Genomic DNA, 57,671 nt, shown 5'->3' on the forward strand with positions numbered 1-57,671 from the left:
CTCATTTTGTTCTTATTCCTTGGCTGTATTCTGAATTATTGTCTTAACTTTATACGGAAATTGCGCACGGCGTACCACTCAACGTGAAATAAAAAATAGGTATTAAATAAGGGAGGTTTTAGGTACGAAGGGGTGATGATTTCAACACATTGTTTGTATTACTTTAAAAAACCTATGCACCACAAGGAGAAACTCTTTGCCCTTATGTTCAAACGTCATTACGACGCAATGTACCGCTTTGCATTCTCTTTCCTACGAGACTATGAGGAGAGCAGAGACGTTGTAAGCGAGGTTTTTGCAAGGCTGTGGGACGAGGGAACGGCGCTAAAGAAGGAAACGCAGCACGCATTTCTGCTCTCATGTGTACGAAACAGGTGTCTCAACCTGATCGCACGGAAGGGAAGGGACGAGAAACTAAGGAAGCTGTATCCAATGCAGCTGTCGAACGTCGTCGGGCCGGATGACGAGGAAGACAGGCGCATCGAAGAGCTTCTAAATGCCATAGACCATGACCTAACACCGCAGGCAGGGAGAATACTGAGAATGCGTTACGGAGAAGGACAAAGCTACCGTGAGATCGCAGAGGCGCTAGGAATAAGCGTTTCGACTGTAAACAAGCACGTCGTTCAGGCACTAAAGGAGCTGAGGGCAAAATTCTCAGGCCACCGAAGAGGCCACCGCGACAACAACAAGACCATACAATGAATAAGAAACCAATCCACCATATTATGGAAGATAACACAAGACTCGAACGGCTACTGCAGCTTATCGAACGGCCGGAAGACTTCCCTGAAAGCATCAAGGACGAGCTTCTCGAAGACGATGAGTGCAGGGAACTTTACGAAAAGCTCTGCGAGGTACGACGTGCCATGGCAGCAGAGCAAGTGAATAAGGAAGACCACACGCCCGATGCCATGAGGGAATGGCGACGTTTCAGACGAGCGCATGTGACGCACCGGCGCAGTGCATGGAGAGTGGCGGTGGTGTCCGTCGCCTCTCTGGCCGTGGTATCGGTGCTGGCTTTCGCCATGCTTCATCCCAAAGGGAAGGACAATGACGCACATGACGGCGGGGGAAGGCCGGAACAGGATGTACGTACAGCCTGCAACGCCACACCCGACGACACGGCGGGAACGGCACTGCGCACGGCCATGACTCGCCCAAGACCGTACATATACGACGACGAAACGCTCGAGAACATACTCGGAGACGTGGCTTCGGTATATCATGTCGGAGTGAGATACGCACGGCCGGAGCTAAGGGCAATAAGGCTTTATCTCAGATGGAACAGCGGACAGACGATCGAAGAGGTGGTGGCTCTGTTCAATCATTTCGAGAACATACGCCTTTCTCTCACCGGGGATACAATCGTAGTGGAGTGACACAACGGGGGTAGCACTTGAAAAACAAAGGCAGACAATGAAAAAGTTAGCACTCATCCTGTACATCATTCTGAGTTCAATAACGGCACATCCGCAGCGAGTAAGCCACGTCTTCAGGGGAGAATCGCTCGCAGAAGTGCTCAAAACATTAGACCGAGAGTCAGACGAATACCGCATCAGCTTCATATTCGACGAACTGGAAGACTTCGTGGTAACAACCTCTTTCAAGAACAAGACCATTCCCGCAGCCATTCGAGACGCGGTGGGATTTTATCCCATACGGATCATTACCGACGACAGCGGGAGCAACATTTTCGTGGAATGCACACAGAAAGGAGGGAAGAGGCTCATCGGAAGGATCGTAGACCAGTACGCACAGCCCGTAATATACGCAAACATTGCGCTGCTCAATCCCGAGGATTCAACCCTCGTAACCGGAGGGGTGAGCAACGAGAGCGGAGACTTCGTAATACCGACAAGCAGATCGCAAGTACTCATGAGGGTGAGCTGCGTGGGATACAGGACGCTGTACCATCCCGCAGAAGTGGGAGCCGTAGGGACCATAAGGATGCGCACAAGCACGGTACCCGTGAGAAACGTGACCGTAAAGGCCCACAGGCCCGCATACAGAATAGGAAAGGAAGGACTCGTGGCAGGGGTGCAGGGAACGAATCTGAGTCATGCAGGGACGGCCGAGGATGTGCTGGGAATGCTGCCGGACATCACCGCTGAGGACGGACACATCGCTGTGTTCGGAAGGGCGGGAAGACCGGTGATATACATCAACAACAAGAAGGTGCTCAACAGGGACGAGCTCACGCTGCTCAAGTCGGAAGAGATTGCCAACGTGGAGGTGATTGCCAGCCCCGAAACACACTACGGAGCGGCGGTGACGGCGGTCATCAGAATCAGGACGGTAAGGAAGAAGGGAGAGGGATGGAGCGGTGCTTTCGAGACCGAAGCACGCATGGGAAGATTCGGAAGCGGGAACGCGAATGCAAGCATGAACTACAGAACGGGAGGACTGGACGTGTCGGGAAGCATGACATGCTCGATGCTGCACCGCAGGCAGGAGCAGGACACGTACTGGGACATAAGGGGGATCGTTGAGAAAAACTCGATGCTCTGCTACGACGACAGAACATCGAAATTAGGCGGGAGGTTCCGTGTAAACTATGAATTTTGCAGCGCACACTCTGCCGGAATTACCTGCCACGTACGACGCATGCACTCCATAGGACAGGGAAACAGCAGAATAAAGGGAAGGCAGGAGGGAGGTACAGCCGAAAAATACATCAACAGAATGTCGATAGACCGAAAGGGAAAGACCATGCCCACGATATGCATGTACTACAACGGGACTGTGGGAAGGATAAACATAGACCTCGACGCAGACTTCGTGTATGCGCGCAACAGGATCGGAAACGGGGCACACGTGGAGAAAAAACAAGGAGTGTATGAGGTAAACTCGCTGAACAACAACTGCACAAGGATGTTCGCTATCAAAAGCGTGATGGCATATTCATGTTATAAGGGAAAGGCAAGCGTGGGATTAGAGCATGTAAGAACGATAAGAAGAAGCATTTTCACCGGTAGCGGGGGAATTGAGGCCATTTCAGACGACGAGATAAGAGAGAACACATCGGCCATGTTTGCTGAATACGACCTCACTGCGGGAGATTTCCCGGCAGAGGCGGGCATACGATATGAGCATACGGGGACGCAGTACTACCGCTTCGGGGTGTTCAGCCACGAGCAGAGCACCAGATACACAGGATGGTTTCCGGCGCTGTCGGCGAGATATTCCAAAGGAAAAACTTCGTGCCGCATGGGATACACTACGGGAACGCAGAGACCGGCATACGAAAACCTCACGGGAAACAGGCTGTACGAAGACGAGCATATCTACGAGGGAGGAAACCCGCTGCTGCGATTCTCGAAGATACACACGCTCTCGCTGGAGGCACAGCACGGGGGTATCACAATGCTGTGCACATATGCCGACGTGCACAACGACGTGGCATGGGTTGACCAGATATACGGAGGAAAGGCAATACTGTACACACCTGTGAACATTCAAAGAAGAAGGAACCTGCACATCATGTTGACATATTCGGAGAGAATAGGAAGATGGCATCCAAGATACAGCGCAGGAATGAGCAGGCAGATATTCGACCTTTCACAAGAAGGTATTACAGCACGGCTCAACAAGCCATACTGGACGTTCAAGTTCTCAAACACGTTCTACCTCCCCGGAGGAATACATGCGGCACTCAGATACGACTGCACAACGGCCGGAAACGAAATCACCACATACAACAGGGCAAGGCACGAACTCTCCTTGACAATGCACAAAACATTCCTCGCAGACAGACTCAGCGTGCGGCTCAAGGCTGCAGACATGTTCAAGACGTACAGAAACAGCGCAATATACAAAGGGGCTTACATGACCGTAGACCGCAAGGCGTACATGGACACGAGATGCATAAGCCTTACGCTATCATACCGTTTCAATACCACTGACAGTAAGTACAAAGGAACTGGAGCAGGAGCAAGCGAAAAAGGAAGAATGTAGAAAAAGGGTAATTTACCTGTATATTTGCTATAATAGACAAGCGTTTTCTTCGTCTAATTCAAAAGTTCCTCAATTCAAAGTACATCGAAAACTGGGTATTCACAGTTGGTTATGAGAGCAGAAGGTGACTATTCCCTATTCATCATAGTGCTGTTCAATCCGTATTTCTGCATAAGTATACGACAGAAAGTAAGTAAATCGGTTCTCTTCGGAACCGTTATCGGTTCTGTCGAAATAATCCATGTCTGCTCGAATTTCGAGACCTTTTCATTGAACGCATTTTGATCAAATTCCTTATTAGCTTCAGCAGCTGCGAGAATATCGTCAATATAAAGACGCCACCGATGGGCATAATAACTACCAATCAGTCCACCCCATGTACGACTTGCATAATCGTTGATATTCCCACCCCACGTGGTAATGAGGTTTCGTGCATTCTTTTCGTAATAATCTTTCAGTTCTTTAGTTGAGCCTAATTTACGTGCATCGTCTATCCACCGATTGATGGAACAGCGGCTGTTGAATGATGTAAGGCAATCCAAATCGCCAAGCAGCTCTTCCATTTCACAGGCTTTTGCCTTCAACCTTGGAATATCCTTATTGACATAGGCCGAATCGAACTGCGTTTTAACGGCAGCAAATCTGTTACCTAAAACCTGTCTGCCCACAGCGATAATATCTAATTGCAATTCATTCCTATCGCAACGGGGAACGTCGAGCAATAACCTCCACACCTCTTCGAGCCTTTCTGCAGGATACTCAATAGCAGTGCGTTGCGGATAATTATGATTTAAAGCTGGGCGGAAATTGGTCAAAACTCCCTGCATCGAGGCCGATACTTGCACATATATATCATTGAATAAAATATGCCAAGCTTTACGTACCGAGGGAGAGACACCTCCGTAGTGGCGGTCTGCCAGATCATCAATCCACCGACTATCTGCAACAGCATGGCTCCATAGCTTATTGTATAGATACTCGTAGGGAAATTGAATCACGTCTAAACCTTCCAATGTCGAACCTGCTCCTAACATATTACGCTGCCCGTTGGTCAATGCATTATCAAGACGCCTGCCACTTTCTTTTACATTTCCCATCAATGTAGTGTTCCCACCGAAGTTACCTAAGTAACACCAAATATAAGGTTGCCCATAAAATCCATCCGTGGTTTTCCATAATTCCACATTCTCACAATAATAATCAAGTAGTGACATCTTGCCTTTAGGGACTCCCGTCAAGAAAGCTTGTACGCGATCAGGCGTCCAATGTTTATTGTCGTAAGAGAACATCCACCCCATTTGCATCCACTCTGCTTTCGGATCGACGGCGGTAAGCGTACCGTACATGTTTTTAGAGACCTTTTTCAAATACGCAGGCTCCCAACTGGGTGGCTCCACTTCATTAAACGGATCTACCCCATAAATATGATCGGTACCGAACAGAGCAGTCTGTTCTTCCAAATACAGCTTCTGTATCTTGCTGAACAAAGGTTCCTCGGGACTGAGGAAATGGCAGAGATATTTCTCTTCAAACCCTCCCCATTTGCCTAAAGATTTAATATTTGCATCGGGGAATATCCTCTTGAGTTCAACAGGCACGTGTCCCGCAAAGGCAGGCAACACCGGCTTCATATTGAAAGCCCGTTCATGCGCGAGTATTTTCTTTTGCAATTCCTTTTGCCCGTCCAACCACTCTTTAGGCAGCGGACCGTTCCAGCGATCTATGTTTGCCATTCTATGCCATGGCAGATAGGTAGGCCCCGTAAAATAGCTTCGTATCTCGTTGTCGGTCATACCGAGTTTCTTCCATACATTGTACCACACGGTTTCTTGTCCCGTAATTGCCAATGGCATGTTGATTCCATTGAGGGCCATCCAGTCGATGAGTCGTTCCCATTCTTTCCAACTGAAGAAGGGTACCGTATATCCGTAAGTGCAATAATTGAAGAAAAAGCGTCTTGCCACTTTGGCAGATGACGAAACCGGCGATTTTATATCCGGTAATTTAGCGGGAAGAACGACCGGAACTTCTGCATACCACGATACGGTTGTACGGCAATAATTATTCAGATAATAATTTAACCCAACAGCCATAGAGTTGGCATTATTACCAGAAATCACTATTTTACCGCCTTTACTCGCAAGAGTAAAACAGTCTTTTCCTTTGTGTGCAGGTAGTTTTATAAACTGAAATTGTGCGTATTGTTGTGGCATAAGCCGTTCCGCCAATCCCTGAATAGTGATCAGATCACGATCTTGTGCCCCTGCCATGAGAGGGAACAACATCATCAAAAGAACCCATGTAATAAATTTGTAGCGTTTCATTGTTATATTAAATATTAGATATTTTTTATTAAACAGACAAAAAGAATATACTCATATTATGTTTACTTCACATTTCATAATCCAAAGATGTTATTTCTCATTAGCTACCGATTATGACTTTACGAACCAATACCAAAGTAGCGTAATGCGATTATACCCCAGACTCTATGAATTTACATCATTCGCAAAAGATTCAAACACGTTTTGGCATTGTTACAAAGATATATAAAAGCTATGAAATATCCAAAGATTTCCGTGATTTTACAAGCCGTATAATAAGCCGAAAGAGAACCCATCTGTTCTACTTTCAGATTTATCGAAGCATTTCCATTGCACATGTTCATATATTTTTTTAAATACGTATATTCACCGGACTGCAGATATTGAAGCAACCGTAGCAACAGATAGTTAATGTATACACCGGTGCTGTAACATCGATACAAAACAGGTGTATATCTGTTATACGATAGACATAAGATAAAGAGAAATGATTTCCACGCGATATTAGTATTTAGTTTTACGCGCCAACCTCTCAGATATACTCTTCGCCACACGGCAAGCATCAACCTCATTGGGATACATATCATCTTTATGCATATTATCGACTTCTGCGACATAACGGGCAGAGATATCTATCAAACGGCACTTGTTTTTCTTGATTAACTTGCGGATAAGAGAAATTGTACCTTTTGACATTGCATCGTTGTTTACATTACGGCCAGACTTCAAAGAAGGAACCGACGTTACAAAATATATTCGGGGCTTCGAGGATAATGCCTTGAAAGAATCGATAAGTACCTGCATATCTGCAGCAAACTCACGGCTATGCTGCCGATCTTCAGACTTAGAACTATTGAAATCCGCCTCTACGATAACTATATCTGGCTTAAAATCGAGAGCATCCCTAAAAGCCTGCTCATCCATATAGGAACTACTGCTCTTACGAAGTATCGTACTACCATCCACACCGAAATTCTTTACGTAATATCCGTTACCCAACAAAGATTGCAACCGAGCCGGATACGCATTTTGCGAAGCCATTCTGATGCTGCTACCCTCGGTGAACGAACTGCCGATACACGCCACTCTGAGCGCATCACGGCGAGGTGAAGGCAATCTGTGGAGCCATTCTTTGAGTTCGCTGAGCATCAAATTATGATATGGCCATGATGTACTGAAACCGAAACCGTGACCGCCTGAAGGGTAGATAAACATCGAGCAAGAATTACCCGCACGACGCATAGCACAGTAGTAAGCCACTCCGTTTTCCACGGGTGGTACAACGTAGTCGTCATTACTCAAAAAAATAATGGCGGGCGGAGTCTGGTGTACACGCACACAAGTCTCGTTGGAATAAAATTCTATCAACTGCTCATCGGGGTGTTCTCCTAAAAAATTGTGGCATGAACCTTTGTGAGTACCGTCACGTTTCATTGTAATAACGGGGTAGAAAAGGATAGAAAAGTCCGGCCGAGCCGACAAGAGTGCGTGGGAAGACAGCGTACTGGCTAAATGACCACCTGCAGAGAAGCCCATAATACCTACATCATACGGGTTGACACCCCACACGGCAGCACTATCGCGTACCAACCGTATGGCTGTTTCAGCATCGCCAATAGGGATAGAACAATCGCCATGAGGCATACGATACTTCAGCACGAAATAGGCTATGCCCTGCTTGTTGAAATATTCTGCCCACTGGTGGCCCTCACTCTCCATACTCAAAACAGCATATCCGCCCCCCGGGCAGTCGACAACAGCCCGACCGGTAGGCGAAGAAGGCAGATAGACGAAAAGCGATGCTTCTCCATCTGCCGACAACGGCAGCTGAAACTTTCGAGCCGCACTCTGCGCAAAAACTGCAGAGGCTGCCAACACATACAAGAGCAGCAATAGCTCTCTAACCATGTTGATAAAAGGCTTTATATTCATGAACGCACAACTAAATTACAATATAAGGGTGATAATAAAATTTATAAATTATTCTACTGGCATCCTACTAAATATGCCGAAACCAATGAAATCGATGCGCCCGCCGGAAGTCGGACGCATCGATATGACTCATTTTTTATATTATTCCCACCCCGGGTTTTGTTTAACTAACGGCATACGTATTATTTCTTTTAAATCTATCGGCAACAAGTAATACTTTTCATTTGCCGTTGCATGACAGTCGACCGAAAGAATACGTTCATTCGACAGAGTTCCATCTGCTGCTTTCGTCCAACGCATACCGGTCTTCAAGCGCGAATTTTCAACAAGAATATTCCAGCGACGAAGATCATAAAAACGATTTTCTTCGAAAGCCATTTCTACACGTCGCTCCCTTCTCACACGCTCTCTGAATTCGTCTTTGGTCAATCCTGTCGGCATATCCGGCATTCCCGCCCTACGGCGCGTTGCATTCACAGCGTCATAAGCTATCTGTGTAGGACCGTTCGCCTCATTTTCTGCCTCAGCTAAATCCAAATACAATTCAGCCAATCTATAAATACGCCACAATGTTTTACTTGATCCTGCCGAACGCATCGATGGATCGACATACTTGCGGGTATAATATCCTGTCGGAGTACGCTGCTTGATACCAGAGATTCCATGCCTTCCACCAACAAACGATTCTATATAAATATCTCTTCCGTCTTTCTTTCCGAAATAGGCTCCGTTATACCAAACGGAAGCATAGAAACGCGGATCTCTGTCTACATACGGTTTTTGGTCATCATAACCTGATGCTGGGTTGATGATCGGTTTAGTATGAGCATCATCATCGTATCCCAGAATAGGAACCGTTCCATCTTTCATCTCGTAGCTATCTACTAATTCTTGTGAAGGGCATAGTCCGCACTTTTCTGACGCAAAATCCACAGGGATCATATTCATCAAATAGCATATTACACCGAAACGTCTGTAGGTCTGACTGCCATATCCCCAAGTATCGATAGCTTCGAGGATCGTTTCCTTATCAAGCGGATCCTGATTTTTATCAGGACGGGTGATAAAAAATCTTTCATAATTGGGGAACAACTGATAGCCATGAGAGACAAGCTGGTCTAAAGCTTCTTTTGCTGCAGTTGCCGCAGCCTGCCATTTTGCGACATCGTTATTTGGATTCCAATGTGGACTGGCCGCAAACAACAAGGCCGAAGCCTTAATAAAATAGGCAACTGCTTTAGTCATTCTGCCCCGTTGACCATCTTCCATAGTACGGAAAGGCAGCTCCTTACTTGCAATTGCTTCATCGCAATCTTTCACTATAAACTGCACGCAATCATCGAAGGAGGCACGCTCGATATCCGCGAAATTATCTCTCCGCGTAATATCTTCCGCAAATAAAGGAACTCCACCGAAATTCTTTATCAACTCAAAATAATAATGGGCTCTCAATACATGTGCCTCTGCCATATAGCGATCACGCTTAACTTCATTGGGCATATTCATATTATTGACACGCGTGAGGAAGACATTCGTCTTTCTTACTCCGCCAAAGGCCGTACCCCAAAAGTCTCTTTCCGAATAGCGCAAGGTAGTACTTCCTGCCATAAACGGAGGATTTGCTGCACTGAAATTGCCTTGGTTCCATTGGTGGAGCATCAACCATGTATCTGCAGGAGCCTGACTGTCAGTGGCATCGTCTGTGAATGCCGACAGCCATGTGTAATAATGATATCCATTGCCATACTTCCTAATATACTCGTACATCGAATTCGCATACTGTTCGGTATAGTCAGAATCACTAAAAATTATATCCAACGTCAATCGACCGTCGGGGGTAATATCCAATTCATCAGAACATCCGTATATCATTGCCACAGCCATGACGGCCAGCAACATTCTCGTTATTTTGCTTTTCATATTCTTACAATTTAAAATGTAATATTAGCACCCACGTTTAATACTTTCAAAATAGGATAGTCATTATTTCTAATAACTTCTGGATCCCAATCGTCGTACTTCATTTTATCCCAAGTAATCAGGTTATATCCGTTTGCATAAATGCGAATTTTCTTGGCATTCAATACCTTCGACCAAGATTGTGGTAATGTGAAACCAATCTCAAGATTCTTCAAACGAACGTAAGAACGATTCATATTAAAGAAGTCGCTGCTTCTCAATTCACTGGCAGATTGTGCCGTAGACAATGCAGGAAACAATATCTCTTCACCGGCAGCGGCTCTCTCTGCTGTCCAAGCTTTCTGATGGAACTTACGGAAGTCGTACCACTCCCAAGGACCTGTTCCCGAGATTATACCGGTAACTTTAAACGCACCTTGGAACAAAACAGAGATATCGAAATACTTATAAGTGACACTTAAAGCTGTTCCCCATGTGTATTTTGGTACATCAGAATAGCCAATGGGAACCATATCCTTATCGTTGATAACATTGTCGTGATTGACATCGACAAACTTCAAGTCACCCGGACGGGGCTGGATACCATCGTATTTTGCATAAGCATCTATTTCCGCTTGGTCTTTGAAGAAACCATCCGACTTCAATCCCCACTGTTGTCCGATCATATACCCCGTACGTCTATAGCGATACGCATAGGTATCATCATACCTCAACTCGTCTACATCAACGATTTCGTTATCGTTATAATTGAAGTTTGCTTTCAACATAACAAGCAGGTCACGATTGATGGGCTTCGTATAATTCAACTCTATTTCGTATCCTCTATTCTTTGTCTTTCCCAAATTGTAAGGAGGTATTACGGATTGTGTTGCGACACCGACAAGATCAGGGATTGTCTGTTTTCTGATCAGGATGTTATCACGTCGCTCAGAAAAGATATCTACAGACAGGTTCAATGATTGCAATAAACCTATCTCAAAACCGAAGTTAAACTTCTTTGCTGTTTCCCATTTCAAATTTGGGTTACCAAAAAAACTTTCTGCTATACTATGATTGTTTTGGATAGATTCGGAATAACCGCTGCCGGTTCTCACTATATTATCTAAATATAAAAAGCGGTCTCCACCCAACTTATCATTTCCAACGACACCATAAGATAATCTCAATTTCAGCTTATCGATGGTCTTTGCCAATGAAGACTTTTTAAAGAATTGCTCATTATAAATATTCCAAGCACCAGAAATAGAGGGAAAGAAACCGTATCTATGCCCGGGAGCGAACTGTTCCGAACCATTATACCCTGCATCAAACTCTGCAATATAACGGTCATCATAAGCGTAAACCAGACGAGCAGCTAAACCATTCACATTGTAGGGAAGCACCTGATCTGTCTTTATTTGTGACTGCTGCTGTGCCATGAGCAAACCATTTACAGAATGTTTTTTATTGAATATATGGTTATAAATAATCTGGAACTGAACATCATAGAATGATGCAAATGTAGCAGACTTAGATGTAGAAAGAGGAGTATTGTCAAAATCAGAACGTATTCGATTATAGGTAATCTTATCGCTGCCATCAGGATTTTTTGTATTGGGATCAACGACTTGCTCCCAATATTGATAAGAACGCGAACCTACCAAATAGTTGTAAGTTTTACTGTCATAGGAAGCGACTGCTTTCAGTGATAAACCTTTAACAATAGAATTCAAATCATACTGCATACCGAACGTCGCCGTGATAGAACTGCGCGTTTCTTTCTTATAACCTGTCCTGTTGATTTGTGCCCAAGGAGACTCTTGATATGCTCCCCCACCAACTAAAACTTGTCCGTCTGGTGTCAACGGACCGGGCAAAATAACAGGCCATTTGGTCAGAAGCTGTTCTATAACTGCCGTAGAAGTCATATTGGGACCATTAACCTTTTCATAAACACCAGCAGCATTCAGAAACGCTTTCAATGTCTTACGCGCATTCAAAGCCACATCGATATTTGCACGGAAATTGAAACGATCCATGTAATTCTTGGCATCATAGTTCCGACTTTCGGATTTATCCAGTTTGAATTGTCCACCTTGATTTAGATAACCAACGTTTACAAAGTAAGCCACATTTGCACCTTTACCGTTCAATGTTAGGTTATAACGTGTCTGTGGAACCCACTTATGCATCAGCATTTTTACCCAATCGTGGTCACCATAAGCTGCAGGCTGATCCTGCAAACGATATCTATCCAATGCGTAATCCGAGTAAGGCGGACGTTGCAACGGCGTAGGATTAGGAGTATCATTATGCCAAGCCTGATTTTTCAGTAGCGCCCATTCATATGCACTTAACTCTGAAGGCCAACGCGTAAAGGTTTGCCAACCGGCTTCGGCACTCAAACTAATATCTGGAATTTCGCTTGTACCACGTTTCGTCGTCACCAATATAACACCGTTTGCACCACGAACGCCAAACAAGGCCGTGGAGGAGGCATCCTTCAATATGGATATATTCTCAACCTCATTTGGATCGATGGAGGTTAAATCGCGTTCGACACCATCTACCATAATCAAGGGGTTTTGGCCGTTAATCGTACCACGCCCACGCAAATACAGCAATGTATTGTCACGTCCGGGTTCACCGCTACGCTGGATGACGCTAAGCCCCGGCAGACGTCCCGTAAGCGTTATTGCCAAATTAGACGTCGGGCTCTGCTTGATTTCCTTTGTATTAATCGATGCAACGGATCCTGTCAGCGTTGCTTTTTTCTGACTACCATAAGCAACCACCACCACTTCGTCCAAAGACTTTGTATCAGGAGTCAAGATTATATTTACATTCGACTGTCTTCCTACGGAGATTTCCTGAGCGTTGTATCCTAAATAGGAAATAACAAGAACGGCCCCTGTAGGAACATTGTCTAACGTGAAATTTCCATTTGCATCGGTTATAGCTCCCATTCCGGTCGATTTACCTTTAATAACAACACTTGCACCAACAATGGGTTCTCCATTATTATCGGAAACTTGTCCTGTTACTTTCTTGCCGGTTTGTTGAGCAGTTTGTGCCTCAATATGATAAACGGCATTCTCGCGCAAATCTGCCTTTACCATAACTCCGCCAAAGATAAATAACAAGAACGACATAAGTATGATTTTCTTGTACATCATATTGGATGTTAGTATCATACAGTCTTTATCCAATTTATTTTTCATACATTAAATGATTACAAGTTAATAATTTGATTTAAGTTCTGATAGTAATAATACTCTCGCCAATTACACGAGGATAATCAAGTTTTTAATTAAATTCATAGTTTTGATTCATAGGCTTTCATGTTTAAATGGTTAATATCATATGTTAATTATACAAAATCATCTATGCATTGTATGTAAATAGCAGGTTCTCAACTGTAACAAAATTTCCATTACATGCATTCTTTTTCTCATCATCAGCATCATACATTTAATTTCAAATTAATCCGTATGAGGTCTCAATTCCCGACCGTTACCTTGAAGACGGCAGCACTGATACCCCCCATGGTAATACATTGCTTGCCTTTTCGCATTATCCAGTCTGTCTTTCCCACTTGGATTACGGGTGTATATTTATTAGAGAGGGAACCTATCGTTGCTTCTACCTTTTTCTTTCCCGGATTTAACGCAACGAAATAGACTTCACTGCCTTTTACACGCTTATAGATCATGGGATATGGCTTATTTACATCGCTCACGAGTTCCCATCCACCAGTATTGCCTAAAGCTTCAGATGACTGTCGCAATGCGATAAGTTGCCGAACAAAGTTTAATAGAGAGAGGCTGTCTTTCTCCTGTGCCTCAACAGTTAATGTGCCATTCTCTGTATCTACCGGCAGATAAAGACACTCGGGTAGGCAAGTGGAGAACCCTGCTGTGCTACCCGCCGTCCATTGCATCGGCGTACGCGTGCCTGCCCGTTCATTACTTCCTTCCTTGCTCGGCAAATTCATCTGGTATTTCATTCCGATTTCATCGCCATAATAAATGAACGGCACACCCGGCATAGTGAGAAAAAATGTCATGACCACTTTTAACTGATCCGAAGTGTTACGCGTACCTATATTCGGTCGTTGAAAATCATGATTAGCAGAAGGTAAAGCTATGTAGCCTTCAGACTTCGTCCCGTTGTAAGCTTTCGAAAAATTATCTATAAACACTTTAATACTTCCTTTACCGGACCGATCGAAATAACAGCACCTATGGTCATCCCAACTGCCCCAAGGTGTTCCTTTTGCAAAAAACATCGGGATGTAAGCTTTGATACCGAAATGTATCATAAAGTCGATATTGAATCCTGCAGGAATAGCTTTTAGCGGATCTGACCATTCTGAAATAAACACTGCTTCGGGATAATACTTATCTTTCCACTCGCCCATTTCTTTCCACAGTTTCTTGGTTTCCGTTCCATCGGAATCATTCTTTATGAGCGATGACGCCATGTCAACGCGGAAACCATCGATACCTTTATCCAACCAAAATGCCATAATATTGCGTAGTTCACGCCGTACTGCTTGCGGTCCCGGCGCATCCGTACGTTGTTCCCACGGGCGGTTAGGATCGGGATGTGCAAATCCATAATTGAGTGCAGGCTGGCATTCAAAGAAATTTTTCTCATAATACTTAGCCCGTGGAGCATTTGCTTCCACGTAACGTCCACGCGCCCCATAAAGCGTATTCGCCTCTTTCTTACGCAGTTCAATGTCTTCCTTATCCTTCTCTGTAATTTTGTTCGTCCAAATGTAGTAATCACTATAGCGCAAATTGGCATCAGCCTGCGACGATTCTTTAAACCAACGGCATTTGTCACTGGTATGTCCCGCCACAAGATCAAGACAAATGCGAATACCACGCTTGTGTGCTTCGTTGACTAAAGTAACCAAATCGGTATTCGTTCCAAAACGAAGATCGACTTTGTAGAAGTCTATCACGTCGTATCCACCATCATACCAACCTGACACAAACACAGGATTAAGCCAAATTGCATTAAATCCCATGGACTTAATGTAATCGAGTTTAGAGGTAATACCCGGTAAATCGCCAATACCATTCCCATCGCTATCCATATAAGATGAAGGATATATCTGATAGAAAACAGCCTTCTTTAACCACGCAGGACCTTTTTGCGCCATGGCTGAAACCTGAAGTGATAAAGCAATGAATATTATGGCTGTTATCTTATCTATAGAGCGTTGACCTTTCATGTTATTTGTTCTTTTCCGCCGTATCTCTCAATGATTGGCTGGCTGCCATCAAAGCTTAAATGTTGCAGTGCTGCAACTTACTCCCAATTCTTCGGAACGATTGCAGGGAGCAGCACCCGAGATCATAACTCGATACTCACCTTTCAACAATTTCGAAGTGCCGTCTTCCTGAACAGTTTCCAATCGTTCAATAGGGATTTCAAAATCTGTTGCTACAGTAGCATGAGGAGCAATCTTCACACGTTTAAATGCAACAAGAGATTCTATTGGAGATGTCACGCCGGCACTCGGAGTAGAAAGATATACCTGTACCACTTCATCAATGGGCATGTTTCCATCGTTACTTAAATCTACACTTACCGTCATGGGAGAATGTTTTGTCGGCAATTTAGTTACAGTAGCATTGCCATAAGCCACTTTACCATAGGAAAGGCCGTAACCGAAAGGATACAGAATGTTGTCGGTCATATATTTATAAGTACGTCCTTTCATAGAATAATCATCAAAAGACGGTAGCTTGTCTGTTGTTTCTGGGAAAGTAACCGGCAGACGACCACTGAAATTCACATCACCAAAAAGAAGATTGGCCAATGCTACACCACCCTCTTGCCCCGGGTACCATGCCATCACCACAGCATCGGCCAGTTCGGCTATCTCTTTCACATCAATAGGACTTCCTCCGGTTAAGACAACCACTAACTTATTTGTTCTATTTTTACTAACCTCCCGCAAATACTGCATCTGCGGTTCCGGCAAACGAAGGTCTACACGATCACCACGCTCTGAAGATGCAATAGCATCCCCTTCTTCTCCTTCTGTATTACCGCTGTTTCCCATAATAATAATGCTTACTTCTGCACCACGAGATTCCGATACGCTCCAGTTCACATCATTCAAATTCTTGAATACTTGCATAAATCCTTGTTTGTAATTAACACTCGTACCGTTACTTACTTTCCCAACGATACCTTCCAGATACGTACTGTAGCGATCGGAAAGGCCAAAGTAGTTACCCATCAAATAATAAGCATCGGTGGCACCCGGGCCGGTCACGAACAACGTGCGAATATCTTTTGCAATAGGTAAGACACCATCATTCTTCAGCAACACCATACTTTCCTCTGCCGCTCGTTGCGCAATATTACGGTTATCTACACTGCCGATCACACTTTCGGGAAACTCATTATAAGGACACGCAGCATCCGGGTGCAGAATACCCAGCTTCAATCGTGTCATCATCAACGGCAGCAAAGCCTTATCCAAATCTTTCTCGGTAATGAGCTTTTGTTTAAGCGCATCTTTCATCGTCCGCATTGAATTGCCACACTCTAAGTTCAATCCCGCCTTAATAGCAAAAGCCACAGCCTCTGCTTCACTCTTTACCAGTTTATGCCCTTCGTACATATCGGTAACGGCTCCACAATCGGATACCACATGACCTTTAAAGCCCCAATCCTTGCGAAGTATGTCGGTAAGCAAATATTTACTGCCTGAACAGCTCTCCCCATATAAACGTTGGTATGCGCCCATGATACTTTCTACCTTTCCTTGTTGTACTAACATTTTGAATGCAGGCAAGTACGTTTCGTATAAATCATGTCTCGTGGGTTCTACATTAGCTGTATGACGCGTACGCTCCGGCCCTGAATGCACTGCAAAATGCTTTCCACAGGCAGCTGCTTTAAGATAAAAAGGATCGTTCCCCTGCATCCCTTTTACAAAAGCTGTACCTAAAACGCCTGTTAAGAAAGGATCTTCACCGTAGGTCTCCATACCTCTTCCCCAACGTGGATCACGAAATATGTTAACATTGGGCGCCCAAAATGTCAGACCTGCATACATCGAATAGTTCTTCTGTCGTTGGGCCACAATAAACTTGGCACGCCCCTCTGTGGCAATTGCATCACCTATTTGCCGTACCACTTCGGGATCAAATGTAGCACCAAGGCTGATGGGTTGTGGGAAAACAGTTGCTCTTCCGTCACGTCCAACACCATGCAATGCTTCATTAAGCCAGTAATAAGGCTTTATTCCCAAACGGTCTATACCTTTAGCATCTTGTGTCAATTGACCTATTTTCTCATCTAATGTCAATTGCGAAATAATGCTTTTGGCTTTCTGTATCATCTCTTTTTCCTTTTTACTTTGAGCAAAAGTAAAGGTTACGGATACTAAGGCAAACGAAATAAAGAATATTATTTTAATTGTTGTTTTCATTTTATTGTTGTATTATATTTGATGTAACTCGCATTATATATAGAGTTTTACTTTCCTCTCGGATTATAGAGTTGTGGCATCCATACTTTAAAGAATGGGAAAGATGATGTTGCATTGCCAGCTGAGGCATAGTCGCAAAGCTCCACTTCAATAGGTTCCGGTTCCTCTTCCTTATAAGATTCTGGATAGAAACAAGCCTTGAATGTCATCCAAATATTAGGATTTCTGTTCGCAACAGGCGTTAAATCGAGATTACCATTCTTATCTACATCAGGTGTGATAATAGCTTGCACATCTGCACCAGACAGTCGAGCATCGCGTGTAAGCACTACCGGACCGCGAGTAATAGCAAGATATTGTGGGGTTTCTCCCATAAAATGTAATTGCGCACGCATATCCAAAACAAGTTCCACATGGTCTCCATCGCTCCATTTACGATTAATCTGTAAATAACTTCCATTATGAGCAGGTACAACTTCCTTGTCGTTTATGGTTACTTTAGTATCCTTACTCCACGCAGGAATACGTAATGAGAGCGTAAATTCCTCGGTTTGTTTTACCTTGAAAGCGATACGTACCGTTCCCGTTTGGGGATAGTCGCCTTGCTGGGTAAGAGTGATTTCTTGCCGTTTCGGACTCTGGAGCGTATATGTCCCGGGAATATATAGATTGACAACAGCACCTTTAATACTTTGCATCACTGCTGTTTGAGGAATAATGAACAGTCCGCGAGGACCACTTGCCGTACAACAATTAAGCCCCATACCGCACTGCTCCGATCCTGATAAGCGCTGACCGGACAACGGAGTGTATTTTGCCCAATCGCTACCATCAGGTTTCATAGCTCCCAATAGTGCGTTATAGAGCGACTGCTCAATGGCATCGGCATACTTAGAATTCCCCGTAAGCATGAGCAGTTGTCTGCTCAACTTGATCCATGTAGCTGTAACACAGGTCTCCTGATAATGCTTAATAGGCATATACTGCACCTGTTTGCCGCCAAACCACGACTCCATTGCTGAACCAGAACCTGTTATATTAATTTCCGTATCCATGATACTTTGCCATGTTTTCTCAACGGCAGATAGGTAAGTAACGTTTCCTGTGAGGCGATAAAGTTCAAGAAGACCTTCGTAACAGGACATCATTTCATAAGCCTTTTGGCCTTGTTGCCACTTATACCAATTATCATAATCAGGTCGGGGAAACCGTTTTCCTACAGGAATATCTGCTTTTGAAATAAGTTGGGGACCGTTGGAGGATTCCCATTCACGGACAATTTGTAATGCAAAATCTAAATACTTTTTATTTCCTGTGTAGCGATACAAATAGCAAATGGGCTTCAATACCGATGACGCAGCCATCCCCCGATGATTACCCATACTCACAATACTTGTATTCTTGGCCTTAAGTTCCGCCATTAAGAAATCGGCTTCTCTACACGCAGCCATAAGTGCTTTCTTTTCTTTGGTTATGCCGTAATAATCAAGTAAGCCCAAGATACAATATTTACGCCCCCAAATATCCCATTCATGAAGATGATATTCGGGAGCATAATTACCGATATAACCATTCTTATCTTGTGTTGCTATAAGTTTATCTACTGCCGTTCTCATATTGTTCAACAGTTGGCTACTCGGTTTATAACGATAAGCAAGGACAGCAGAATTCATCCACTTACCCCAAAACTCGCTCTGCCATAAATGGTCCTCTACCTTGTTTGCAAAAGGTTCTACCAACTTATCGATATCCTGCGCAAGAATTCGATGGTTGTAAGAAGCGGTAATTTTCTCACCTACATAACCTGTAAGAGTTTCTACTTTATCTGGCACGAAGGCATCTTTCACTACTATTTTCACTCGTTGTTGAGCTGATAACAGTAAACAAAACAAACACACAAATGTGCCTATTAAAAGTCTTTTACTTATCATGATAATACATGTTTTCTATAAAATAAGACGGAGAATAAAAGAAAGACAGAGGGGTGTTTTCAGAATTTCAAGATTGTCGATATAGACTTATCATTCATCTTGACCTCATATTGGTATTCTCTTTATTCATCAGTTATTTAATATATTTGGTTCTTCTTTAATGCTTCCTTAATGATTTTAGCCCGTTGCGTTTCATATTTTACAGGAGTCGGTGTCGGATCATGCTTGAACCAAAAAGCATTTGTACCCTCGGCATGCTCTAAACTCCATCCTGCCCACTCTCTGAAAGCATGGTAACACCATGAAAAATTATACTTCTCAAAAGTGTGAATTGCATCTTTCAACCAAACTGTTGAACATTCAATAGGTGCCCATGCTATGGCACTGAACTCACCGACAAGTATCGGTACGTGGTATCTCTCAGCAAAATTGGCAACGGGGCGCAGATCTGCTTCCATGGTAGAGCGATCCCAATGCTGCCCGTAATAGTCACCAGGATACTTGTTCTGAATAATGGCAAGTGCCTGCTTACGAGACAATGAATCTGCTCCGTATATTCTCTCGACACCCTGATGGGTAAATCCGAATGGCTTATAAAAGTGAACACTGTAGATAATACGCTTGTCTTTCAGCGGGGCATAAGTTTTATATTCGTTATTATTGATACCGGGTTGATAAATTATCCATACATCCTTGTCGATGTATCTGATAGCTGTAACGATGTCAGGCGACATATCTAACCATTGCTGCGGCGTATGCTTCCAATCAATTTGCGGCTCATTGAATAGATCATAGCCCCATATTACATCGTTATATTTTTTGCTTTTAAACTTAGTAGCAATCTCTTTCCACATTCGAATGAAATTGCCTTTCAGCTCTGGAATATCCCAAAACTGTTCCGTTCCTTGCGTTGTAGACGAAGGAACTTTGCCATCGACCATCATCGGAGGTTCGTGTAAGTCCACAACAACCTTTACCCCAACACGTCGGGCATCATCTATCTTTGTTTGAACTAAATCAAGATAGTCTGGAAAAACTTCCCAAAAGTCACGATTTCTCTTTTGTGCATAACTTAAAGGATTAAGCTGAAGCCGCACGACATTGGCTCCCCAGCTCTTAACATCGGCCAGTATTTTCTTGTCAAGCTGTTCTGCGGTTTCCACCATAAAGCCACGAACTGTTTGTGGATAATCTGCCTTTGTCTTTTTCACCGTAGACTTTGCAACTGCTGTCTCTCCACAAATCACACAAAGAAATAGATATAAACAACAAGTATAACTTTTCATTACCATACTAAAAATAATATCAAAAATTACCTATCTTTCAATGTAGGCGGATTAAAGACTCGGAATATAAAAAACTAAATCATTTAATCCACCAACAAGAATATTTAAAGAAATAGGTTCATCTCTACAAATAAATATCATAATTTGGGTTTCACCAACTCAAGGCCTTCTATCGTATATCTCGTTTCCGGCTCCTTGTACTTGTTATAAAAAGGCGAATAGAGTTCCGCAATAACAGTTCCTTTATCCAAATCGAAGTGCATTAAACGAAGATAACCGCCTCCGTTATCTTCGTTCTGGTAGTTCTGCAATATCTGATAGATTTTATTGTGGTGGACACCTTCGTCCACTCTGAATGCCGATTTCATCACGTGACCGCTGACAACAAAACGAATATTCGGATGCAATTTCAAAAAATGATCGAAAACAAACTGCGGGCTAAAATCTCCATAGCCGGCATTATTTTGAACAATTTCGCCCTTACCATTCAGATGATAGTGTGTCAACACAATAACGTTATATTCATGATAAGCCTTTACAACATCATTAGCCCAGTTGATAGCTCCCTGACGAGGGCAGAATTCCAACGTCAAAACAAGCCAATAAGTATTTCCCGTTCTAAAAGTATAATAGGCATTATCACTTTTTCCTGCTTCATATCTTCCTCTTTGGGCAATAAAGCGAGAGGTCGGAAAAAAGGAATTAAACTTAAATGTTTTTCTCAAGTTTTGGTTCGTATTGCCGGGGGCAGCACTTCCATTGTACTCTCCTACAGCCTCAGTATCATGATTTCCCAAAGTCAAGGCATAAGGCAATCTGATTTTATCAAACTTCTCGAATTGCTGGCTTGCCTTATCCCAATGTGTAAAGTTGTCGAAATTTGCCAAATCACCTACACAAAGAACAATAGGCATATTCAATTTTTCTTTGTTTTTTACTATCCAATCAACCTGACTTTCGAACATGTCCATTCTTTCATCCACCTCACTCTGTGGATCTGGAAACACAGGAATTGTGAACTTTTGAGCATTCAGGCCCAACGAAAATAATACGAATAATAATAATACATTTAAAGTTTTCATTTCTTCTTATTTGTTTATAAGTTGTTGTTTCCTAATATTAAGGCATATTATAGCAAAAGAAAGTATAATCTTCCACATAAGTTCCATTATGCCCTCTCCTTATCCCTTCAAAAGGAGAATTGATTGATCGAGATTTATTATTTATATCCCGGGTTCTCAACTAAATTAGGATTCTGATTTGTACGCACATGCGTTAAGGGGAAATAATAGTTTTCATGTCTGAATAATGGAGTATTTGTAGCTCCATCTATCTTTTCTACTTTCTGGATACGGAACTTCCTTGTTGTATAATCCAAAATAAATTTCAGACCGCACATATTGCGAGATAACACATCCTCCGCAATACGCCAACGGCGTAAATCCCAATACCGATGTCCCTCGAATGCCAGCTCTACACGCCTTTCCTGACGTATCTTATCAACATCGATAGAGGTAAGTTTTGCAATACCGGCACGGGTACGTATCTGATTTACGGCATCAAGCGCCTCGCTTGTCTTGCCTAATGCCAACGCCGCTTCTGCATAATTCAGTAAGATTTCTCCGTAACGAAAAACGATAAAATCTTGCTTAGAACCAAAGATGCCTGCCGTAGAACCGTCTCCGTTATTCTTGCTTTCATCCAAATATTTCATCACACCAAATCCACATGCTACCCAATATTTCTGTTCACCATTGGCCAAAACACCTTCATAAGAGCCTTGCTGCTGAACTGATCCATCTGGTAAAATAAGGCCATTATAGTAATTGAGCGTTCTTCCTTGCCATTGCGTACCTTGAGTATAGATCGTTGCAAAGAAACGCGGATCTTTATCTTGCCATAACTCGTCCATAGTAACCAGTCTATCTTTTTCATAAAATTCTTCCTTTATCTTACCTGGACTTCCATCCTTATATTCAAATGCTTCTGCCATTTCAAGGTAGGGCGCATCATGATTTCCGTTTGACCATCCGTTGGGATAAGGACATTGGAAATAATCATAGCACCAACCAGCGCCTCCGACTTCTTTATCACTACCGTCGTGCTGACGAGCAAAGATTACCTCAGAATTCCTCTTCTTAAGGAAAATATCCTTAAAGTTCTTAACCTTGTCGGCATCATCATTATACAATGCGTATCGTGCAGAACTAATGATTTCCTTGGAAGCATCGTATGATTCCTGATAATATCGGCTGGCCAAGTTATGATCAATACCGATAACACCGTCCAACTCTACAGTTCCATATTGAGCAATACTCCCAGCATAAAGAGCTGCACGGGAAGCCAATGTCAATGCTGCATACTTACTGGGACGTCCCCAGTCGTCAGCACCTATAACTTCAGGAAGTTCTTTACTGGCTGCTATAGCTTCAGAAATAATGAAATCATATACTTCCTGCTCTTTATTTCTCGCGGGCCTAAGCTCTGATTCAGGATCACTCTTATGTTGTACTTTCGTGATAAGAGGTACACCGCCATATCTTTTTACCATTGCAAAATAGTTAAAAGCACGTAGGAAACGAACTTCTGCAATTCTTTTCCGTTTGAAGTCCTGAGACACATTTGTGTTAGGAAGTCGTTCCAAAAGTTCATTTAACACACGAATGATGTTATAAGGGCGTTCCCAATATTCCAACAATCCTCCTTGTATTTTCAAATTACCAAATTTAAACCTGTAAGCATTACCTGCAAAATTTGAAGCAGATTTAGATTCGTCACTAACATTATTTATAAAATAAATTGCAAAAAAGTTACTTTTATTTGCCAAAACAATATTATCAGCCTCGTTCACAAGAACTGTAGTTTTGGCATAAGCGCCGGTAATATCTGCATCGATCAATGTCTCGTCATTCCAAACCGTAGCATCACTGATATTGTCCAGCGGCTTTTTATCCAAAACATCACAAGCTTCAAAAAATGTTACCGATAAGACAACACAAGCAAACACAATGTATTGTCCCAGTTTTTTAGTTTTATATATCTGTGTTTTCATAATTTTCCGTTTAAAAAATTACAGTTGCTCCAATAGATAAATCACGTTGTTGAGGATAATATAGACCACCTCTCCCCGAAGGACCTTCGGGATCCAAACCATATTTCTTTAATTTACTCCAAGTGTAAATATTACTGCCCGAGAAGAAAAAATGAATACTTTGAATATTTGCTTTTTTCAATATCTCATGCTTAAGTGTATAGCCTAGTGTAAAAGATTTCCATCGCACATAATCACCAGAAACCAACCAGTAAGTTGAAATATGACTATTATCACTAGTTCCACCTACTCTGGGTATCAAAGCATTCCGGTCATTGTTTTCCGGTGTCCATCGAGATTCGAAATATTCACGTGTATTACCTCCCAAAGACGCAACCACATCAAACCCGAATGCTCCTTGGAAAGACAAACTCAAATCAAAGTCCTTATAGTGAAGCGTAGGATTAAAACCGGCAAACCATGTTGGTATTGTGCCCTTGCCTATTTCAACTTCGTCTTTCCAATCTATTACTTTATCACCATTAATATCTCTAAATCTTACATCACCAGGACGTAATGTTGTATTATTACGCTGATCTTGATTATACGGAAGATTATCTATCTCATCCTGACTAGTAAACAAACCTTCCGCAACATAACCAAACCGTCTATCTGTCCATTGCCCAGTTCTTCTATTTATTCTACGTTGATCAGGATCAGTATAATCGGGTTCTTCATAGTAAATCCATTTAGAACGTGCCCATGATATATTGGCATTCACATCCCAACGGAGATCGGCCCACTGACCAGAAGATGCCACAATCAACTCAAATCCTCTCGTACTTGTACTATTCAGATTCTCTTCAGGGAGGGTAGCGCCGAAAGTTGAGGGCAATGTTACCAATCGTGTTCCCGGTATACCTGTTCTTTTACGATAAAATACGTCAAGAGAACCATATAACAAACCTTTCCAGAAAGATGCATCAACACCTACATTATAGATCTTAAGTTTCTCCCATGTCAGGTCGGGATTAGCCAAACCTTTCGGCCATATTCCCATTTGGCGTTGCGAACCAAAAATATATGAACCACCATCCTTAGCACCCATAATATCGTAACCAGCCAAATAAGCAAAATTACCTACATTGTCATTTCCAGATGCACCATAGCTCAAACGTAATTTAAGAGCATCGAGATTCTCAAATGTTTTCATAAAAGTTTCTTCATTGATACGCCATGCAAGAGATACACTCGGAAAATATCCCCAGCGCGACTCTTTCGGAAATTTTGCAGAAGCATCTGCGCGGAACGTTGCATCTAATATGTATCGATTCATAAGTGTATAGTTAAAACGACCAACCCAACTCATACGTCCCATCTCTGTTGTAGAAGTGCCATTGGTCATCCCCTCTGTACTTCCTGCAAGCATTTCATCTATAGCAGGTGTTAGAAAGTTAGACCTATTGGCCAAAATACGGGTATTGAAATAGTCGGTAGCCTCAAAAAGAATCAATGCATTTATATCATGTATCTTCTTGAATACATTTTTATATTCAAGAGACGTTTGGTAAATCATACGCCGATTATTGGGAAGAACGTAACCCAAATTCGCAGAAGAACCGAAACTACCAGAATTCGTATATTTATTTGCACCATAATCATACTTCCAAAACGGAACAGGCTTTTGAAAGATTTTCTGTGTAGCATACGTCTGCAGATAATCAAGTCTGGTTTTAGCCTGCAGACCTTTCAAGAATGGGAAATTATACTTCAATTCACCAATAAACCTTGTTTCTTGGCTTCTTGTATCGTTATAGCCAGAAAGACTTCTATCCGTTGTAATATGGGCACCACCCGTACCTCCACCTTCTGCATAAGGAATCTTTGTAGGATCGGGAAATCTGTCAGGATACATAGGAGATGTATTCCAAAAATCACCCCACAAGTTCTCGTTCATATTTCGAGTAGTATAATTACGTTCTCCCACCACTAAAGAGAAATCCATACTGGCTGACAAATCTTCGGTAATCTTTGCATCGATACTTCCTCTGATATTATATCGTCTGTAAAAAGCGTCACTTCTTTTAAATAAGGTTTCTTGTTTCAAATACCCTAAGAAACCATAGAACTTGATATTATCGGAGCCACCTCGTATCGAAAGGTTGTGTTGCTGTTGAGGAGCCCAGTCTCTAATCAACAAACCATACCAGTCAGTATTGGGATATTGAGGATCTGTACCTTCATAATATTTCTTAATTTCTTCTTCTGTATACGGAGCAGTACTTTCTGGCTGTCCACTTTGCAAATGCCCTTCCCGTCGCACTTGAGCCATCTGTCCAGACGATGCCATCTTAGGCATGTCCGTAATGCCTTGCCAAGTAAAGGATGTATTCAAAGTCAAAGTAGGCTTACCCTTGACACCTCGTTTGGTAGTTATCAAAATAACACCATTTCCCGCCCGTGCACCATAAATTGAAGCGGAAGCATCTTTCAAAATGGAAATCGATTCTATCTCATTGGCATCTACGGTCGAAATATCACCTTCAGAGCCATCAATAAGAACCAGTGGAGCATCAAATCCACGTATCTTTAACGTGGCATTATCCGAACCGGGAAGACCAGAAGATTGCAAAGTTACCAATCCTGGCATTTTACCTGAGAGAGCATTTGATACTGTTGAGACGGGTGACTTTATTAAATCGTCTCCCTTAACAGAAGCAACAGAACCTGCAATATTCACTCTTCTCTGATTACCATATCCTACGACAACCACTTCATCAAGTATCTTTTTATCTTCCTGTAATACGATATTAAAGCTCTTACGATTACCGACTTTTGTTTCTTGTGTTATAAAGCCAATATACGAGACCTCTATTGTTGAATTATCCGGAACATTCAATTTAAAAATGCCGGCAGCATCGGTCATTGTACCTTGTCCTCTACTACCTTTTATCATAATACTGGCACCAATAATCGGTTCACCATTTTTATCTTTAACTGTTCCCACAATCTGTCGATGCGCATCTTGTCCTTTCTTCGCAGCGTCTTGTAGCTGTTCTTTCTGACCAGATGTCATCAACAGAATATTATTTCCATTCATTTGGTAAGTGATATCCGTAGATTTAAATATCGTTTCTAAAACAGAGGCAACCGAAATATTGGCAACGTCAATTTTAACCACCGTATTCAGGTTTATGTCTTTATTATTGTAGACAAACATATAGCCGGTTTGCCTTTCAATTTCATGCATGACATCAATTATTGTCATGCCCGAAGTTACAATAGTTACTTTCTTGGATTGAGCATCTGCCCGTCCGGCATAGACGATTGTAGACAACAACATAAGAACAAGTACAACTCGCCGTTTTGTGCTCTCCAAAGTCTGATTAAAAAATTTACTGGTATCTAACATATTTTTCATACCCTTGGCATTGAATTATGGTTATTAATATTTAGGTTATTCCAAATTTGATTTACGAGATAATAATACTACTCATTATCTCGCTTTGTTATTATTAATCATCTTTCATTTTTATAATATTATAAGGTTTACTTTTAGGTTAATAAATGATAATTTTATTGTCTTTTTCTAAAACATATGTAAATTTATCGTATGTACTCAGTACATTAAGGATGTGGCTAATTCCATCGTGAACAGCAAATGTTCCCGTATATCGACTTTGAAGAATACTTTTATTGTGAACAATAATCTTTATATCATAACAGGTTTCCAATTTTCGAATGATTTCTGCCATTGATTGATTTTCAAAACTTATTTGCCCTTTACGCCATTTGAACGCGCTTTCAATTGCGTTCATACTGCGTTTCATTAGATTCCCATTTTCCACGTATGCTTCCGTATTTGGTTCAAGTACCATCAAATTGCTACCATCTTTTGCATTGATATCTATCTTACCGTTAATCAGCGAAGCGTGCCAGTCACGTTCCGAAGAATAGGCTGTTACATTGAATTCCGTACCCAACACCTTGATATCATATCGGGTAGTTTTCACGATAAAAGGTTTAGTAGGATTCTTTGTTACAATAAAATAGCCTTCACCATCCAATTCGACCACCCGACGATCTTGAGATGTAAAGTCGCAATACTTTAAGGTACTATTAGAATTGATCCACACTTTAGTCCCATCCGACAGCACCATTTCCGTACGTTGTCCTTTGGGTGTATGAACCATCTGTATGACCGGCGCTATATTTATCTTTCTTTGAGTCCACCAATATGTGAGGGAAAAGACTACAAGAATGATTGCAGCAATACGACACACCCTGATTATTAAAGGCTTGGAAAGAATTCCATATTTTTCTTTCTGTAAAAACCTTCCATCCTCTTCCGTTCTCCATAATGTAATATCGTACAAACTGCGCTGAACCTTATATTCATGTTCATTCTTATTGCTTTCGGCAATCCATGCTGCAACTTCCAACGCTTCCTGCTCAGAAACATCTCCCGCAATATATCGATGAAGTAAATCCGCATTCATAGTTCTTTTATCTCATTTTCGTTTTGTAACTTAAATATGAGCAAGCTATTCCATTTCCGAACTCAAAACAGTCTGTCTCCACACACGAAAAACCTTTTTTATGTCTTTTTAAAACATAGTATGCACGATGTTGTGCAACAATGCTTTGCAAGTTAGGTAATTCCATGTTTTTTCAATCTTAAGTTTGGTTCTTTATAATAAAACAACTCAAGAAACTCAAACCCTAAAAAGAAAAATAAAATTATGCGAAAAAGAATAAGAAAATGGGCAAGTAATCCTTTAACGATAGCCTTAAGGCCTTAAGGCTCTTGGTAATATGATACTCTACTGTTTTTTCAGATATACTTATTTCCGATGCGATCTCCATATTACTCTTTCCTTCATTACGACTCATTTGGAATATCATTCGAGTCTGCTGAGGAAGTTGGCATAAAGTTTCTTCCACAATTCTACTGATATCTTGCATGAATATCTTATCAGGATTACATGCTTCCAAGGAGGATATTCTAACAGACAGTTCGTAACTCTTTATATCTTGCAAATTTTCTATTGCAGACCTCCTCACTGCCTCATGTTTCAGATAGTTATAAGCCTTATTTCGGAGAATAGTAAACAATAAAGGTGCAATATCTTTTCCTGAGTTCTCTTCTTGTTCGAAGTATTCTTGCTGTCTCAGGTGTTCCCATAATGCAATAATCGCTTCGGTTACAATGTCTTCGGTTACAATATCCGAATGGACGTATGATTTTACAAACAGATATGACCGCTGATAATATTTGTTGTATATGGTATTAAAAAATCTTTCTTCTATCTTCATTTTATAATATATTCCATATTCTATAGTAAATATATTTTTCAAACATAAAGCATATTACATAATTGAGAAATTAACAACCTATTTAAATATGAACCGTAGCATCTTATTAGACGGTCAAGAAAAAAGAAAAACTTTATTCCATCAGCATTTCGTTTTTTATTGTAACAAAAATATACAATTAAACTATATAAGTAAGAATACTATAGGTTAAAAATACATAATTTTATATAAGTCCGGCCTTTCATAAAAGAATATAAACAGAATTTATATTTTTTATTGAAGTTAAACATAGGATTTTTCCATGCACATAGGTAACAGAGATTAAGGCTGTTAATAGTTCTGCATTTATTATCTTAATTCTATGCTAATACGATATTACAATCCTACGACAAAGCAGTATTGTTACATACACACTTTTACATTTTCTAAATTTCTCACTTCATACTATCATAACAAATAAAAACGCATTGAATATTAACAACCTCCATATAGATTAAAGCTGTCGTGCTGACAATAAACACCGCATAAAAATAAGTTCATCCTATTATATACCCATCGGTTAATTAACATACACGTATCTTGTGTCGATGATACAGCATAACTGTATAAGGCATACATCATCGGGGGATGAAAGATAAACGTTATTCTTAGCGTTTCTGATGCAATAGTCTTTCATCATATTAATGCAGTATCGTCACATCTCAAACAACGATATTTAAACGCCGGTCTACATTTACAAGACTAATGGCAAATAACTGTAAAAAAACATTATTCTTATTTTCTTTATCTCTTTTACTCCAAACAGTCGTATTCTTTTTATGTTTTACATAAATTCGGTTTTCTATTTTAGGGTTCATGCTTTTTAGATTGTAATATATAATTAAAAGAGGTAATTTAAATCGAGATATTTATTAAGCAAAATACAATCATAACCTCATATTAATACTTAGAACTAAAATTGTGAGAAAGATCATAGTATTGCTTATATACTTTAATTATTAACTTAAAACTGTAATTATGAAAAAAATTATCGCATTGTTGTTTATGCTGCCCATTATACTTGCTTGCGGCGACAAAAATACACCCGACAACCCTCCTAAACCTAATCCAGATCCCAATCCCCCTACGCCACCGGCAGTAGTAACCTCACCTCCAAGAGTGCGCGGATTTATGGTTCAGTCGGCAAACGGTCTGCATGCACAAACAATCAAGGATTTGAGCACATGGGGTGCCAATGTTATAAGATTGCAACTTAATCCAGCAACTTATGCTTTGAAAAAGGGAACAGATTTATGGACAACCTTACCGGAATATCTGAATTTGGTAGAAGAAAAAGTACGTGCTGCACAAAGTGTAAATGTTAAAGTTATTTTAGACTTGCACGAACCTCCTATTTACGTAAACGGAAAAGTACCGACATTAGACGACCACAATCAACGTGGCTTTTGGACAAATCATCCGGAAATGAAAGATGCTCTTATACGGATGTGGAGGAACATCGCACAACATTTTACAAAAAAAGAATACGAAAACGAGATATGGGGATATGACCTTTTCAACGAACCCAGCGAGAAAGGTAGGGCTGCAGTGCAGGAATGGTTGGCAATGGTACCCGATATTATAACGGCAATCCGTACTGTCAACAAAAACGTATGGATCGTATTCCAGCCCGGTTTGGTAGCAGAAACATTCCAAATAGAGAAAGAAAAGATTATTCAGAAAGACAAACATGTAGTATACAGTCTTCACTTCTATTGTCCTGAAACCTTTGCTTGTCAAGGAATATTATATAACGGAGAATACAATTCCAAAACGATGACTCATGAAGAAGCCATTGCTTCTTTCAAAAGGGAATACCCGGGAAAGGCCAAGAATCATTGGTGGGAAAAAGAAGAAACATATTGCAACAAATCAACCTTGGAGGCCGAACTCAAACCGCTGACGGATTTTGCTTCAGAATATAAAGTTCCTGTCCTGATTGGGGAGTTCAGTGTTATCACATGGGCACCTGTAGAATCTGCCATCCGTTGGTTTAAAGATGCCATCGACATCTTCGAAAAAAACAACTTCTCGTGGTGTTTTCATGCTTTCCGCGAATGGCAAGGATGGAGTTTGGAAAGCCCCGAAGGTCTTAATGCATTCTGGTTTAGCAGAGAAAAGGCTCCGGCTCCACAAGCAACAGAAACCGAACGGGCCAAATATTTCAAAGAAGTATTCAAGAACCTGAATAAAGATACTTCTGCAACGGGGAAATAACGACACACAAGGGCGTAAATTTAACAGCGTTGAACCCTACTATTTATGGTTCAACGCTGTTAAATTTACGCCCTTTCTATTATAATTTTTCTTTTAAATCAAAATACACTTCAAGCCAGATAAAATTATCTATTTGAAAATTGAAGAAAAATTAATTTGATAATTGTCAACATACATATATGCAGAATTCTTTACTAAGAAAGAGTCTCATTTCAATATTTAACATAAAAGAGTCGGCAATATCCCATACAAACTATTCGTTGATGAACATTATAGGTAAACGGTGTTAGAGGGGACAACCACACTTTTACTGACCGAAAGAAACTCCTCTCGTTCTTCTATAATCCCGTATCATTCATCCTTACTCCCCTCTTTTATAAGGGCTGAAAGAGATTTTCTTTCTTGTTACTTCACACCTTCAACGGTGTAACCCGCCGTGCGCAGCAGGTTTAAAACGCCTTTGTCGCCCGGCAAATGGCCTACGCCAACGGCGAAAAACGTAGGCTTTGCAGCCATGATTGCCGGCATTTTTTCGGCCCAGTCGGCATTGCGGGCATAAATAAGCATGTTCTCTTCTTCGGGTGAATAGTCGCAATTATTGTGCATCTTCTCATCCATAGCAGCCTTAATGGCGTCGAGGTCTTGAGCATAAAAGGCCTTAACGATGCGCTCCGACATCTGTTCATTGAAGCCGGCATGGTCTATCAGGCACATCAATTGTTCTACCTGCCGCTTCAATGGCGTACTTTCGAAAAGCGTCTTTATTTGAAATTCAACCGTTTCCAAGCCTCCCACGGGTTCGTTGTTTGCTTTGGCTTGCTTCAGAAAATACTCGTCAAACGTAGTCATAGGATCGAACTCACCCATATGCTTCCTCATAAACATGAGCAAAGCCAGTTGAGTTGTCAGCGCTGCAGGCGTTATCTGTTCGAACTGTTTGGCCACGGCAGGATTGTTGAGATCGGCCCCCATAGCTTCTTTCAGATAGGCATTGAGACGTTTTAATTGGTCTTTGGTGAGCAAAGTGGATAGCTTTTTACCCTCTGGAAGCGTGGTTGCACGCTTTATTTTCTGCATATTATCGGTCGAACGCGCATCGCTCATGTTAACTTCTCCATACACCTGCTCGGTTTCGCCGAGGGCATTTTTCAGGCCCGGAACAGACTCTGCGAACCCTACATTGGCAAGATGATAGGTGCCGATGATATACGAAGGCTTGGTAAGTTCCTTTCCGGAAATCTTATACAGTAATTGTGCTTGTGCTCCCCATACTATAAAGCATGAAAAGAGCGCGGATACGAAAAATCTTTTCATAGTTTGTATGTTTGATATATATTAATAATGTGAAATCTACAAACTGTAGATACCGTTACCGGAGCTGGGGACAACGTGTGCCGTCGGTGGTATCTATTATATCTTTCTGCTGCAAATATACGATAAATATGAGAAATGAACGATCATTATAAGGATATTTTTCTTGTATATCTTACAATTTCTATTTAAATTTGTTGTTCGAACATCGAATTTTAAAAGTAAAAAGTATGGAAAGAATACAAGTAGAAAATCTGATCATAGGCTTCGGTAAAGCAGGCAAAACGCTTGCGGCCGATTTGGCTAAACACGGCCGGCAAGTGATTTTAGTGGAACAAAGTGAACAGATGTATGGCGGAACGTGCATCAATATAGGCTGCATTCCCTCGAAAAAGCTGTTGGTTGAAAGCGAATACGGGCACTATGTAACCGACAAAGAACAGGTATTTAACAGGGCTATGGATCGAAAGAATGCGCTTATAGATAAGCTCCGTGCAGCCAATTACAACAAGCTGGCCTCTTTGGAGAACGTGCAAATCATCGACGCTTCGGCAAGTTTCGTCGACAGGCATACGGTCTGTTTGCGTGGGAAAGACGGAGAAATGGAAGTAGAGGCCAAAAGAATTTTCATTAATACGGGTTCCAAGCCGGTTCGCCTCGCGATAGAAGGAGCCGATGGCAGCCGCATTTACGATAGTACGGGTATGCTCTCGCTCGCAAAGCGTCCCGATAAATTGGTCATAGTGGGCGGTGGTTACATTTCTTTAGAGTTTGCCTGTATGTATCAGGCCTTCGGTAGCAAGGTGACAATCCTTGAGAGCAGCGGCACTTTCTTGGCTCGCGAAGACCGCGACATAGCCGATGAAATGTACAAAGTGCTTACATCTAAAGGCATCAATATCATGCTCTCTGTACAAATTGAGAAGTTTGTGGAAGGTGCAGGGCGCACAACTGTCGCTACTTCGAAAGGCAACTTCGAGGCCGATGCGGTGCTGGTAGGCATCGGCCGTCGCCCGAATACCGACGGATTATGCCTCGAAAAGGCGGGCATAAAGACCACCGAGCGGGGATATATTGTCACTGACGAACGTTTACATGCTGCGCCTAACGTGTGGGCAATGGGCGATGTAGCGGGGAGTCCGCAGTTTACATACATCTCGCTCGACGACTATCGCATCGTCAGCAACGAGCTCTTCGGCGATGGCAGCCGTACTGTAAACAACCGAGGTGCAGTGCCTACATCGGTTTTCACAAATCCCCAGCTATCGCATGTGGGCATGACGGAGGAACAGGCTCGGCGAAGCGGACGCAACATAGATGTGAAAAAACTGCCCGCAGATGCCATTCCGAAAGCGAAAGTTCTTGCGCAGACCGATGGTATATTAAAAGCAATTGTTGATCATGACAGCGGTGAAATATTGGGAGTTACGCTGTTTTGTACCGGTTCCCACGAGATAATCAATCTCTTTAAGATGGCTATCGACAACCATATACCGGCATCCTATGTGCACAATATGATCTTTACGCATCCTACAATCAGCGAAGGTCTTAACGATTTGTTTGCCTGATGACCACGTCGGATGAAGAATATATTGTGCCTGTTTCTGACAAATTGGCATGCTGTCATTCCTGTCTTTCCCCTTGGCATACGTTTTGTTATAAAGAAACCGAACGCTACTGTTCGAATAATATATAGATAATAACAGAAATATAATATACAATTATGGGAAAGATTATTGGAATTGACTTAGGAACTACCAATAGCTGCGTAGCTGTATTTGAAGGCAACGAGCCGGTAGTAATAGCTAACAGCGAGGGCAAACGTACTACTCCTTCGGTAGTAGGCTTTGTGAAAGACGGTGAAAGAAAGGTGGGCGATCCTGCAAAGCGTCAGGCTATCACCAACCCGAAGAATACGGTTTACTCTATTAAACGCTTCATGGGCGAGACCTATGAGCAGTGCAAGAAAGAAGTAGGGCGCGTTCCATTCGCTGTTGTAGATGAGAACGGTTACCCGCGCGTAGACATCGAAGGACGTAAGTACACGCCGCAGGAGATCTCTGCAATGATTCTTCAGAAGATGAAGAAGACTGCCGAAGATTATCTCGGACAGGAAGTTACCGACGCCGTAATCACCGTGCCGGCCTACTTCTCCGACTCTCAGCGTCAGGCAACCAAGGAGGCCGGAGAAATTGCAGGACTCAACGTGCAGCGTATTGTGAACGAGCCTACGGCTGCAGCTCTTGCCTACGGTGTAGACAAAGCCAACAAAGATATGAAGATCGCCGTATTCGATTTGGGTGGAGGTACGTTCGATATCTCTATCTTGGAGTTCGGCGGTGGCGTGTTTGAGGTGCTTTCGACTAATGGAGACACACACCTTGGCGGCGACGACTTCGACCAAGTAATTATCGATTGGCTGGTTCAAGGCTTCAAGGCCGACGAGGGTATCGACCTCAGTAAAGATCCGATGGCCATGCAACGCTTGAAAGAAGCTGCCGAAAAGGCCAAAATAGAGTTGAGTTCTTCTACCTCTACGGAAATCAATTTGCCTTATATCTCGGCAGAAGGCGGCGTGCCCAAGCACTTGGTAAAGACGCTTACGCGTGCTCAGTTCGAGCAGTTGGCCCACGACTTGATACAGGCTTGTCTCGTACCTTGCCAGAATGCCATGCGCGATGCCAAGTTGCAGACGTCTGATATCGACGAGGTTATCCTCGTAGGTGGTTCGAGCCGTATTCCCGCCGTGCAGACATTGGTGAAGAATTACTTTGGCAAAGAACCTTCGAAGGGCGTTAATCCCGACGAAGTGGTAGCCGTAGGCGCAGCCATCCAAGGTGCTATATTAAATAAGGAGAGCGGCGTAGGCGACATTGTGTTGCTCGACGTTACGCCTCTTACGCTCGGTATCGAGACAATGGGCGGCGTAATGACGAAGCTAATCGACGCCAACACCACCATTCCGGCTAAGAAGAGCGAAGTATTCTCTACAGCGGTAGACAACCAGACAGCCGTAACCATCCACGTTTTACAGGGCGAACGTCCCATGGCTTCGCAGAACAAGAGTATCGGACAATTTAACCTCGAGGGCATTGCACCGGCTCGCCGCGGCGTTCCTCAGATTGAGGTAACGTTCGACATCGATGCCAACGGTATTCTCAACGTCAGCGCCAAGGACAAGGCAACGGGCAAGGAACAGAAGATACGCATTGAGGCCAGCAGCGGTTTGAGCCAAGAAGAAATCGACCGCATGAAGGCCGAAGCCGAGCAGAACGCCGCAGCCGACAAGGCTGAACGCGAGAAGGTAGACAAGATGAATCAGGCCGACTCTATGATCTTTACGACCGAGAACTTCCTCAAGGACAATGGCGACAAGATTCCAGCCGACCAAAAGCCCGCTATCGAGTCAGCACTCCAGCAACTTAAAGATGCCCACAAGGCAGCCGACGTTGCCGCCATCGACACGGCTATCAACAACCTCAACACCGTGATGCAGGCTGCCAGCCAACAGATGTATCAAGGTGCAGGTGCACAGCCGGGAGCAGATGCAGGTAATCAGGCACAGCAAGAGCAGCCAAAGCAGGACGAGACTATTCAAGATGCAGATTTTGAAGAGGTAAAGTAAGAATAATTAAAATAGGTAAGTAATGATTAGATTCAAGACAAAGAACGAAGCAACCAAAGCATTAACTCGTGCCAAAATGTTTTTCCACCGTGAAATTACAAAACAAGGGAATTATATCCCTGCAGAGGTTAGCCTTTATTTAGATTTAATTGATAATGCCATTTTATATATTGACCCTAAGGCAAATATTAATGAACTTTGTCGTGAAGTTGGAGAAAAAAAATAGAAAACTTTCGAATAAGAAGTATCCAAAGAGGGTGTACTAAGCAGTACGCCCTCTTTTTATAATTCAAGCACAATAAAAATAATAGCCAAGTCCACATTATTTCTTTTGAGAAAATAAACACCTACATTATGACCCAAGAAGAATACAACCAATTAGACACCGACTTTGCGCACTGCGCAGGCACCCATTGCGCGAAAGCTGGCAAATGCTTGCGCCACACAGCCCACACGATGCTCGCAGAGAGTAGGCACGAAACCTATATGGTGGCGAACCCTGACGTAGTAACCGGCGCACAGCCCTGCCCACTCTTCGTGCCCGACCGCAAGGAACGCTTTGCGTGGGGCATATCGCACATTTACGACAACGTGCGGGCGTCTGACTTGCGCCGTGTCCGATACGAAGTGATGGCGTGCTTCGGCTCGGAAGTCTACTACAAGGTGAAGCAGCAGCGACGCGCCATTACGGAAGAAGAGCAGGAAATGGTGCGCCTTTCGTTTACCGAAATGGGCTACGACGGCACCGCCATCGAGTTCGACCGCTATGAAGAACAATACCCCGTGCTGATGCGGTTGGCAAGATACAAGTAGGTATCTGTGCGCTCCATACCTGATATATTCTGACAGCTTTTTAACAAGTTCTTGCGGAAAGATACATAACATACGGTTTTGGACACGTTTGTCCAACGGTTTGGACTAACGTGTCCAATCGGTTGGATTAATGTGTCCAACGAGTTGGGCAAACGTGTCCAATATCGTTTGTTCGGCATAAACCATTTAGCAATATGAATAGACAGAAAATAGCAAACATTATCGACCGGCAATCGCATACCGACTGGATATGCATGGCTTACGACTGGTTCATGTTAGTTGTCATTCTCGTAAGCCTCCTTCCCCTTATGTTCATGAGGTCGCACAAGGCGTTTTGGTATACAGAACTTGTTTCTACGCTCGTGTTTATCATCGACTATCTGCTGAGATGGGGCACGGCCGATATACGAAACCACAATCGCAAGACGGCATTTCTTACCTATCCGTTCTCCGTTATGGCAATCATAGACCTGCTGTCTATCTTGCCTGCCATTACGCTGCTCAACCCTGCGTTCAAGCTGTTCCGCTTCGTGCGCCTGCTGAGGCTGACGAGGGTGCTGAAAATATTTGGAATATCGAACAAGATGCGCCTGTTCCTGTCCATACTCTACAAAGAGCGTCAGGTGTTGTCCTCCGTTTTGCTATTGGCACTGCTGTACATCTTTGTAATGGCACTCATACTGTTCAATGTCGAGCCGCACGTGAATCCATATACCCATCAGCCAACATTCCGTTCGTTTTTCGATGCCTTGTATTGGGCAACCGTAACACTCACCACCGTCGGCTATGGCGATATGTGCCCCGTTACCGATGTCGGACGCTTTGTAAGTATGCTGTCGTCGCTGTTGGGTATAGCCATAATCGCGTTGCCTTCGGGCGTGATAACCGCCCGTTATCTTGATGAGCTGCGGAAGAGGCGAGGGTAAAACCATCTTTGCGATGATGAGAAGAAAGGCACAATGCCTGTTGTAAAAGCCTTTCCGACCGTTCAAATAATAGAATAACACACGCAACTATTGTGTTTTTATCGTGTTTCTTCAGTGTCTTGGGGCACAGAGGAAACACTTTTTTCATTTGCACCGTAACAATCAACAACAAGTATTTATGGTACAAAATGAAATCACTTTTGAGAACTTGCCAAAGGCAGTTGCTCACTTAGTCAGCGAAGTTGCTGAAATCAAGAATTTAGTATGTAAAGGGCAAACACCTGTTGCTCCTCCCAAACGCATTCCTATTGGAATAGATGACGCGTGTAAACTTATTGGGAAAGCTAAGCCCACAGTTTATACCTTAGTACGCAAACGCTTACTACCTTGCTATAAGAATGGTAAACATCTCTATTTTTTTGAAGAGAAAGTAAGAATAAGTATTAAAGAGGGATAAGCAAAGTATTCCGTATTCCTCTTTTTCCTAATATTCAAAATTCATAATCGCGTTTATTAAGCCAAAAAATGCAGGAGAGGTTAGAAGCGTAAACGGCCTTTCCAAAGAAGAGAAAAGTGCCATATACAGTTTTTACAAGGTACTGTTTATTGTTGGTGTAACAACAATTCCAACAAATGGTTCTCTATGCGAGATTTCATGAGAGGTTCAAACTTCTACTGGGAGGGAACGCCTTTAATGGCAGTCTACGAGAAGTACAAGGATATAAAGGCTGCCGGACAAGATGCCGGCAGGTTATTGAAGAAAGTCATCGAAAGAGACAAACGACACTTTGAGACAAAGACAGAAGAACTCATTAGAAAATACAAATGGGTTGGAAATGAAGAATAAACTTCATTTGTGATTAATAAGTGCTTTCACTTTACTAACATTTAGTGGAAGCACTTTTCTTTTCCCCATACTCTGCACATTACTCTACCGAACGAAGCCAAAGCGACATACGCACGCAATACAAAAGCATGATGACACAAGAAGATTACAAACAAGCAGACGCTGCCTTTGCACATTGCGCTGGAAAAAAATTACGAGCAGGCTAGCAAATGCATGCGCCACACCGCATACACAATACTCGCAGAGAAGAGGTATGAAATCCACATAATGGTCAATCCGGCCGTGATAACAGGTACGGCCCTGCCCACTGTTCATGCCCGACCAGCGCGAGACCTTCGCCTTGGCATCACGCACATCTACGACAACGTCCGCGCAGCCGACCTGCGCCATGCCAAGCTCGAAGTCATGTCGTGCTTCAGCACTGCCTGCTATTATAAGGTCAAACAGCAGAATGAGCCATCACCGAAGAAGAGCAGCAGGCTGTCCGCCAGCCCTGTGCCGTTTAAGAACATGGTAAGCGGATAGGTGTCCTTTCCTTGTTCCCTCCGATATTTTGCGATCGTATATGCGGTTATACATGAATGACAGGAAGGCATCTTTACGGGAAGCGAGACTATTGTTGTTCATGTATTCTTTCAGCCCAGCGAGAGTAAACACCACATTCCTTTCCAGCTTGGTGTTTATATAATCCACAATCGTATTGCGAACTATGTCTATACGGCTATTGTACTCGACCTGCTGACCACAATTACATACTCTATCATTGCGGAACTGCCCCTTCTTAACCTTAACACCTGTATTATAGAAATTTCTAACCTTGTAGAAAGTAACTTCTACATAGACAGGTACAGCAATTTTCTTTGATGCTGTGTTGTGTCTATCAAAGACAATCCTTGTGTTTGCTATTTTCATATATCACTTTATTTAAAAATTTGGTACGACGCTTGGTACGATTCTGGTACGAAATCTGTCCCATAATGTCCATTTTTGTCTACTTTCGGACGCTTCTTTATAAAGTGATAATCTTGTGTGCTTTTGTCTTAAACAACTGACAATCTGACAGTTGCACTTACTTTTATGCTTAATATACTAACTATCAAAGTGATCCGCATGGGGCTCGAACCCATGACCCCAACATTAAAAGTGTTGTGCTCTACCAACTGAGCTAGCGGATCTTCCCAACTTCTTTTTCAAAAGCGAATGCAAAGTTACAATGTTTTTTTAGAACAACCAAATTATTCTTTGCTTTTTTCTTTGATTTGATATTCCTTCGTTACATACCGTTGCCAATATGCGATGATCAGTGTGGTTAGCGGTAAAGCGATAATCAATCCTATAAATCCCAAGATTGTTCCCCAAACAGATAGCGACAACAAAAGTATGGCAGGGTTCAACCCCATCGCTTTTCCCATAATCTTAGGCGTTATTATCATATCGGTAATTGCCTGAATTAAGATAAATAATCCAACGGCCAACCCAAATATAAGCCAAAAACTTTGTCCTGTGTCTGCCGCCTTGAGCATGGCAAGAAAAGCAGTAGGGATCAGTGCAAACGTGTGTAGATAAGGCACAAGATCTAATATACCTATCAATATTCCTAAGCCTATAGCCATCGGGAAATCGAGTATGGTAAAGCCTATACAAAACATAATGCCCATACACAGCGCCACCAAACACTGTCCGCGGATATAATTATTCAGTTCTCTCTCAACATCTTTCATCAGGTCGCTCCAAAATGCGCGGTGCTTTTGTGGGAATATTCTGATCCAGTTTTCCGTAAGAAACTCATAGTCGAGAAGAATAAAAAACATATACAATAATGTAATCAACGAAGCTACGATACTGATAACCACACTTGCCGTTTGCCCTACAAACGAGAACACCTGCGGTACAGCAGTCTTCACAGTATCAGTGAAATCTTTACTTCTGAAAAACTTCTCCACCTCTTGTTGATTATCCTGCAACCATTTTTGGATAAGAGCCGTGATATTATTCGTATTCGTGGTTTGATGTATCCATCGTGAAAGCACGTCTCCAAGTTTTTCAAACTGTTCTATTATCGGCGGAATAATAAGATACAAAATTCCGCCTACTATGCCTATAACAAACAACATGGTAATAAGAATTGCCAATACCCGCACTTTTACACGAAGTTTGTTCTGCACAAATTTCACAATAGGATAAAGCAGATAGGCAAACAACCATGCTATGAAGAACGGCAATAACACGCTGCTAAGACAATTTACACCGTAGAGTACTGCGCCTACCAATAAAATCGTACCCGCCAATCTAATAAATCTATCAAACGTAATCTCCTTTTCCAGCATAGCCGTTTCTCGTTTACATCGTTTAATTATTTATTTTTCGTTTTCTCTTCCTGCAACGTCTTTTGATAACAATCGCGGCAAAGCGGCTCGTATTCCGTTTTCTCACCAAGCAACACTTGTTTGTCATTAGGTACAAGCCGATGGCTCACATAAGCCAAGGCTCCGCATTTTACACATATTGCATGCACTTTCGTAACCTCGTCGGCAATGGCACATAATGCCGGAATTGGTCCGAATGGTATACCCTTAAAGTCCATATCCAATCCCGCTATAATCACTCTCACGCCTCTATTTGCCAATTCATTGCACACATCCACCAAGCCATCGTCAAGGAATTGTGCTTCATCAATGCCGACAACATCCATATCCGAAGATAAAAGCAAGATAGATGCCGACGATTCAACAGGAGTAGAATTGATAACATTCAGGTCGTGGCTCACTACATCTTGTTCAGAATACCGCGTGTCTATCGCCGGCTTGAATATCTCAGCTTTTTGCTTTGCAAACTTCGCACGCTTCATACGGCGAATAAGTTCTTCGGTTTTGCCCGAGAACATCGAACCGCACACCACTTCTATTCTTCCGGGGCGATGTGCTTCACCCGTCAAGTTTTCCATCATACCGGTACAAAGTACGAGTTACCGTAAATCATCCTATAACCCGCTGTAATCTTTTATTATTGTACAACTATATTTGTTTCGGTTCATAAAACCGTTGTTAATCTTTTGCAAACTTACAATTTTTTCTCGACTTTCATGCTACTTTAGCAAAGATTTTCCATCTTCTTTTTTCGGATATACGGTGGTCTGAAGTAGCCATATTTATATAAAAAATCTTTTCATACACTTTTTCTATTTTTACTATCACACCATCAAAATACACATAAACCTCTGAATGCAATGTCGTTACAAGTATGTACAAACTGGCAGTATGACAGGGACTTTGCCGTCAGCAACATTTCCGTTTTGCCTTATGGCTATTCTGTATCGCCCGTACATATACTTAATATGGAAGATATAATATAGTTTTACAAAGCATATCTTATAGCAAGTCAAAGAACAAATATAACTTTAGAGATAACAAAAACAGATTGCTGACGGCAAAGTTACTGTCATCCTTTCATATTAAAATCAGCTATATTTACCTAATAATCAATTGTTTACAATTACTACAATAATATAATGGCAAAAATACAAGAATTTATTTTCCTTGTTATTTTACCTCTAATAGCCATAAGTAATGCGAGAAAGTTAGACTTGATATAACCGTTTTTGTTTTCTATTCTGCTTTAAAACCGTGTAAAAACACCCCTGCAACTTACTCATTTAATAATGTAAAACGCAAATTAACAAAAGGATACAATGACACAACGAAAACAAAGACGTTTTAAAAATTGCAAAGAAATATATGCTTTTTTTGCCGATGAAGAATATTTAATTATATTTGCTACCAAATATGGGCACACTATATATCGTACCTACTCCGGTGGGAAATATGGAGGATATGACACTGCGAGCTGTCAGAATTCTGAAAGAGACAGACTTGATATTGGCCGAAGATACACGCACGTCGGGTATACTGTTGAAACATTTCGGTATCCAAAATCGCCTGATGTCACACCATAAGTTCAACGAACACGGTACTTCGGCAGTCATCGTAGAGCGCCTGAAAGCCGGACAAAATATTGCGCTCATCAGCGACGCCGGTACACCCGGCATCAGCGATCCCGGGTTTTATCTGGCTCGCGAGGCATCAAAAGCCGGCATCACAGTACAGTGTCTCCCCGGTGCCACGGCCTGCATTCCCGCTATCGTATCATCAGGATTGCCCTGCGACCGTTTCTGTTTCGAAGGTTTCCTACCACAGAAAAAAGGACACCAAAGCCATTTAGAGGCATTAAAAGACGAAACACGTACGATGATTTTCTACGAATCGCCTTATCGCCTGCTCAAAACATTGCAACAATTTGCTGCGATTTTCGGCGAAGACAGATCAATCAGTGTGGCAAGAGAGATATCGAAAGTGCACGAAGAATATATACGTGGCACTATTCAAGAAGCGATACAACATTTTACTAAGACCGAACCACGGGGCGAGATAGTAATTATTCTTGCCGGAAAAGATATAAAAAGTAAAAACCAAAAAAAGGAACTGATATGAAAAAATTATTGCTTTGTACTTTCATTTTTACAATGTTGGCAGTTATAAGCTGTAAGCAAGATAATAAAGCTCAGCAATTGTCCAATATAGAACAGAACGACTCGTTGCAGAAAATCATTGCTCAAAAAGACAGTGAGATTAACGATATGCTGGGAACACTCAACGAAATCCAAGAAGGTTTCCGCGAGATAAACGAGGCAGAAAATCGTGTTACTATTGCTAAAGATGGCGAAGGCACTAACAAGACACAGCAGATTAAGGAGAATATCCAGTTTATTTCCACTGCTATGAAGCGTAATCGCCAGCTTGTAGATAAGCTCCGTCAGCAATTGCGCGAAAGTAGTGTTAAGGGAGGGCAGTTTAAGACCACCATTGACAATCTGATGAAACAGCTTGACGAAAAAGAACAACAGTTACAACAACTGCGTGCCGAACTCGATGCTAAAGACATTCATATCTCGGAATTGGACGAAACCATCAACAATTTGAATACAAATGTCAGCAACCTGACTGCCGAGAGTAATCAGAAGAGCGAAACCATCAGCAATCAAGACAAGCAGCTGAACACGGCATGGTATGTATTCGGAACTAAGAACGAACTGAAAGAGCAGCGTATTATAGAAGATAATCGTGTACTGCAATCTAATTTTAATAAAAATTACTTTACAAAGATCGATATTCGTGTAGACAAAGAAATCAAACTCTACACCAAGTCTGCCAAAATTATGACTACGCATCCGTCGTCAAGCTATACGCTCACACGCGATGCCAATAAACAGTATGTACTTCGCATTACTAACCCGCAAATATTCTGGAGTACCAGCAAGTATTTGGTTATCCTTGTGAAGTAACATAGCGTTTACATAGTGAATATACAAGAATAGTTGAAGAGTGTCACGCCTCTTCAACTATTTTTATTTCTAAACAGTTCGTTTTAATTCTCTAATAAACCATTTAGAGAATAACAAGTTAGTTTCTCACGTCTAATCGTTTTGATAAAACCAAACGCATTGATTTTATAACTGCCTTAGAAATTAAGTAAAAATAAATAAGCGGATTTCCCCTTTATCCGTTTGAGAAAATCCGATCTAATTTTAATTGTGCACCAGCGTACCAATGTCTTCACCATCGATCACCTTTCGCAAGTTGCCTTTCACATCCATGTTGAACACATAAATGGGCAGGCCATTTTCCTTGCACATGGTCGTTGCCGTGAGATCCATCACTTTCAGTCCGCGGGTATAGATTTCATCGTATGTAATTTCATTGAACTTCACAGCCGTAGCATCTTTTTCAGGATCGGCCGTGTAGATGCCGTCCACACGCGTGCCTTTCAGCATCACGTCGGCCTCTATTTCTATTCCACGAAGCGAAGAACCCGTGTCCGTGGTGAAATAAGGGCTGCCGGTACCTGCCGAGAAGATGCATACATAACCGTTCTCCATAGCCTCGATAGCTTTCCATTTGCTGTAAAACTCGCCGATAGGCTCCATACGAATAGCGGTAAGCACTTTCGACTTGACATCTAACGCCCCCAAGGCAGAACTCAATGCCAGTGAGTTGATAACTGTAGCACACATGCCCATCTGGTCGCCTTTCACCCTATCGAAACCTTTCTGCGAACCACTCAACCCTCTGAAGATATTCCCGCCACCAATCACAATACCGATCTGCACACCCATCTCGTGTATTTCCTTAATCTGCGCAGCATAATCAGCCAATCGTTCGGCATCGATACCGAAACCTTGCCTGCCCATTAAGCTCTCACCACTCAACTTGAGCAGTATTCTTTTAAATTTAGCCATACGTTCTATTTGTTGTTTTAATTCAATATAAACTCTACTTCCTTAAAGGCATAGCTGCGCATCATGCCCTGCCGGTCACGTAAAACTAAGTGTCCGTCAGGCTTTACCTTTACGATTTCTGCCTCGAAACTGCCCTCTGCATCGCGATATTTATAAAACCCGTTCTTCCGATATAATGCTTCATGATATAGTGAAATAACTGTACTGTAGTCACCACTGCACAACATACCGTAATATTTTTCAAATGCTATGAGCACCTGTTCCAACAGTCGTTCACGATCTATTTCGTGACCGATAATCGTACAGAGTGACATCGGATTGGGTGCATCACTGTGAAACGTGCGCTGGTTCACATCGATGCCTACGCCGAAGATACAACTTTGCAACCCGCCATGGGCAACTGTCGTTTCTATCAGCGTGCCGCTCACCTTGTAATCGCGCCAATAAACATCGTTGGGCCATTTCAGCGTGAAGCCGTCGGCATACATTTGGAGTGTTTCATGCAATGCCAATCCGCCCGCCATCGACAGCAGAAATTGCTCTGAAACGGACACCATAGCAGGGTGTATGCGCAGAGAAAACAGCAAATTCTTGCCCGCTTCACTCTCCCAGCCGTTGGCTCCCTGTCCTCGGCCAGCCGTTTGATAATCAGCAGTCACGACGATCATGTCTGCCGTAGATTCTTCCTGCAAACCTCTCAGATATTTATTAGTGGAATCAGTTTCCTGCAGTTTGATGATTGTTCGTTTCATCCTCTTAAAACAACAATAAAGGATTAAATGCGTCTTTGATATGCTCCACTCGCATATTATCGCGAGTAGTACCCACAATGGTGATGATATCGAACCGCAGTTCCTCCACCACATCGCACATTTTCACATAAGCATTGGCAGCAACCCCTATACTCCGTATCTTTCGCATGTCCACCGCATCTTCGGGTTTGGCAACTTCATCCGTAGTTCTCGTCTTCACTTCTACGAACACCACCTCCGTCTCATCGGGCGTAAGAGCAATGATGTCAATGTCGCGCTTACCGAATTTCCAGTCGCATTCGCGGATGATATACCTCTTGTCATGCAGGTATTCCACCGCCATTTCTTCTCCCCATTTGCCAAGCTCGTTATGTGCAGCCATGCTATAAATATGGTTTATCTATCGCAAAATTAGTACTTTTATTCCACACATCAAAAAAGAATGTTGTATTTTTGCACCAGATACATTCAGTCACAGCGCAGAATTCGAAGCATGGTTCACACAGGTAGATTATCAACATGACAAAAGAAAAAGAACAACAGCAAAAAGACGAGCAGTTTATGCAGAAAGCGCTTGTCGAAGCCAAAGCGGCTTTCGATGCGGGAGAGATACCCATCGGGGCCGTCATCGTTTGCAAAGACAGGATCATTGCACGAGCGCATAATCTCACAGAAACGCTACATGACGTGACGGCACATGCCGAAATGCAAGCCATCACGGCAGCTGCCGATGCTTTGGGAGGCAAATATCTGTCGGAATGTACACTTTATGTCACCATTGAACCATGCACCATGTGTGCCGGTGCTATCGGTTGGGCACAACTCCGACGCATCGTTTATGGGGCTACAGACGAGAAACGGGGCTTCCATAAATATGCCCCGGAAGCGCTGCACCCCAAAGCCTCTATAACGGCAGGCATCTTGGAGCAGGAATGCCGAGAACTGATGCAGCAATTCTTCCTATCGAAAAGATAGACTTCATCTCCCATAATGCTCCGATAGAGAACTGACATATCCTTTTTAAACCAAAATTCCTCTACTTGTTCAAAAAGGGTCTTTTGAAATTGTATTTACCCGAACAAATCGATACAGCCATATAATTATCCCTTTGTCCTGCCATTTCTGTTTCCTTAAATTTCCTAATGGAGATTTTACTTTCTCATCAAAATGTCGTCATTTCAAACCATGCAGAAGAACTTTATAATAAAAATTCGCTCCACCAGTTGGCGGGGCTGGCGGTATAGAATGGGCCGAAGAGCACGATATCATCCGGCCGTGTCAGCCCCGACCTCACCAATGAAGACCGTAAGAGAATAAGAAATATGCGTCGAAAGTTTGTTGTCTAGTTTTTTTGTACATCTTTGCACACGTATACTAAACTACAGGTATAAATTTAACGAAAGGCAATACGAGCCGACCGAGTACCTCTTATTATATAAAGAAAGGTATAGGCGCAGAGCGAAGAAACGTAGGTTTCTCCGCAGCTTTTAACACATTATATTTGGCCGTCTCGAATAATTTGCCAACACACACAGGCGCTACCGACGTAACTGCACTTGTTAGAATTTTCCGGCAGGCATAATGGCGCCGGTAATGACAACGATCCCCTGCACGTCAAAGGCGTCGACTTCTTCGATGAAGAAGAATCAATCGATACCACCCCATACAGCAAGAACCCTTGGGAAGAGTAAACAGAACATCAAAACTAAAAGAACATAAAAAGATGAAAACAAATATTTTATCAATGCTTACTCTGGCAGGCCTGCTACTTTTTACCGCCTGCTCCAGTGAAGGCACGGCAGACAACCGACAGCAGGAGTTCGACGTGAAAGGGCTCACGGCCTTTTCATTGGAAGAAAACAATACCCCGCCCACAACACGCGTCGCAGGCGAGTACTCCGGCACAGGCGTCAAGTTTTATTGTAAAAAGCAGGATCGCCTCTTTGTGAACAACCCCACAGCTACATCCGAATGGAGAGTCTATATAACGAACAACATCTACGAGCTTGGTCATGCTGCAGGTACCGGCCGCACACCAACGGCCAAATTCTACACAGGAAGCCGTTACGAAGAGAACGATCGGGCGATTACCCTGTCTGCCGACCAACACATTCAGGTTAGTTATGACAATCGCAGCCAAGGAAATTACGGACGATGGCCGGCCGACCGATAAGGACTCGTGTTCAGCCTCCGATAGCTCCCACTCAGCGCATCAGCCATGCAACGTTCCGCTTCGTCGGACGACACATGGAACACGCCGCAGCCCAGCTGCGGCATCTCTATTCCGTTGTTCAATATCACTTTATCCATCTTGTTCTTTTGTTATTTCAAATTCGACTTAAAGAATGCAACCAGTTTATCGTAAGGTATCACGCCTGCCCTGTCGTCGTAGAAGTCGCAATGCGCAGCGTTCGGAATGATGTAGAGCTCTTTGTTGCCCACAACGGTTGTCTTGCCCGGCTCCGGTTTCTTGCCCGTCATCTTCTCGAAAGCCTGCTCGGCAAAGTAGCGGCTGTGCGCTTTCTCGCCGTGAATCATCAGCACGGGGTTGCGGATTTCGTCCACATAGGCCAGAATCTTATCGTTTTGCAGCGAGGTAAAGGTCTGCGCAATCCATCCGCCGTTGGAGCCGATGCCGCGAACGTGGTAGCCGCGCGCTGTTTCATAGAAGTCGATATAATCCTTCAAGAACTGCGGAGCGTCTGCGGGAGCCATCTTGGGGAAGCCCTCCGTGCGTGCATATTCGCCTTTCAGGGCATCGGCGGTGCGCTGGTCCGACAGTTCTTTGCGCTTGGCAAAGCGTGCAGGTTCGTTGTCGTTCTCGTCGAAATAGTCGTTGCCAATCACCTGCGTCATGTTGTACATCGTCACGACAGCCGTTGCCTTGATGCGGGTGTCGATGGCGGCAGTGTTTAAAGCGAAGCCGCCCCAACCGCAAATGCCGATGATACCCACGCGAGCCGTGTCTACATCAGGGCGCGTCATCAGGTAATCCACCGCTGCCTGAAAGTCTTCGGTGTTCAGATCGGGCGAGTTCACGCCGCGAGGTTCGCCTCCGCTCTCACCCATAAACGACGGGTCGGAAGCCACAGCCACGAAGCCGCGCTCCGCCATGCGCATGGCATAGAGCCCGCTCACCTGCTCTTTCACTGCACCGAAAGGTCCGCCAACGGCCACGGCGGGCAGTTTGCCCTTGCCAGCGTTCTTCGGCGTGTACACATCTGCTGCCAGTGTGATACCGAAATGGTTGGTGTAGGTCACTTTCTCGTGATTTACCTTGTCGCTCAGCGGGAACACCTTGTCCCACGCTTCAGTTAATTTCAATTCTTGTTTCATTTTGTTCTCTTGTTTTTTGTCGTTCGCTGCCATGCCGTTAGCCGTCAGCATCAGCAGCGAAACGATTGTTACCATTAATTTATTCATACAGTTTTTTATCCTCAAATCTTATCTTTACGGTTAAAAGCCAATCTCTCCGAGCCACTTGTCAATCTGCGCGTGCTTCTTGTCCATGTCCTTTCCGCCCATTTCGTGCGTCACAATGGTCAGTCCTTCGCGGTGTTCCGACTGCGGCGTGGCCTTGACGATGTCTTTGAGTGTCTCGTATTCGGCGGTATAGCAGGTGCAGAACGGGATGACGGTCTTACCCTTGAAGTCGTACTGCTCCAAGAACGTAAAGACAGGCATTGGAGCCGTGTACCACCAGACGGGCACGCCGATGAACACCACATCGTAGGCTTCCATCCCGGCCACGCGTCCCTTGATGGCGGGCCATTCGTTCTTCTCTTTCTCGGCCTTGGCATCTTCCGTACAAGCCTCATACTCCTTTGGGTAGGGCTTTTCACGGACGATTTCAAACTCATCGGCCCCTACCTTTCCGGCGATATACTTCGCCGCCTCCTTAGTGTTGCCGCTCCATGAGAAGTAGGCAACCAACACTTTCTTGTCTTTCATACTTTCCATTTCCTTTGTTTCCTTTTTCGCCGGTGTGCAGGCGCTCACGCCCAGCATGGCCAGCAGCATTATTGCAAGTGATAAAATCTTTTTCATATTGTTAATGATTAAATGTCTATTTCAAATACTTTTCCAATCAATGCCGGAGGCTACCGGCGGATGTCGCGGCCGAAGTCTTCCGACACGTAATTCTCCAAGTGTTGGCAGCAGTCCTGCGAGAAGCGGCCGGCATAGTCGATGAGCTTATCCCACATGGAGCGGGGAAGTCCTTCGCTTAATTGCCGACGTGTGATATTAAGCCGGACAAGCCCGTAGATGAGTCCCACATTGAAGTTATCGCCTGCACCGATGGTACTGACTGTCTCGATCTTCTCGACAGAATAGGTGGCAGTCACACCTCCATGGGCATACAAGCTGACAGGGCGCGGTCCGTCGGTGCAGACGAAGTTCAAGCATCGTGGCGCCACCTCCTCGGTATATGCCGCGGCCACGTCGGTGCAGCCGAACACCACCCGCAGGTCGCCGGTGGAAGAACGCACAATGTCGGCCTGTGCCATGTTCTCGCGGATGCGTGGTCGCAGCATATCGAGCATGTCGGCATGCGGGGTGCGGATGTTGATGTCATAACAGACGATGGCGCCTGCCTGCCGCGCCTGCTGCAGGAGCCGGTTCACCCGCCCGCTGTTGGCCGGGTTGGCAGCATAGAACGAGCCGAAGAGCACAATGTCGTCCGGTCGGATATCGGGCAGCGCCGACTCTTGATCGCTCGGTCGCGGATCGGGGTAGAAGGTGTAACGGGCATTGTTGGCCTCGTCGAGATAGGCCGTCGAGACAGTCGTCTTTATGCCCGGCCGGAGCCGCAGGTACTGTGCGTCCGCTCCGGTCGTGTCCGCCCCAACTTCGCCAATGAAGACAACGTCCAGCCCTGCGCGCCCCATCGACACAGCCGAGTTGAGCGCCGATCCGCCGGCATTGGCGCTGATAGGCTGACTGCCGCGGAACAGGATGTCAAGCACCGCCTCACCCATGCAGATTACCCTGCGCGCCGGTGCCTCGGCGGGGGTGGCTCCCGTCGACTTCATCGGCAGAAATAGTGCCATTGCAATGAAAGCGCCGCGCAAGAACTTCTCAGTCGCTCCGAGTACGCTTTTCTGTTTATACCTGTTTACTTGCATATTTGTTCATCGTTCGTTGAATTTTAATATTGCGAAGACGCTGTAAAGCCGGTAACAACCAATTAAAGGTTTTACGGATAAATATCTCACAATTACTGATATTGCCGGTTTTCCGCCCTATGTCGTTTTAACGTTAACGTAGCCCTGACAAAACATGTATAGGGAATAGACTGTATTTATCCGCAAGAAGAGAGCAAGGCCACGCTGCTTGTCGCAATTTGCTTGGAGTGATCTATTTCTTCATTTCCTCTACAGCAGTAAACATAAAGTCGGATTCGCGCTTCTGGATAAGCCAGCGACCGCCCTGCTTCACATAGGTGTCGTGGTAGCGCACGCCGCTTTGGTTACGTTTGCCGCCGCCGATAAGCGTTACGTAACAATAGGAGATGCCCGTGGCCTTGTCGCCGTCGACATCCACGGTTTGCTGTCCGTTCAGATGATACACCACGTCGAAGCCGGCAAGAAATCCGGCAAAGGCCTTGCCTATCTCTTCGCGCCCCTTGCAGGTGAACACCTGCCCGCCACTCTTGCTTACTACTTCGGCATCCTCGGTAAAGAGCAGCACCTGCGCGTCTACGTCTTTCACGTCGGCAAGATTAGAGAACGTGTCTACGAGCCTCTTCAATGCCAGTTGATCTTCTGTCTGTTGTGCGTTCATAACTGTTACGTTTAATAATGTGAACAAAATGAATACAATCTTTTTCATATTTGTTTTACTTTTATGGTTTCCTCGTCAACATTCCGGATAAACCTTGCCGGAATTCCGCCTACAATGGTGCCGGGCGCCACGTCTTTCGTCACCACGGAACCGGCTCCTACCACAGCATTCTCGCCCACAGTCACACCGGGCAGGATGGTAGCTCCCGCGCCTATCCACGCGTTACGGCAGATGTGTACGGGCTTGCAGAGCAGCACTTGGCGGTCGTGCAGGTCGTGGTTGTTGGAGATCAGCTGCACGTTGGCGGCTATCAGTGCATCGTCGTCGATGGTGATGCCCCCTGCGCTCATAAAGAGCGAATTATTCATAACCACCACCCGCCTACCTATCCTTACCCGCTTGCCCCGCACAACGGTCGTGGGAGCCATCAGCCGGCTGCCCTCGCCGAACTCGCCGAACAGCTGCCCCACCAGCGCGTTGTACTCATCCGTATAGGGCATCGTGTGGTTCACTCTGAAGCAGAGCTGTGCCATCCGCTCATGCTCCGCCGCTTCCTCGCGCGTCTGTCGGCGCAAGTCTATCCTCAATGTTTCCATGTTCCGAACTTATTTATTTATAGATTGCCGAATGTCCATCACCACGAAGTTGCATGCTCCGAACATACCGGCAAAAACCGTGAAACTACCGTTGCATGTCATTTTCCAGACCAGCCAACCGCTCCCTCACACCCTTGGGCAATTTGCTTGCAACAAGCCGGAAAGACTCGCGGATACACTGCCGCACAAAATTCGCGTCGAGGAGGTTCAGATAAAGATCGCTCCAATGCCTCTTGTTCATGTGGTACGCGGGGCGCACGCCATCGTATCGCTCGCACAACTCAACAGCCATCTCGGGCGGCATCTTCACCGCCACGCGCGGCTCGGGTGCGTCGAGCTGCATCAGCAGAAACCACTTTCCGCCGATGCGGAACGAAATCCAATGTCCGGCAAAAAGCTCCTCCGTCACAGCTTCGTGGAGGCCCAAAGTAAATGCCCTTACGTCTTCAATATTCATTTTATTCATATTTAATGCCGCAAAGATACGAACATTCTCCGTCGCCCACGTTATAAAAAATACCGAACGAATTACACATATTACGGTTTCTTGCCGTATCTTCGATAGAGAGAAAGGCCGAGCCACGCACCTGCGCCCGTTCGGGAGCAGAAATATTCTATCGATTACGTTAAATATTATCGGATAATTCCTTGGCTAATACCGTAATTCTTATTATCTTTGTACCGGGAAAAATAAATTATCTACACGATGAGACAAATTTATCACCATGGTGAGATAAACTTATTTACATGGTGAGACAAATTTATCACCACGGTGATAAAACAATTATTTAAGTATAGCAATAAAGACAAACCGGATAAGAACCATCCCATATTCCTGTTAAGAACGGCTACACATCAATATAAAGACTGGTGGCCCATCAACTTAAAAGCCGGTGAAACCAAAAGGCAACGACATATCAACTTAAAGGCCGATGGTATACCAACGTAAAGCCGGCCGCATATCAACGTAAAAAAGATAGAAGACGATGGCAGTACCCTATAAACTATTAAAGACAGGCGGGAAACTCCCGCACAACAAAGACTTGCGGGCCGTGCTCGACGAACACAAAACCGTGGGCATCAAGCTCATGGGCGATCGGATCGTGAAGGCGACGTCACTAACGATGGGCGACCTCGTCGGCGCGCTCGAAGCAATCAGGTACGAGCTGGTGGCGCAACTCATGCAGGGCAACCGCGTGCATCTGCCCGGGCTGGGCTACTTCTCGCTCTCTGTCAAAGGCGAACTCTACCAAGATCCCAACACACACAAATTCCGCCTGCGCAACCCGCACGTGCGCACGGTAAACTTCCGCCCCGAAAAAGAACTGCTCAAGGCGTTGAGCGAAACACGGTTCGAGAACGTTACCCACCGCTACGAGCCGCACCACACGCCCACACCGCAAGACGTCGACGCCGCGCTGGCCCGCCTCTTTGCCAATGCCGACTATATCTTCGTGGGCGACCTGCAGACCGAACTGCATCTCTCACGGCCCGTTGCCTACCGCCTCGCCCGCCGCCTCGAAGCGGAAGGCAAGCTGGAGAACGTCGGTTCGCCCTACCGCAAGATGTTTGTAAGGGGAGGAGAAAGTCATAAGAACGAATAAAGAAAACATAAATGATAAACAACAAGTTTGATAAATATTGGCATATCCAGATGCATAAGCCTTGGGGAAGAGAGGGAGGAAAAGAAATCGATCCTGTTGAAATGCTAAATGAGCCGGAGCCTGTTATTGGTGTAGGTGAATGGGATAATTACCAATGTAGAGACTTTAAGCAAATTGATAATGGTAACATTGTGCTTGTTAGGAAAGGAAATGATGTGATAGCTTTATGCCAAATCATTAGTGATAACTTTCACAATGAGGTATTAACCCAAAAGTATTTGCATCGGAATTTCAGAAAGGTCAAGATACTGGCATGGGCAAAAGATTATAAGCAGCCTCGTCCAAGTCCATTTTCTCAAGGGACATTCTCTTCGTGTAAGCATGGGACGAGACAATTTGATTATATTAATGGGTGGTTAGAACATATAGATAAAATGACTTTTGCAAACAAGTGTGCGCATTTATTGGAACGCAAGCGTAATATTATTCTTCAGGGTGCGCCCGGCACCGGTAAGACTTTCAACACGGCTGCCATAGCATTGAGCGTTTTAGGAGTTGAGGACGTGGACCTGACAGACCATAAGGCCGTGATGGAACGGTATGAGGCGCTGACGGGCAAGCGTATTTTCTTTACCACGTTCCATCAGTCGTTAGACTACGAAGACTTTGTTGAGGGACTGAAGCCTCAAGTTCAGAAGAATGATAAGGGAGAAAGTATCGGAGTTACCTACGAACCGGAAGACGGGATATTTAAGCGGGCCTGCAGGGCTGTGACAACGGATGAGAAGAAGGAATACGATATAAAGGGCGATAACCCCGTAGTGCTTATCATCGACGAGATAAACAGAGGGAATGTTTCCAAGGCATTCGGCGAATTGATAACGCTTTTAGAAGCTGACAAGCGGGAAGGGAACGAGCATCCCATACGAGTTACTTTGCCTTATTCCAAGGAACTGTTTGGTGTACCCAAGAACTTGTATATCATCGGAACCATGAACACCACCGACCGCAGCACGGGTACGATTGATTATGCACTGCGCCGGCGTTTTGCGTTCGTAACCTTGCAGGCGGATGCTTCTGTCGTAGAAAAGCATTACAGCGAGCCTTCGCGAGCGGGACTGAAAGAGAAAGCGCTTGGTTTGTTTGATGACATAAAGAAGTTTATTGAAAAACCCGAGCACCTATGCGGCGACTTGGGCATAGAAGATTTGATGATTGGGCACAGTTACTTTATGGCGGAGTCGGAAGAAGAGCTGAAAGATAAGGTAGCGTATGAGATTCTGCCGCTTATTGCCGAGTATATCAACGATGGAATATTGAATGTAAAGGCCGAAGAAAAGAATAGAGCGTTTGATGCTTGGCGTGACTTGTTACCCGTTAAGACTGCAGAAGAGGACAACGTTAAGAAACAGGAGGAAAAACTGTGATACAACTCCAAGAGCACGGACAATTTCCTGCTGAAAAGCAGGATGACAGGTACAGCGGCTTGAAACTTATTGAATGGTGCAAGCCCACGGATAAAGATCCATGGGGATATTATGCTTCATTCAAAATCGGAGCGGAATGGATTGACGAACAAGAGAGTCTGGTTGTGACGACAAAACGCAACATGGAGCATATCGACTTTGTGGGCATGTTTATGACTTGCTTCTCGTCGGACTTGGCATTGAAAGCGTTCTCCAACATCTACAGCATCGACATTGATAAACCCGCCATAGAAGCGCCCGCACTTCAAAGCGTAGCGAGTCCGCTCATTGTGCTGCATTTCCTTGGCGTTGTGAGCCGCATCAAAGAATTGAAGAAAGGTTATATCCGTCGGAGCGAGAACCTCAAGAAGGTAAAAGGGCGCATCAAAATCCTGAAGAATGAAAGAGCCAATATAGCAACGAAACGCTATGACCGTGTGTTCTGCGAGTATGACGAATATTCTGTCGACATACCTGAGAATAGATTGATAAAGAAAGCACTCTTGTTTTCGCAACGCATCCTTCAACGCCTGAATGCGCAATCCTCTGCTGCCGCAAAGTTGCTGATTTCGCAGACTCTTGCACGATTTAGCTACGTGAGTGACGATGTTGAAATCAGACAAGTGAAACAGATGCGCGCTCATAAGCTGTTCACGGATTATAACGAGGCGATTCGGCTGGCTAAGCTTATTCTGCGGATGTTCGACTATAACATCAGTAAAGTGGCCGACACGAGAGGGATAGTTGTTCCCTTTTGCCTCGACATGTCGCTGCTCTACGAGCATTATGTATATGGGTTACTCCACGAGGCTTATCGGGAGAAGATTACTTATCAGTTTGAAAGCAAGACAGGCGAGCCCGATTTCTTGTACAAATCGGATGAATACAGGGCTATCTTAGACACCAAGTATATTCCGAAGTATGAAAATGAACCCTTAGACAAGTATGTCGTTCGTCAACTAAGTGGGTATAGCCGCGACCTGCGCATCCTAAAGCACTTGGGATATGAAAGCATCAATGAAGAAATGTCTGCGCCGCCCGTGCCTTGCGTGATTATATATCCTAAAGAGGAAGAGAGCCGGAGGCGCAATCCGTTTCTCGGTAAACCGATAGAAGAATTATGCTCACCTGCGCGAGGGCTCTTGTTGTTTTACAAGATATGCGTGCCGCTACCCGTCTTATAGGACGAACTGAGACGGCTGTCTTTACATTAAACCCGCGGAGGCAAGACGCAGGCTGCTCCGCACAGAAGAAAAAGTTATGAGAATAGATCACATCGCAATGTACGTGAGAGACCTTGAAGGAGCGAGAGCATTCTTTGTAAAATACTTCGGGGCAAAATCTAATGAGGGATACCACAACCGGAAAACGGGGTTCCGCTCTTACTTTCTGTCTTTTGCCGACGGTGCACGCCTCGAACTGATGAACAAATCGCAGCTCGAAGACGAAGAGAGGAGCCGGAACCGAACGGGCTACAGTCATCTGGCTTTCAGCACTGGTGGCAAAGAGCAGGTAGACGCGCTGACGGAACAGTTAAGAACCGATGGCTTTACCGTCGTCGACGGCCCCCGGACAACGGGCGACGGATATTACGAAGCCTGCATCGAAGGCATTGAAGGAAACTTGATTGAAATTACGATTTAGGCAACAACAGAATTACAATACGATACAGCTATTTTAAAAGAAAGGAACAAGCAATGAAGAAAGAAGTTGTAGTATTATTTGGCGCAGGAAGCATCGGTCAGGCTATCGTGCGCCGTGTGGCAGCCGGGAAACACATTGTGCTGGCCGACTACAGTTTGGAAAACGCTCAACTAGCGGCAAAGACACTGGAGGATGCAGGCTTTGCGTGTACTGCCGTACGTGCCGACTTAGGCAGCAGGGAGGATATATCGGCCGTTGTAGCCGAATCCCTGAAATGGGGCGAGGTGAAGCATGTCGTCAATGCCGCAGGCGTATCACCCTCGCAGGCGCCGATCAGAGAAATTCTACGGGTGGACATGGTGGGCACGAGCATCCTGCTGGAGGAGTTCAGAAAGGTTATCGCCGAAGGTGGTTCGGGCATCACCATCTCATCGCAAAGCGGTCATCGACTGCCTGCACTGCCTCAGGAACAAAACGATGCGCTGGCCATGACCGAACCCGACAAACTTCTGGAGCTGGACTTCGTGAAGGCTATCGACAACACGCTGAAGGCCTACCAGTACAGCAAGCGTTGCAACATGCTGCGTGTGGCTCGCGAAGCCGACCGCTGGGGCAAA

The 57,671-nt window shown here is 43.9% G+C and carries 48 protein-coding genes, 1 tRNA gene and 1 pseudogene (1 of these 50 running past the window's edge); 22 read left to right on the forward strand and 28 right to left on the reverse strand.

What is annotated here, in order from left to right:
- The first annotated feature begins 135 nt into the window (after positions 1-135).
- Genes BN3912_RS04260 through BN3912_RS04270 form a run of 3 tightly spaced genes read left to right on the forward strand, consistent with a single transcriptional unit; the run spans position 136 to position 3,957 of the window.
- Positions 136-705 carry a sigma-70 family RNA polymerase sigma factor gene (locus BN3912_RS04260; protein ID WP_230204604.1) on the forward strand — a complete coding sequence of 190 codons (570 nt, stop codon included), beginning with the start codon at positions 136-138 and terminating at the stop codon, positions 703-705.
- Positions 702-1,382 carry a DUF4974 domain-containing protein gene (locus BN3912_RS04265; RefSeq protein ID WP_023983769.1) on the forward strand — a complete coding sequence of 227 codons (681 nt, stop codon included), beginning with the start codon at positions 702-704 and terminating at the stop codon, positions 1,380-1,382. The genes BN3912_RS04260 and BN3912_RS04265 overlap by 4 nt, the downstream gene beginning before the upstream one ends.
- A 37-nt stretch (positions 1,383-1,419) precedes the next feature.
- Complete coding sequence (locus BN3912_RS04270) at positions 1,420-3,957, forward strand: outer membrane beta-barrel family protein (RefSeq protein ID WP_064972268.1); 2,538 nt, start codon at positions 1,420-1,422, stop codon at positions 3,955-3,957.
- Positions 3,958-4,085: 128 nt separating this feature from the next.
- On the opposite strand, the gene BN3912_RS04275 is transcribed toward BN3912_RS04270, so the two are convergent.
- The 13 genes from BN3912_RS04275 to BN3912_RS04335 form a co-directional block, all read right to left on the reverse strand.
- Entirely contained in the window at positions 4,086-6,281 is a 2,196-nt protein-coding gene (locus tag BN3912_RS04275) for an alpha-N-acetylglucosaminidase (RefSeq protein WP_023984760.1), read from the reverse strand.
- A 504-nt stretch (positions 6,282-6,785) separates the two neighbouring features.
- A complete protein-coding gene (locus tag BN3912_RS04280; RefSeq protein WP_036859822.1) occupies positions 6,786-8,213 on the reverse strand; it encodes a GDSL-type esterase/lipase family protein in 1,428 nt (475 codons plus the stop codon).
- 141 nt (positions 8,214-8,354) lie between these two features.
- Positions 8,355-10,133: a RagB/SusD family nutrient uptake outer membrane protein gene (locus tag BN3912_RS04285; protein WP_023984756.1), complete on the reverse strand. Its 1,779-nt coding sequence runs from the start codon at positions 10,131-10,133 to the stop codon at positions 8,355-8,357.
- 11 nt (positions 10,134-10,144) lie between these two features.
- Positions 10,145-13,333, reverse strand: coding sequence for a SusC/RagA family TonB-linked outer membrane protein (locus BN3912_RS04290; protein ID WP_023984755.1), 3,189 nt, complete (start codon positions 13,331-13,333; stop codon positions 10,145-10,147).
- 278 nt (positions 13,334-13,611) lie between these two features.
- Positions 13,612-15,357, reverse strand: a complete 1,746-nt coding sequence (locus BN3912_RS04295; RefSeq protein ID WP_023984754.1) for an alpha-amylase family glycosyl hydrolase — start codon at positions 15,355-15,357, stop codon at positions 13,612-13,614.
- Positions 15,358-15,405: 48 nt separating this feature from the next.
- Positions 15,406-17,574 (reverse strand): glycoside hydrolase family 3 N-terminal domain-containing protein, encoded by a 2,169-nt coding sequence (locus BN3912_RS04300; protein WP_023984753.1) that lies wholly within the window; start codon positions 17,572-17,574, stop codon positions 15,406-15,408.
- Between the two features lie 47 nt (positions 17,575-17,621).
- The gene (locus tag BN3912_RS04305; protein ID WP_230204646.1) at positions 17,622-19,433 is read right to left on the reverse strand and encodes a glycoside hydrolase family 127 protein; all 1,812 of its coding nucleotides are present in this window, start codon (positions 19,431-19,433) and stop codon (positions 17,622-17,624) included.
- Positions 19,434-19,642: 209 nt separating this feature from the next.
- Positions 19,643-20,716 (reverse strand): glycoside hydrolase family 5 protein, encoded by a 1,074-nt coding sequence (locus tag BN3912_RS04310; RefSeq protein ID WP_230204648.1) that lies wholly within the window; start codon positions 20,714-20,716, stop codon positions 19,643-19,645.
- Positions 20,717-20,928: 212 nt separating this feature from the next.
- Entirely contained in the window at positions 20,929-21,873 is a 945-nt protein-coding gene (locus tag BN3912_RS04315; RefSeq protein WP_023984750.1) for a metallophosphoesterase, read from the reverse strand.
- Positions 21,874-22,010: 137 nt separating this feature from the next.
- The gene (locus BN3912_RS04320; RefSeq protein WP_023984749.1) at positions 22,011-23,843 is read right to left on the reverse strand and encodes a RagB/SusD family nutrient uptake outer membrane protein; all 1,833 of its coding nucleotides are present in this window, start codon (positions 23,841-23,843) and stop codon (positions 22,011-22,013) included.
- 10 nt (positions 23,844-23,853) lie between these two features.
- Positions 23,854-27,243: a TonB-dependent receptor gene (locus BN3912_RS04325; RefSeq protein WP_023984748.1), complete on the reverse strand. Its 3,390-nt coding sequence runs from the start codon at positions 27,241-27,243 to the stop codon at positions 23,854-23,856.
- Positions 27,244-27,382: 139 nt separating this feature from the next.
- Positions 27,383-28,321, reverse strand: a complete 939-nt coding sequence (locus tag BN3912_RS04330; protein ID WP_023984747.1) for a FecR family protein — start codon at positions 28,319-28,321, stop codon at positions 27,383-27,385.
- A gap of 241 nt (positions 28,322-28,562) precedes the next feature.
- The gene (locus BN3912_RS04335) at positions 28,563-29,138 is read right to left on the reverse strand and encodes an RNA polymerase sigma-70 factor (protein WP_036859818.1); all 576 of its coding nucleotides are present in this window, start codon (positions 29,136-29,138) and stop codon (positions 28,563-28,565) included.
- A 1,017-nt stretch (positions 29,139-30,155) separates the two neighbouring features.
- Between BN3912_RS04335 and BN3912_RS04340 the strand changes: the two genes are divergently transcribed.
- Positions 30,156-31,394 (forward strand): glycoside hydrolase family 5 protein, encoded by a 1,239-nt coding sequence (locus BN3912_RS04340; protein WP_023984742.1) that lies wholly within the window; start codon positions 30,156-30,158, stop codon positions 31,392-31,394.
- Positions 31,395-31,799: 405 nt separating this feature from the next.
- Here BN3912_RS04340 and BN3912_RS04345 read toward each other — a convergent pair whose 3' ends face one another.
- Positions 31,800-32,708, reverse strand: a complete 909-nt coding sequence (locus BN3912_RS04345; RefSeq protein ID WP_023984741.1) for a TraB/GumN family protein — start codon at positions 32,706-32,708, stop codon at positions 31,800-31,802.
- Positions 32,709-32,935: 227 nt separating this feature from the next.
- On the opposite strand from BN3912_RS04345, the gene BN3912_RS04350 reads away from it, so the two are divergent.
- The 8 genes and pseudogenes from BN3912_RS04350 (at position 32,936) to BN3912_RS12620 (ending at position 39,441) form a co-directional block, all read left to right on the forward strand.
- Positions 32,936-34,273: an FAD-dependent oxidoreductase gene (locus BN3912_RS04350; RefSeq protein ID WP_023984740.1), complete on the forward strand. Its 1,338-nt coding sequence runs from the start codon at positions 32,936-32,938 to the stop codon at positions 34,271-34,273.
- A gap of 155 nt (positions 34,274-34,428) precedes the next feature.
- A complete protein-coding gene (gene dnaK / locus BN3912_RS04355) occupies positions 34,429-36,330 on the forward strand; it encodes a molecular chaperone DnaK (protein ID WP_023984739.1) in 1,902 nt (633 codons plus the stop codon).
- A 22-nt stretch (positions 36,331-36,352) separates the two neighbouring features.
- Positions 36,353-36,556, forward strand: a complete 204-nt coding sequence (locus BN3912_RS04360) for a hypothetical protein (RefSeq protein ID WP_023984727.1) — start codon at positions 36,353-36,355, stop codon at positions 36,554-36,556.
- A 128-nt stretch (positions 36,557-36,684) separates the two neighbouring features.
- Positions 36,685-37,143, forward strand: a complete 459-nt coding sequence (locus BN3912_RS04365; protein WP_023984726.1) for a DUF6078 family protein — start codon at positions 36,685-36,687, stop codon at positions 37,141-37,143.
- A 194-nt stretch (positions 37,144-37,337) separates the two neighbouring features.
- Entirely contained in the window at positions 37,338-38,069 is a 732-nt protein-coding gene (locus tag BN3912_RS04370) for an ion transporter (RefSeq protein WP_023984724.1), read from the forward strand.
- A 178-nt stretch (positions 38,070-38,247) separates the two neighbouring features.
- Positions 38,248-38,523 (forward strand): annotated as a pseudogene (locus tag BN3912_RS04375) (helix-turn-helix domain-containing protein); the annotation flags it as partial.
- A 201-nt stretch (positions 38,524-38,724) separates the two neighbouring features.
- Positions 38,725-38,916, forward strand: coding sequence for a hypothetical protein (locus tag BN3912_RS12415; RefSeq protein ID WP_196808022.1), 192 nt, complete (start codon positions 38,725-38,727; stop codon positions 38,914-38,916).
- A 213-nt stretch (positions 38,917-39,129) separates the two neighbouring features.
- Entirely contained in the window at positions 39,130-39,441 is a 312-nt protein-coding gene (locus BN3912_RS12620) for a hypothetical protein (RefSeq protein WP_394332697.1), read from the forward strand.
- Here BN3912_RS12620 and BN3912_RS04385 read toward each other — a convergent pair.
- The 4 genes from BN3912_RS04385 to BN3912_RS04400 form a co-directional block, all read right to left on the reverse strand.
- On the reverse strand, positions 39,376-39,828 hold the full coding sequence (locus tag BN3912_RS04385) for a hypothetical protein (protein ID WP_023984720.1): 453 nt from the start codon (positions 39,826-39,828) through the stop codon (positions 39,376-39,378). The two genes, BN3912_RS12620 and BN3912_RS04385, sit on opposite strands and share 66 nt — an antisense overlap.
- A gap of 190 nt (positions 39,829-40,018) precedes the next feature.
- Positions 40,019-40,091, reverse strand: a tRNA-Lys gene (locus tag BN3912_RS04390).
- A gap of 60 nt (positions 40,092-40,151) precedes the next feature.
- The gene (locus tag BN3912_RS04395) at positions 40,152-41,243 is read right to left on the reverse strand and encodes an AI-2E family transporter (RefSeq protein WP_023984719.1); all 1,092 of its coding nucleotides are present in this window, start codon (positions 41,241-41,243) and stop codon (positions 40,152-40,154) included.
- A gap of 26 nt (positions 41,244-41,269) precedes the next feature.
- The gene (locus BN3912_RS04400; protein ID WP_004369670.1) at positions 41,270-41,863 is read right to left on the reverse strand and encodes a thymidine kinase; all 594 of its coding nucleotides are present in this window, start codon (positions 41,861-41,863) and stop codon (positions 41,270-41,272) included.
- An 835-nt stretch (positions 41,864-42,698) separates the two neighbouring features.
- Between BN3912_RS04400 and rsmI the strand changes: the two genes are divergently transcribed.
- The gene (gene rsmI, locus BN3912_RS04405) at positions 42,699-43,403 is read left to right on the forward strand and encodes a 16S rRNA (cytidine(1402)-2'-O)-methyltransferase (protein ID WP_064972269.1); all 705 of its coding nucleotides are present in this window, start codon (positions 42,699-42,701) and stop codon (positions 43,401-43,403) included.
- Positions 43,400-44,254: a Cbp1 family collagen-binding glycoprotein adhesin gene (locus tag BN3912_RS04410; RefSeq protein ID WP_004369666.1), complete on the forward strand. Its 855-nt coding sequence runs from the start codon at positions 43,400-43,402 to the stop codon at positions 44,252-44,254. The genes rsmI and BN3912_RS04410 overlap by 4 nt, the downstream gene beginning before the upstream one ends.
- A 243-nt stretch (positions 44,255-44,497) precedes the next feature.
- Here the strand turns inward: BN3912_RS04410 and pyrH are convergent, their stop codons facing one another.
- Genes pyrH through BN3912_RS04425 form a run of 3 tightly spaced genes read right to left on the reverse strand, consistent with a single transcriptional unit; the run spans position 44,498 to position 46,342 of the window.
- On the reverse strand, positions 44,498-45,208 hold the full coding sequence (gene pyrH, locus BN3912_RS04415; protein ID WP_004369665.1) for a UMP kinase: 711 nt from the start codon (positions 45,206-45,208) through the stop codon (positions 44,498-44,500).
- 17 nt (positions 45,209-45,225) lie between these two features.
- Entirely contained in the window at positions 45,226-45,960 is a 735-nt protein-coding gene (locus BN3912_RS04420) for a biotin--[acetyl-CoA-carboxylase] ligase (RefSeq protein WP_023984718.1), read from the reverse strand.
- Between the two features lie 4 nt (positions 45,961-45,964).
- On the reverse strand, positions 45,965-46,342 hold the full coding sequence (locus BN3912_RS04425; RefSeq protein ID WP_004369663.1) for a YraN family protein: 378 nt from the start codon (positions 46,340-46,342) through the stop codon (positions 45,965-45,967).
- A 137-nt stretch (positions 46,343-46,479) separates the two neighbouring features.
- Between BN3912_RS04425 and BN3912_RS04430 the strand changes: the two genes are divergently transcribed.
- From BN3912_RS04430 to BN3912_RS04440, 3 genes are all read left to right on the forward strand, one after another.
- Positions 46,480-46,935, forward strand: a complete 456-nt coding sequence (locus BN3912_RS04430) for a nucleoside deaminase (RefSeq protein WP_036859813.1) — start codon at positions 46,480-46,482, stop codon at positions 46,933-46,935.
- A 581-nt stretch (positions 46,936-47,516) separates the two neighbouring features.
- Positions 47,517-47,651: a hypothetical protein gene (locus tag BN3912_RS12580; protein WP_262502697.1), complete on the forward strand. Its 135-nt coding sequence runs from the start codon at positions 47,517-47,519 to the stop codon at positions 47,649-47,651.
- A 32-nt stretch (positions 47,652-47,683) separates the two neighbouring features.
- On the forward strand, positions 47,684-48,133 hold the full coding sequence (locus BN3912_RS04440; protein ID WP_023984716.1) for a hypothetical protein: 450 nt from the start codon (positions 47,684-47,686) through the stop codon (positions 48,131-48,133).
- Here BN3912_RS04440 and BN3912_RS12165 read toward each other — a convergent pair.
- From BN3912_RS12165 to BN3912_RS04470, 7 genes are all read right to left on the reverse strand, one after another.
- Positions 48,106-48,270: a hypothetical protein gene (locus BN3912_RS12165; RefSeq protein ID WP_023984715.1), complete on the reverse strand. Its 165-nt coding sequence runs from the start codon at positions 48,268-48,270 to the stop codon at positions 48,106-48,108. The genes BN3912_RS04440 and BN3912_RS12165 overlap by 28 nt on opposite strands.
- A 12-nt stretch (positions 48,271-48,282) precedes the next feature.
- Entirely contained in the window at positions 48,283-49,383 is a 1,101-nt protein-coding gene (locus tag BN3912_RS04445) for an alpha/beta hydrolase (protein ID WP_023984714.1), read from the reverse strand.
- A gap of 33 nt (positions 49,384-49,416) precedes the next feature.
- Positions 49,417-50,007, reverse strand: a complete 591-nt coding sequence (locus BN3912_RS04450) for a flavodoxin (RefSeq protein ID WP_023984713.1) — start codon at positions 50,005-50,007, stop codon at positions 49,417-49,419.
- A gap of 53 nt (positions 50,008-50,060) precedes the next feature.
- The gene (locus tag BN3912_RS04455) at positions 50,061-51,086 is read right to left on the reverse strand and encodes a PfkB family carbohydrate kinase (protein WP_023984712.1); all 1,026 of its coding nucleotides are present in this window, start codon (positions 51,084-51,086) and stop codon (positions 50,061-50,063) included.
- A gap of 232 nt (positions 51,087-51,318) precedes the next feature.
- On the reverse strand, positions 51,319-51,792 hold the full coding sequence (locus BN3912_RS04460; protein ID WP_023984711.1) for a nuclear transport factor 2 family protein: 474 nt from the start codon (positions 51,790-51,792) through the stop codon (positions 51,319-51,321).
- Positions 51,789-52,340, reverse strand: a complete 552-nt coding sequence (locus BN3912_RS04465; protein ID WP_023984710.1) for an acyltransferase — start codon at positions 52,338-52,340, stop codon at positions 51,789-51,791. Before BN3912_RS04465 ends, BN3912_RS04460 begins: the two co-directional genes overlap by 4 nt.
- Before the next feature lie 85 nt (positions 52,341-52,425).
- Positions 52,426-52,923, reverse strand: coding sequence for an MmcQ/YjbR family DNA-binding protein (locus BN3912_RS04470; RefSeq protein WP_230204650.1), 498 nt, complete (start codon positions 52,921-52,923; stop codon positions 52,426-52,428).
- 403 nt (positions 52,924-53,326) lie between these two features.
- Between BN3912_RS04470 and BN3912_RS04475 the strand changes: the two genes are divergently transcribed.
- From BN3912_RS04475 to BN3912_RS04495, 5 genes are all read left to right on the forward strand, one after another.
- Positions 53,327-53,944: an HU family DNA-binding protein gene (locus BN3912_RS04475; protein WP_023984708.1), complete on the forward strand. Its 618-nt coding sequence runs from the start codon at positions 53,327-53,329 to the stop codon at positions 53,942-53,944.
- An 11-nt stretch (positions 53,945-53,955) separates the two neighbouring features.
- Complete coding sequence (locus tag BN3912_RS04480; protein WP_023984707.1) at positions 53,956-55,371, forward strand: McrB family protein; 1,416 nt, start codon at positions 53,956-53,958, stop codon at positions 55,369-55,371.
- On the forward strand, positions 55,368-56,594 hold the full coding sequence (locus BN3912_RS04485; protein ID WP_023984706.1) for a 5-methylcytosine restriction system specificity protein McrC: 1,227 nt from the start codon (positions 55,368-55,370) through the stop codon (positions 56,592-56,594). The genes BN3912_RS04480 and BN3912_RS04485 overlap by 4 nt, the downstream gene beginning before the upstream one ends.
- 76 nt (positions 56,595-56,670) lie before the next feature.
- A complete protein-coding gene (locus BN3912_RS04490; RefSeq protein ID WP_023984705.1) occupies positions 56,671-57,054 on the forward strand; it encodes a VOC family protein in 384 nt (127 codons plus the stop codon).
- 53 nt (positions 57,055-57,107) lie between these two features.
- A protein-coding gene (locus BN3912_RS04495) for an SDR family oxidoreductase (protein WP_023984704.1) crosses the window boundary here: on the forward strand, positions 57,108-57,671 show its 5' portion. The gene runs 273 nt beyond the window's last position; the window shows 564 of its 837 coding nt (coding positions 1-564); its start codon is at positions 57,108-57,110; its stop codon lies beyond the right edge, outside the window.

Source organism: Prevotella phocaeensis, from assembly GCF_900065875.1.
GTDB lineage: Bacteria > Bacteroidota > Bacteroidia > Bacteroidales > Bacteroidaceae > Prevotella > Prevotella phocaeensis.

Excerpts from the sequence above, each read along its gene's own strand:
- rsmI (WP_064972269.1), top strand. The coding sequence starts at position 42,699 with ATGGGCACACTATATATCGTACCTACTCCGGTGGGAAATATGGAGGAT.
- BN3912_RS04420 (WP_023984718.1), bottom strand. The coding sequence starts at position 45,960 with ATGAAACGAACAATCATCAAACTGCAGGAAACTGATTCCACTAATAAA.
- BN3912_RS04440 (WP_023984716.1), top strand. The coding sequence starts at position 47,684 with ATGAAAACAAATATTTTATCAATGCTTACTCTGGCAGGCCTGCTACTT.
- BN3912_RS04315 (WP_023984750.1), bottom strand. The coding sequence starts at position 21,873 with ATGAAAACTTTAAATGTATTATTATTATTCGTATTATTTTCGTTGGGC.
- BN3912_RS04345 (WP_023984741.1), bottom strand. The coding sequence starts at position 32,708 with ATGAAAAGATTTTTCGTATCCGCGCTCTTTTCATGCTTTATAGTATGG.
- BN3912_RS04285 (WP_023984756.1), bottom strand. The coding sequence starts at position 10,133 with ATGAAAAGCAAAATAACGAGAATGTTGCTGGCCGTCATGGCTGTGGCA.
- BN3912_RS04275 (WP_023984760.1), bottom strand. The coding sequence starts at position 6,281 with ATGAAACGCTACAAATTTATTACATGGGTTCTTTTGATGATGTTGTTC.
- BN3912_RS04320 (WP_023984749.1), bottom strand. The coding sequence starts at position 23,843 with ATGAAAACACAGATATATAAAACTAAAAAACTGGGACAATACATTGTG.
- BN3912_RS04290 (WP_023984755.1), bottom strand. The coding sequence starts at position 13,333 with ATGAAAAATAAATTGGATAAAGACTGTATGATACTAACATCCAATATG.
- BN3912_RS04365 (WP_023984726.1), top strand. The coding sequence starts at position 36,685 with ATGACCCAAGAAGAATACAACCAATTAGACACCGACTTTGCGCACTGC.
- BN3912_RS04340 (WP_023984742.1), top strand. The coding sequence starts at position 30,156 with ATGAAAAAAATTATCGCATTGTTGTTTATGCTGCCCATTATACTTGCT.
- BN3912_RS04445 (WP_023984714.1), bottom strand. The coding sequence starts at position 49,383 with ATGAATAAATTAATGGTAACAATCGTTTCGCTGCTGATGCTGACGGCT.
- BN3912_RS04350 (WP_023984740.1), top strand. The coding sequence starts at position 32,936 with ATGGAAAGAATACAAGTAGAAAATCTGATCATAGGCTTCGGTAAAGCA.
- pyrH (WP_004369665.1), bottom strand. The coding sequence starts at position 45,208 with ATGGCTAAATTTAAAAGAATACTGCTCAAGTTGAGTGGTGAGAGCTTA.
- BN3912_RS04490 (WP_023984705.1), top strand. The coding sequence starts at position 56,671 with ATGAGAATAGATCACATCGCAATGTACGTGAGAGACCTTGAAGGAGCG.
- BN3912_RS04360 (WP_023984727.1), top strand. The coding sequence starts at position 36,353 with ATGATTAGATTCAAGACAAAGAACGAAGCAACCAAAGCATTAACTCGT.
- BN3912_RS04430 (WP_036859813.1), top strand. The coding sequence starts at position 46,480 with ATGACAAAAGAAAAAGAACAACAGCAAAAAGACGAGCAGTTTATGCAG.
- BN3912_RS04295 (WP_023984754.1), bottom strand. The coding sequence starts at position 15,357 with ATGAAAGGTCAACGCTCTATAGATAAGATAACAGCCATAATATTCATT.
- BN3912_RS04260 (WP_230204604.1), top strand. The coding sequence starts at position 136 with ATGATTTCAACACATTGTTTGTATTACTTTAAAAAACCTATGCACCAC.
- BN3912_RS04335 (WP_036859818.1), bottom strand. The coding sequence starts at position 29,138 with ATGAAGATAGAAGAAAGATTTTTTAATACCATATACAACAAATATTAT.
- BN3912_RS04460 (WP_023984711.1), bottom strand. The coding sequence starts at position 51,792 with ATGAAAAAGATTGTATTCATTTTGTTCACATTATTAAACGTAACAGTT.
- BN3912_RS12165 (WP_023984715.1), bottom strand. The coding sequence starts at position 48,270 with ATGGATAAAGTGATATTGAACAACGGAATAGAGATGCCGCAGCTGGGC.
- BN3912_RS04455 (WP_023984712.1), bottom strand. The coding sequence starts at position 51,086 with ATGCAAGTAAACAGGTATAAACAGAAAAGCGTACTCGGAGCGACTGAG.
- BN3912_RS04410 (WP_004369666.1), top strand. The coding sequence starts at position 43,400 with ATGAAAAAATTATTGCTTTGTACTTTCATTTTTACAATGTTGGCAGTT.
- BN3912_RS04400 (WP_004369670.1), bottom strand. The coding sequence starts at position 41,863 with ATGATGGAAAACTTGACGGGTGAAGCACATCGCCCCGGAAGAATAGAA.
- BN3912_RS04480 (WP_023984707.1), top strand. The coding sequence starts at position 53,956 with ATGATAAACAACAAGTTTGATAAATATTGGCATATCCAGATGCATAAG.
- BN3912_RS04475 (WP_023984708.1), top strand. The coding sequence starts at position 53,327 with ATGGCAGTACCCTATAAACTATTAAAGACAGGCGGGAAACTCCCGCAC.
- BN3912_RS04370 (WP_023984724.1), top strand. The coding sequence starts at position 37,338 with ATGAATAGACAGAAAATAGCAAACATTATCGACCGGCAATCGCATACC.
- BN3912_RS04385 (WP_023984720.1), bottom strand. The coding sequence starts at position 39,828 with ATGAAAATAGCAAACACAAGGATTGTCTTTGATAGACACAACACAGCA.
- BN3912_RS04270 (WP_064972268.1), top strand. The coding sequence starts at position 1,420 with ATGAAAAAGTTAGCACTCATCCTGTACATCATTCTGAGTTCAATAACG.
- BN3912_RS04425 (WP_004369663.1), bottom strand. The coding sequence starts at position 46,342 with ATGGCTGCACATAACGAGCTTGGCAAATGGGGAGAAGAAATGGCGGTG.
- BN3912_RS04395 (WP_023984719.1), bottom strand. The coding sequence starts at position 41,243 with ATGCTGGAAAAGGAGATTACGTTTGATAGATTTATTAGATTGGCGGGT.
- BN3912_RS04465 (WP_023984710.1), bottom strand. The coding sequence starts at position 52,340 with ATGGAAACATTGAGGATAGACTTGCGCCGACAGACGCGCGAGGAAGCG.
- BN3912_RS04300 (WP_023984753.1), bottom strand. The coding sequence starts at position 17,574 with ATGAAAACAACAATTAAAATAATATTCTTTATTTCGTTTGCCTTAGTA.
- BN3912_RS04450 (WP_023984713.1), bottom strand. The coding sequence starts at position 50,007 with ATGAAAAAGATTTTATCACTTGCAATAATGCTGCTGGCCATGCTGGGC.
- BN3912_RS12415 (WP_196808022.1), top strand. The coding sequence starts at position 38,725 with ATGAGAGGTTCAAACTTCTACTGGGAGGGAACGCCTTTAATGGCAGTC.
- BN3912_RS04280 (WP_036859822.1), bottom strand. The coding sequence starts at position 8,213 with ATGAATATAAAGCCTTTTATCAACATGGTTAGAGAGCTATTGCTGCTC.
- dnaK (WP_023984739.1), top strand. The coding sequence starts at position 34,429 with ATGGGAAAGATTATTGGAATTGACTTAGGAACTACCAATAGCTGCGTA.
- BN3912_RS04265 (WP_023983769.1), top strand. The coding sequence starts at position 702 with ATGAATAAGAAACCAATCCACCATATTATGGAAGATAACACAAGACTC.
- BN3912_RS04330 (WP_023984747.1), bottom strand. The coding sequence starts at position 28,321 with ATGAATGCGGATTTACTTCATCGATATATTGCGGGAGATGTTTCTGAG.
- BN3912_RS04325 (WP_023984748.1), bottom strand. The coding sequence starts at position 27,243 with ATGAAAAATATGTTAGATACCAGTAAATTTTTTAATCAGACTTTGGAG.
- BN3912_RS12620 (WP_394332697.1), top strand. The coding sequence starts at position 39,130 with ATGCGCCACACCGCATACACAATACTCGCAGAGAAGAGGTATGAAATC.